Raw genomic sequence first — 56,812 nt, 5'->3', positions numbered from 1 at the left:
CCGCCCACAAGGGTCACCTGCATGATCAGTTGTCGGTCAGCGACTGGGTGACGCTGTCGCTGCGCCAGGCCATCGACGAAGCATCGGGCAAACTGCAAACCGGCATGGCCGTATTGGCGTCGGTCGGCTCGACCGCGCCGTTCGTCGGCCTGTTCGGCACCGTCTGGGGCATTTACCATGCGCTGGTGTCGATCGGCACCGCCGGCCAGGCCAGCATCGACAAGGTCGCCGGCCCGGTCGGCGAAGCGCTGATCATGACGGCGCTGGGCCTGGCGGTTGCGATTCCGGCAACCTTCGGCTACAACGCCCTGGTGCGCGGCAACAAGACCACGATCGCCAAGCTGAACAAGTTCGGCTTCGACCTGCACGCCCTGTTCGTCACCGGCGCCCGCGCTGCTACCGAGGACGCCGAAACGGGCGCCACCAAAAGCGCCAAGCTGACGGCTGTCGGGAGAGCGTAATGGCGATGGGTTCCCTGTCCGATTCGGACGACGACTTCAACCCGGAGATCAACACCACGCCGCTGGTCGACGTGATGCTGGTGCTGCTGATCATTTTCATCATCACCATTCCGGTCATGAACCATGCGGTCAAGATCGACCTGCCACGCGCCACCAACCAGCCGGATGAACCGAAACCGCAAAACATCAGCCTCTCGATCGATGCCGGCGGCAAGGTGTTCTGGAACGAGGAAGCGATCGACAGCGAGCAATTGACTGCGCGTATCGCTGAAGCTGCGAAGAAGCAGCCGCAGCCCGAATTGCACCTGCGCGCAGCACGTACGACGCAATATGAAAAGGTCGCGCAAGTCATGGCGGCAGCCCAGTCGGGCGGTCTGTCCAAGATCGGTTTCGTTACCGACCCGCAAGCGAAATAAGTCCCGGCTGTTTCACCGCCGGCAAAGCCCCCGGCCTCATCGGCGGGGGCTTTATTTTTTATCGCTGGAACACATCTCATTGCACGCCAGAAATAAAGTAAGAATGATTCGCGCTAATTTATACTGAAGTTCGCGACCCGCTGCGCTATGATGCGTCCGCTCACGCGGCTCGGTTTCACGTTCGTCGGATTGCTTGTCCGCACCGCCGGCCGATCTTCTTCCCACCCTATTCTCAGAGGTACCTATGAAAGGCGATCCAGCGGTCATCAAGCTGCTCAATGCACAGCTCACCAACGAACTGACAGCGATCAACCAGTATTTTTTGCACGCCCGCATGTACAAGCACTGGGGCTTTGAAAAGATTGCGAAAAAAGAATACGCCGAGTCCATCGGTGAAATGAAACACGCCGACAAACTGATCGACCGCATTCTGATGCTGGACGGTTTGCCCAATCTGCAAGCGCTGCACAAGCTGATGATCGGCGAAAATACCTCCGAGATGCTGCAATGCGACCTGAACCTGGAAAAAGCCGCGCACAAGACCGTCAAGGAAGGCATCGCCACGTGCGAACAGCATGGCGACTATGTCTCGCGCGAACTGTTCCAGATGATCCTCGACGACACCGAAGAACACATCGACTGGCTCGAAACGCAGCTCGATATCATCGACAAAATCGGCATCCAGAACTATCTGCAAACGCAAATCATCGCAGAGTAAGCTGACTGCAAAAACAGCCTCTTCGAAGAGGCTGCGAAGCGGCGACATAAAAAAAGCGCGAGCCGTGCCGGTCGCGCTTTTTTTTCGGGGGAGAGCCGCCCTGTCGCACAGTCATGTGCGGCGGCGTGCCGTTTCTATTGCGGGAACGTGTCCTTGAAGGACTGGCGTTCGGACAGCTTCTCGTACAGACGCAGTAACTCCGGATAGTTGTCTTGCCACTTGGTTTCAGGGAATCGGAATTCCAGCCAACCCAACGCGCAACCCACGGCGACATCCGCCAGAGTGTAGTGGTTGCCGACGCAATAGCTCTTTTCGCCCAGGCCGACCGACATCGCTTTCAATCCCGCCTCGACTTTGCTCCACTGCCGCTTGATCCATTCGGGACTTTGCTGGCGCGTCGGACGCTTCTTTTCGAGACGAACCAGGATCGCCGCTTCGAGCAAGCCATCGGCCAGCGCTTCCCAGCATTTGACTTCGGCACGCTCGCGACCGCTGGTCGGCATCAGCTTGCCCACCGGAGTCAGAATGTCGAGGTATTCGGAAATCACGCGCGAGTCGAACATGGCGCCGCCATCATCCATCATCAGGCACGGCACTTTGCCGAGGGGATTGAATTGCTGGATCGTGGTGGTCTCACTCCATACGTCTTCCAGCACCAATTCGAAATCGATCTTTTTTTCCGCCATGACAATGCGGACTTTACGAGCGTAGGGGCTTACCAGCGAGGCGATCAGTTTCATAGCATTTCTTGTAATAATCCGGCCCGATTATAGCATCGGGTATTCACCATCAACGCCCGAGACGGTCGTCCGGAGGACAAGCTGCAACGATACTGATTACGGCCCCGGGCAATGGTAAAATCGCGAGTCAATGCAGGTTTGCACCGCTGCCGGACAACACAGCACGCATCGCAAGCCTTGCGCGTCGTATTTTCAACGTATTTTCAACGTCTTTTCATCCGCATATCATCATGTCCCTTTCCGCACTTTCCGCTCTCTCCCCGCTCGACGGCCGTTATGCCGCCAAAACCGACAAGCTGCGCCCCATCCTGTCCGAAGCGGGCTTCATGCATCACCGGGTGAAAGTGGAAATTGCCTGGCTGCAAGCCTTGTCGGCTGCAGGCTTTGCCGAAATCAAGCCATTCTCCGCCAGCGCCACCGCACTGCTGGACAAGCTGGCAGCCGACTTCACGGAAGCCGACGCCGCTCGCATCAAGGAAATCGAAGCCGTCACCAACCATGACGTCAAGGCTGTCGAGTACTGGCTCAAGGAAAAGGTCAAGGACGTGCCGGAACTGGTCGCCGCCTCCGAATTCATCCACTTCGCCTGCACCTCCGAAGATATCAACAATACCTCGCACGGCATGATGCTCAAGTCCGCGCGCGACACCGTCGTGTTGCCTGCCTTGCAAGGCCTGGTCGCCAAGCTGACCGAACTGGCGCATGAACACGCCGCCGTGCCGATGATGTCGCGCACCCATGGCCAGCCGGCCAGCCCGACCACGCTGGGCAAGGAAATCGCCAACGTCGTCGCCCGTCTCCAGCGCGCGGTCAAGCGCATCGCCGCGGTCGAAATCCTTGGCAAGATGAACGGCGCCGTCGGCAACTACAACGCCCACCTCTCCGCCTATCCTGAAACCGACTGGGCGGCGTTTTCCAAGAACGTCATCGAACAACGCCTGGGTCTGGTGTTCAATCCGTACACCATCCAGATCGAGCCGCACGACTACATGGCCGAACTGTTCGATGCCGTGGCGCGCGCCAACACCATCCTGCTGGATCTGAACCGTGACGTCTGGGGTTACATTTCGCTGGGTTACTTCAAACAGCGCACCAAGGCCGGCGAAATCGGTTCGTCGACCATGCCGCACAAGGTCAATCCGATCGACTTCGAAAACTCCGAGGGCAACCTCGGCATGGCCAACGCCGTACTCAAGCATCTGTCGGAAAAACTGCCGGTCTCCCGCTGGCAGCGCGACCTGACCGACTCGACCGTACTGCGCAACATCGGCGTGGCGTTCGGCTATGCGGTACTGGCCTACGACAGCTGCCTGCGCGGCCTGAACAAGCTGGAAGTCAATCCGACGCGCCTGGCCGATGATCTGGACGCCACCTGGGAAGTTTTGGCCGAGCCCGTGCAAACCGTGATGCGTCGCTACGGCATCGAAAATCCGTATGAGCAATTGAAGGAACTGACCCGCGGCAAGGGCATTTCCAAGGATGCGCTGCGCGACTTCATCAACGGTCTGGCCATTCCGCAAAGCGCCAAGGACCATTTGCTGGCGATGACGCCGGCGAACTACATCGGCGAAGCGATCGCACTGGCCAAAAATATTTAATGGAAGAAGAGATCGGACGGAAACCAAAACCGTCCGATCCACTCAAACCGCGCGGCAATGGCCTTCATTCACAACACCAATGGATGACTGAAATCAAATCTGCCTATCTATTGCCGCCGATGAAAACACCTTATTCTGCGCAGTTAGTCTGCCGACACGGCGCAACTGCGGAAGATCAGACTCCGCATGCAGTCGCGCCGGTACAAGCAGGATCCAGCAGACGCTGCCGTCCAACCTGATACTCCACCAGCAATCGCCATGGAACGCTACACAAAACCCGCCATCCTGTTGCACTGGCTCATTGCTCTGCTGATCATCGCCGCGTTCGCGCTCGGCCTGACCATGACCAATATTCCAGGCCTGACGCCGACCAAACTCAAGTACTTCTCCTGGCATAAATGGCTGGGCGTCACGGTGCTCGGCCTGGCCTGCCTGCGCTTGCTCTGGCGCCTGACCCATGCGGCGCCGGTATATCCGGCAGAAATGCCCCGCTGGCAGCAAAGCGCCGCCCACGCACTGCATTTCCTGCTGTACATCCTGATTTTTGCGATTCCGGTTTCCGGCTACCTGTACAGCCTTGCCGCCGGTATTCCCGTGGTCTATCTCGGCGTGCTGCCGCTGCCGGTAATCATCGATCCGAATCCCGAACTCAAACCTTTGCTCAAGCTGGTTCATTACTGGCTGAACATGACTTTGCTAGCCGCTGTCTGCCTGCATGTGCTGGCCGCCCTGAAGCATCAGTTCATCGATCGCGACGGTGTGCTCAGACGTATCCTGCCCTGATCCTCTTTCCCAAGGAAATCTCATGACCCTGCGTACTACATTGGCCCATGCCATGCTCGGCGGCATCGCCGTCCTCGGCCTGGTTGCCTCCACGGCTGCAGTTGCCGCTCCGCTCAAAGTCGACACTGCCAAGAGCACTGTCGGCGCCGTCTTCAAGCAACTGAACGTGCCGGTCGATGCCAAATTCAAGAAATTCGTCGCGCAGATCGATTTCGACAGCGCCAAACCCGAGGCCGCCAAAGCCAGCGTAGACATCGACATCGCCAGTTTCGACCTGGGCGAAGCCGAGTACAACAAGGAAGTGCTGAAGAAGGAATGGTTCAACGCCGCGCAATTCCCCAAGGCCACCTTCGTCGCCAGCGCGATCAAGCCGACTGCTGGTGCACCGGCAGGTACCAAGTATGACGTCACCGGCAAGCTGACCATCAAGGGCAAGACTGCGGACGTACATTTCCCGCTGACGGTCAAGAAAGAAGGCGGCGGCCAGACTTTTGACGGCGCCTTGCCGATCAAGCGCCTGACGTTCAACATCGGCGAAAGCGAATGGAAAGACACCGGCATGGTTGCCGACGAAGTGACAATCAAGTTCCACGTCGTCACCACGCCCTGAGACGCCCTGAAATTTACTCATAACAACTGTGTTTCAACACTCAACTGCTCATTGAAAAGGATGCACCATGAAACTGAAATTCGCCCTGATTTCCCTGCTGGCCGCGACATCGGTCACGGCCTTTGCCGCCGACACCTACACCATCGACCCCAACCACACCTATCCGAGCTTTGAAGCCGATCACATGGGCATTTCCGTGTGGCGCGGCAAGTTCACCAAGACTTCCGGCACCGTAACGCTGGACCGTGCAGCCAAGACCGGCTCGCTGGACATCACCATTGATGCCTCGTCGGTCGACTTCGGCCACGCCAAGCTCAACGATCACGTCAAAAGCGCCGACGTGTTCGACGTGCAGAAATTCCCGACCGCCACTTACAAGGGCACGTCGATCAAGTTCGAAGGCGACAAGCCCGTTGCAGTCGACGGCGAGCTGACCTTGCATGGCGTGACCAAGCCGGTGCAGCTGAAAATCAACAAGTTCACTTGCATCCAGCATCCTATGCTCAAGCGTGAAGTCTGCGGCGCCGATGCATCGGGCACTTTCAACCGTACCGACTTCGGCATCAACTACGCCGTGCCGCCGTTCTCACCGGAAATCAAGCTGGCTATCCAGGTGGAAGCGATCAAGTCCAACTAATCCTTCTTTCCTTGCGGAAAGGCCGATGCGTGTCATGCGCATCGGCCTTTTTTTGTTTTATGTCATGGGTGACGCCGATGTTCCCGCACATAATGACGTGGCTTGGAAAGCGCCGCCCGCCTGCCCTGCGCGGCGGGTGGAAGTTGCTGCTCCTGTGCAAGTTTTTTGAAAACGCGCTACTCTAGCGCAGTCCCCGCGGTACTCATTTAGGAAGAAGCAAGAATGTCGATAGCAGATCTTCGCAAGGATTACAGCCGCGCCAGCTTGTCGGAAAACAACGTCGACGCCGATCCCATTGTTCAATTTTCAACATGGTTCGATGAAGCCTTGAAAGCGGAAATCCCGGAACCCAACGCCATGAGCGTGGCCACCGTCGGCGCCGACGGCCGCCCTTCATCGCGTATCGTGCTGCTCAAACAGGTCGACGCAGGCGGTTTCACCTGGTTCACCAACTATCACAGCCGCAAGGGACGCGACATTGAAGAGCATCCTCATGTCGCCTTATTGTTCCATTGGGTAGAACTAGAACGCCAGGTTCGCATCGAAGGAAGGATAGAGCAGGTCACTGCCGCCGAAAGCGACGCCTATTTCTTCAGCCGTCCGCTGCGCAGCCAACTGGGCGCCATCGCTTCCGAGCAAAGCTCCCCCGTCGACAAACGCGAAACACTGGAAATGCAATTCACTGCGGCGGAACAAAAATACGGTGCGCATCCGGTCCGCCCGGCGCACTGGGGCGGCTACCGCGTAATACCGGAAAAAATCGAATTCTGGCAAGGCCGGCCATCGCGCCTGCATGACCGCATTGTCTATACGCGCGGTGCAGACGGGGCATGGAGCCGGCAGCGCCTGCAGCCCTAGCCCGTCTTTGTTGATGACGCCATAGGAAAGGGCCGCGCTACAGCATCATTACTCGCACGGAGGGAAACATCGTGTTCTGGGAAAAGAAGCTAGCAGCATGGGTGGACGACGTACGACACGCAACCGCACTGCCGTTGCGCCTCGAGTTATGGAACGGCAGCCGATTCGATTTCAGCGATAACGCGCCGCAAGTCACCTTGCGGGTGCCGCACGTCTCGGCGCTGCCCTACCTGCTCCGCCCCTCGCTCTCCAATCTGGGAGAAGCCTACGTCGAAGGCAAGATTGACGTTGACGGCCCCGTCACCAGCATCATCAATGTCGCCAATCTGCTCGCAGCCAAAACCCTGAAGGCTGAAGGAAAGCTGTCGCGCATCGTCCGCACCGTTCGCCACAGCAAGGAAAAAGACGCCGAGGCGATCCGCTACCACTATGACGTCTCCAATGAGTTTTACAAACTCTTCCTGGACGAGAACATGGTGTACTCCTGCGCCTACTTCGAGAACGGCGACGAAGACCTCGCCACCGCGCAGATCAAGAAGATCGACCATATCCTGACCAAGATCAAAGTGCGTCCGGGGGACAAGCTGCTCGACATCGGCTGCGGCTGGGGCGCGCTGGTGCTGCGCGCGGCGCAGAAATTCGGCGCGCAATGCGTGGGCGTCACCTTGTCCGAGAACCAGTATGCACTGGCCAGGGAGCGCGTTGAAAAAGCCGGTCTGAGCGACCGCATTGAAATCCGGCTGCAGGATTATCGCGATGTCACCGGCACCTTCGACCGGATCACCAGTGTCGGCATGTTCGAACACGTCGGCCTGAAGAACTTGCCGATGTACTTTGCGCATATCAACTCGCTGCTCGCCGATGATGGCCTGGTAATGAACCACGGGATCACGAGCACCGATATTGAAAATGGCGAATCGCCCTATGGCGGCGGAGAATTCGTCGACAAGTACGTCTTCCCGGCCGGCGAATTGCCGCATGTCAGCCTTGTGCTGAAGACAATGCAACAAGGCGGCCTGGAGGTCTTCGACGTTGAAAACCTGCGCCGCCACTACGCCAGGACCTGTGCTATCTGGGCCGACAATTTTGAAACCCGGGCCGAGGAAATCAAAAAGCTGACTGATGAAAAACGCTATCGCATCTGGCGCGTTTATCTTGCGGGCAGCGCGCATGGTTTCGACAAGGACTGGATTTCCCTGTACCAGGTCGTCTGCGGCAAAGCGAATCGACCTGCCGTGGCGTTGCCGCAGTCGCGACGCTATATCTACGACGCGCAGCAGTAACCAGACGATCCTCGTCCTCATGAAAACAGCCGGCGCATGGCCGGCTGTTTTTCTTTGCTGTTCTATACTTTTTCCCTGCTTTTTCTCGCCTACTCCTGCTTGCTCTTGGCGGCAAACACTTCACGGAATTTAGCCAGCTTCGGCGCCACTACGAATGCGCAGTATCCCTGGAACGGATGCTGCTGAAAATAATTCTGATGGTAGTCCTCGGCCTTGTAGTACGTTTCGACCGGACTCAATTCCGTCACGAGCGGCGCATCCCATACCAACGCCATCTCAGCGATGATGTGCTTGGCCGTATCACGCTGCGCAGGCGAATCGTAGTAAATCACCGAGCGATACTGCGTGCCGACGTCGTTGCCCTGGCGATTGAGCGTGGTAGGGTCGTGGATGGTGAAGAAAACTTCCAGAATTTCCCGAAAACTGATCAGCGCCGGATCGAAGCTCAGCTTCACCACTTCTGCATGACCGGTGTCGCCATTGCAGACTTGTTCGTAGGTCGGGTTCTGCACGTGACCGCCTGTATAACCGGACTCCACGTGCTGCACGCCCTTGAGTTGCTGGTACACCGCCTCCAGACACCAAAAACACCCGCCGCCGAGAATTGCTGTTTCAGTTGAAGTACTCACGATCGCTCCCGCTCATTGATTCGAATAGGTCTTGCGACAAGCGTTACAGTGCATGTCCGCATAGCTATGTTTATACCATTGCTGACAAACAAAAACCTAGCATCGGAAGAAATGCGCATTGGCGGGAGACATCGGCCAGTGTATTTTTCACGTTGAAAACTAAATCAATAATCAATTATTTAACGTACGTGAAAATTACCGGCAAAAGAACCGCAGGCTTGCCGGAACAGTGGATCGGGTTACGTCCTCGGGTTTTTTAGGCATAATGTCCTACTTGTCAGAACCGTTTCCACAGGTCTTAGATGCATTCTCGCTCCCCGCGCGCCACCACGCGCGCTTTCGACGCAACCCATTTCCGCAGGGCATTGTCCCAGTTCGCGACCGGCGTCACCGTCATCACCACGCGCCTGGACGACGGCACTTTGCTCGGACTGACCGCGAGCTCGTTCAATTCGGTGTCGCTGTCGCCGCCGCTGGTGCTGTGGAGCCTTTCCGAACAAGCCAGCAGCATGCCGGTTTTTTCCGGCAACTCGCATTACGTGATCAATATCCTTGGCGCCGGACAAGTGGCGCTGGCGGAACAGTTCTCGCGCAAGTCCACTGATCGTTTTAACGGCGTCGAATACACGTTGTCGCGTACCGGCCAACCCGTGCTCAAAGGCGTCTCCGCATGGTTCGAATGTCATAACCGCAGCCGCTATCCGGAAGGCGATCATGTGATTTTTGTTGGCGAGGTTGAGCACTGTGAAGTGACGCCACAGGCCCCATTGATTTTTCATGATGGACGCTTCATTTGCGTGGATACGCAATAGACTACGCCTCGTAGCAGCAGAATCAAAAACAAAAAGCGCCCGGGGGCGCTTTTTGTTTTTGAAGAGGAAAAACTTAGAACTTGTAGCCAACAGACAGGAAGCTGACGATAGGATCGAGCGTGATGCTTGTCTTGTAACGTTGCGGTCCCAGCGCAGCTGCGGCGCCACCTGGATTGCCCGTGATGTCAGCATCGGTCTTCAGAGGAATATAGGAAACCGACAGACTCGCCGACCAGCGGTCATTGAAGTTATAAGTCGCACCCACGTTCAGCACCGGCGCCCACGACGAGCTCAGGGACGCGCTCGCGTTGCCACCTGCGGCGCCTGTATTCAGTGCTGCACGATTCTGGAAAGCGCTCGACAGTTTGACGTCCGAGTACCAGACATAAGTCAAACCAGCGCCGACGAACGGACGGAACTTGCTGGTCCCGTCGCCGAAGAAATACTTGGCGACAATTGCAGGGCTCCATTGCTTCGCAGTTCCCAATTCACCGAGTCCAGCCAAATCACCTTGACCGGTCAGCTTGAATTTTGGCGGCAGGCCCAAATCGGCAGTCAGCGCAACGTTGTCGGTGAAGAAGTGAGTAAATGCGATACCGACGGTATCTGCATTGCCGACCGAAGAATGGCTATTGGGGAAAAATCCGGCGCCTGGGCCATTGGACTTGGTCAGGCCTTCACTGGAGTCTTGAGGTGTGAAATGAAACCAGCCGAGATTGACGATATTGCTGCCGGCGGTTTGCGCCATGGCCGGCGCAGCAAAAGCGGCAGCAATGGACAGCGCAGCGATTTTGGGCAAAAGGGAAAATTGTTGCTTCATGTGTCGTCTCCAAATGTGAAGGGCTGCGCCCTGTTTTATAAATTGTTCCGGCTATGGTTCGGAAGTGTCGGCAACGTTGTTCGTCGCCTGTTCTTGTTGAATGCACCTTGGGAAGGATTGACTCCCGCCTTACACTCTTCTGACAAAAAGAACGTGCGTGCTATTCTTTTGCGATACTATGCCAGCTTTAATTCGCTTTGTATAGACGTGTATTTTTTTGGCAACTGGAAATAATTTCCCGGCCAAAATCAGTGCAGAAGAAGAGAGAAAAAGAACGTCAGGTCGCCAGCAAACGCGACAGAATTCCGGTTGAATCGAAGGCGGCACGGCGCAGCCGGTCATTGATACCCTGCCACTCGGCGCTCTGCGGCAGGGACTCCACAACGATGACGTCGGCCTCCGCATGATCCATATCCCGCAACGCAGCATACAAGTCGTGAGCGTAGCGGTCCGCATCCATCGGCATCGCCACCGAGGCGTGACCCGCGATTGCGGCGGTGCGATAAATCAACGCCACCTTATAACCGCCTGCAGCAAGTTGCGGCAGTACGGCAGCGAGTTGTTCCGGCGCGACCTGGGCCACCGGCGTATGGGGCGCATAGTGCGCATCGAGGGTACCCGAAGCACGCGGCGCGGCCGCATCCGGAGCGCGCGGCGCCACACCCAGCACTGCGGCAATCTGGTCCACGCTGATCTGGCCTGGACGCAGCAGAACCGCGCCATGTGTTTCCACACGCGACAGATCGACGATGGTTGATTCGATGCCGACTTCACTTTGGCCGCCATCCAGGACGTAATCGAGCAGGCTGTCGGCTTCGCTGAATTCTTCGCGCACGTGTTGCGCGGTAGTCGGACTCACATGACCGAATTTGTTGGCGGAAGGACCGGCCACGCCGCCCTTGCCGCCCTTGAATTCACGCAGCAGAGCCTGCGCAACCGGATGCGACGGACAGCGCACGCCGATCGAATCCTGACCACCGGAAGCTGCTGCCGGAACATGTCCGGCGCGCTTGAGAATCAACGTCAACGGACCGGGCCAGAATGCTGCGATCAATGCGCGTGCCTGCGGCGGCACATCTGCGGCCCAATACGAAATGTCCGCCTCAGGGGCAACGTGAACAATGACGGGATGATTGGCGGGACGACCCTTGGCCGCGTAGATGTCGGCAATCGCTGCAGCGTTCTCGGCGTCGCCGCCGAGACCGTATACCGTCTCGGTAGGGAACGCCACCAGCTTGCCGGCCTCCAGCTTGCGCGCGGCAAGCCGCACTGCATCCATGTCGATCGTCGTCATCGCCAGCTCCCTACAGCGCGATGCCGAGAATGGCGCATGCGGCGGCAAGTTGCGCCTGCGCCTGCGCCATGGTCGGCGCGACGAAGGTGATGTGTCCCATCTTGCGTGCGCGGCGCGCCTGCGCCTTGCCGTACAAATGCAGATGCGCACCCGGCAGCGCCAGGATCTTGTCCCAGGCAGGTTCGCGCATGTTCTCACTTTCGCCTTCGTACCAGATATCGCCGAGGATGTTCAGCATGACGGCAGGAGAATGCTGGCGCACGTCGCCCAACGGCAAACGCGCCATGGCGCGCGCCTGTTGCTCGAACTGGCTGGTGATGCAGGCGTCGATGGTGTAGTGGCCGCTGTTGTGCGGACGCGGCGCCATTTCATTGACGACCAGCGCACCGTCCGTCAGGACGAAGAATTCGATGCACAGCACGCCGACGTAATCGAGTTTGGCGATGATCGCCAATGCAGCGTCTTGCGCCTTCTTTGCAACCGCATCGGAAACGTGATCCGACGGCACTGTGGTAGTGAACAGGATGCCGTCCCGATGGACGTTCTCGGCAATCGGGTACACCACTGCGGCGCCATCGGCGCCACGCGCGACCAGCACCGAGACCTCATAGGCCAGCGGCAGCATTTTTTCCAGCAGGCAGGTCACGCCCTTCATCTCGGCGAACGCGGCCTTGACATCGGCGATGCTGCGCACGCGCACCTGGCCTTTGCCGTCGTAACCCATGCGCACGGTTTTCAAAATACCCGGCAGCAAGTCGCTCGAAATCGCCTCGATGTCCGCCTCGGAAGCGATGATCTTATGCGGCGCAGGCTGCACGCCGGAGCCGGCGCTGCAATCAACGAAGAAACGCTTCTCGGCGATACGGTCCTGCGCAATCGAAACGCCGGCAGCCGACGGGGCGACATAGGTTTTCGCGGCCAGCGCAGCCAGGCTGTCGGCGGAGACGTTTTCAAACTCGGTCGTGACCGCGCCGCACAGTGAAGCCAGTTCTTCCAAACCCTTGGCATCGGTATAAGACGTGCGGATCAGGCGATCGGCGACTTGTCCGGCCGGGCAATCTTCTTCCTGCTCCAGCACGGCGACCTTGAAACCCATCGCCTGCGCGGCGTGGGCGAACATGCGGCCGAGCTGGCCGCCGCCCATCACGCCCAGCCAGGTGGCCGGCGTGGTGGTCGGGATGGATGCTTGATGTGCTTGATCTGCTTGATCTGGCGAGGACTGCTTCTGACTCATAACGGCAACTTCATATCCAGGGCAACTTGCGTTTGCTTGACGCGGAAAGCTTCCAGCTTTACAGCCAGCGCCTCGTCGGTGGTGGCCAGCATCGCGATGGCCGACAAGGCGGCGTTGGCCGCGCCCGCTTCGCCGATGGCGTAGGTTGCAACCGGAATGCCCTTGGGCATCTGCACGATGGACAGCAATGAATCCTCGCCGCGCAAATATTTGGACGGCACCGGCACGCCAAGCACCGGCACGATGGTCTTGGCGGCGATCATGCCGGGCAGATGCGCGGCGCCGCCGGCGCCGGCGATGATGGCGCGCAGACCGCGTTCACGGGCTTTCTCGGCGTAGTCGAACATCTGATCCGGCATGCGGTGCGCGGAGACGACCTGTGCCTCATGAGGAATGCCGAACTCCTTCAGGATCGCCACGGCGTGTTGCATCACATCCCAGTCGGAGGATGATCCCATGACCACGCCGACGACCGGCGCTTGTGCGTTGTTCTGGCTCATGTCAGTCCTTCAGCGAATTGCCGGTCAGGCGCTCCAGCGCTTCGCGGTACTTGGCGCCGGTTTTTTCGATGACCTCGGCAGGCAGCGCAGGCGCAGGCGGCGTCTTCTTCCAGCCGTCGACGGTTTCCAGATAGTCGCGCACGAATTGCTTGTCGAACGATGGCGGCGAGATGCCGACCTTGTAGCTGTCCGCCGGCCAGAAGCGCGACGAATCGGCAGTCAGCACTTCATCCATGAGATGCAGCACGCCGTTGTCGTCGAGGCCGAATTCGAACTTGGTGTCGGCGATGATGATGCCGCGCGTCGCCGCGTAGTCGGCGGCGGTCTTGTACAGCTTGATGCTGATGTCGCGCATCTTGTTGGCCAACTCGCTGCCGATGCGTTTTTCCATGTCGGCGAAGCTGATGTTTTCGTCGTGCTCGCCTAGGTCGGCCTTGGCGGCCGGCGTGAAGATGGGTTCGGCCAGCTTGGCGGCCTGTTGCAGGCCTTCCGGCAGCTTGATGCCGCAGATCGAACCGGTGTCCTGATAATCCTTCCAGCCGGAACCGATGATGTAACCGCGCACCACGGCTTCCACCAGGATCGGCTTGAGGCGCTTGGCGACCACGGCGCGGCCGCGCACTTGCTCGACTTCATTGGCGGCAACCACGGTTTCCGGAGCAATGCCGGTCAGATGATTCGGCACGATGTCGCCCAGCTTCTCGAACCAGAAATCGGACATCTGATTCAACACTTTGCCCTTGCCCGGAATCGGTTCGTTCATGATGACGTCGAAGGCCGACAGGCGGTCGGTCGTCACGATCAGCAATTTGTCGTCGCCGACGGCATAGTTGTCGCGCACCTTGCCGTTGCCCAGCAGGGGCAGTGAAGTGATGGAGGTTTTGTAGAGGCTGGTCATGTTGATTCCGGTCATTCCATGGGTTGAAGGTCAGGGATTCGGGGTTACCCCTGAACGGCGAAACGGCCGTTTTTTCTGCCCACCTTTAAAGTCAAAAAACCGGGACTGCTGATGCCAGTCCCGGTCGCTTGGTTCGCTCGCCAGTCGTCTTATTGCACGATCTGGGAGAGCTCGCCTTTCTTGTATTTCTCGGCAATCTTTTCCAGCGGGATCGCCTTGATCTTGCCGGCCTGGCCTTCGCAGCCGAACGACAGGTAGCGCGCCTTGCACACCAGCTTGGCAGCTTCGCGCGCAGGCTTGAGGTAATCGCGCGGATCGAACTTGCCCGGATTTTCCATCAGGTAGCGGCGGATCGCGCCGGTCATCGCCAGACGGATGTCGGTGTCGATGTTGATCTTGCGCACGCCGTGCTTGATGCCTTCCTGGATTTCTTCGACCGGCACACCATAGGTTTCCTTCATGTCGCCGCCGAACTCGCGGATTTCAGCCAGCAGTTCTTGTGGAACCGAGGACGAACCGTGCATCACCAGATGGGTGTTCGGAATGCGCGCGTGGATTTCCTTGATGCGGTCGATGGCGAGGATGTCGCCGGTCGGCTTGCGCGAGAACTTGTAGGCGCCGTGCGAAGTGCCGATGGCGATGGCCAGCGCGTCGCATTGGGTTTGCTTGACGAAGTCGGCGGCCTGGCCGACGTCGGTCAGCAACTGCTCACGGGTCATCTTGCCGTCGGCGCCATGGCCGTCCTCCTTGTCGCCCATCATGGTTTCCAGCGAACCGAGCACGCCCAGTTCCGCTTCCACCGTGACGCCGATGGCGTGCGAGAACTCGACCACCTTGCGCGATACTTCGACGTTGTATTCGTAGCTGGCGACCGACTTGCCGTCTTCCATGAGCGAGCCGTCCATCATCACCGAAGTGAAGCCGGACTTGATCGCGGCCATGCAGACTGCCGGCGATTGGCCGTGGTCCTGGTGCATGACGACGGGAATGTGCGGATAGGCTTCGACCGCGGCTTCGATCAGGTGACGCAGGAACGCTTCACCGGCGTACTTGCGGGCGCCTGCGGAGGCTTGCATGATGACTGGCGCGCCAACTTCGTCGGCAGCCTGCATGATCGCAGTGACTTGCTCCAGATTGTTGACGTTGAACGCTGGCAGACCGTAGCCGTTTTCGGCGGCGTGGTCCAGCAATTGACGCATGGATACGAGAGGCATGATAAAACTCCAGAACAATAAAAATCAGTACTCGCCGACCTTGAGAATCTTCAGGGCATTGGTGCCGCCGACCTGTCCAATCGGCTCGCCCCAGGTCACGACGATCAAATCACCCTTTTGCACGACGCCTTGCGCCAGCAGCAAGTCCTGCACGGCCTTCAACACCACTTCGGTGTCGGTGGACTGCGCCAGTTCAAACGTACGCACGTTGCGGAACAGCGCGGCCTTCTGGCGCGTCGCGACGTTGGGGGTGATGGCAAAAATAGGGACATCAATGTTGTGCCGGCTCATCCACAAGGCGGTGGAACCGGACTCGGTCAGCGCGGCAATCGCTTTCACGCGCAGGTGATGCGCGGTGAATAGCGCACCATACGCGATCGACTGGTCGACGCGGGTGAATTGCAGATTCAGGAAGTCGGCGTCGAGCTTGCAGTCTTCGGATTTTTCCGCGGCCAGGCAGATCGCCGACATGGCTTCCACGGTTTCCACCGGGTACTTGCCGGAGGCGGTTTCGGCCGAGGTCATCACGGCATCGGTACCGTCCAGCACGGCGTTGGCGACGTCGGACACTTCCGCGCGCGTCGGCACGGCGTTGACAATCATCGATTCCATCATCTGCGTGGCGGTGATGGTCAGCTTGTTGGAAGCGCGCGCCATCTTGATCATGCGCTTTTGCAGGCCGGGCACGGCAGCGTTGCCGACTTCCACGGCCAGGTCGCCGCGCGCCACCATGATGCCGTCGGAGGCATCGAGGATTTCCTGCAGCAGCGGGATCGCCTCGGCGCGTTCGATCTTGGCGATCATCAGCGGCTTGTGGCCGAACGGTTCGCCGGCGACGTTGCCGAGCTGGCGCGCCATTTCCATGTCGGTCGCGTTCTTGGGGAACGATACGGCGACGTAATCGGCCTGGAAGCTCATCGCCGTCCTGATGTCGTCCATGTCCTTGGCGGTCAGCGCCGGCGCCGACAAACCGCCACCCTGGCGGTTGATGCCCTTGTTGTTGGACAGTTCGCCGCCGATCTTGACGACGGTGTGGATCTCGTTACCCAGCACGCGCTCGACCACCAGCACGATCAGGCCGTCGTTGAGCAGCAGCACGTCGTCGCCCTTGAGGTCGCGCGGCAGTGCCTTGTAATCGAGACCGACGCGCTCCTGGTTGCCCATGGTGCAGTCGGCGTCGAGGATGAACTTGTCGCCGTTTTCGAGATTGATCTTGCCGTTTTCAAACTTGCCGACGCGGATCTTCGGACCTTGCAGGTCGGCCATGATCGCGACCTTCACGCCACAGGCATCGGCCACTTCGCGTACCAGTGTGGCGCGATCAATATGATCCTGTGCCTTGCCGTGAGAGAAATTCAGGCGCACCACGTTGACGCCCGCTTTGATCATGCGCGTCAGCGTGTCTCGATCGCTGGAAGCGGGGCCGATGGTGGCAACAATCTTGGTGGCTCTTTGCATGAAAATCTTTCTCTGACGTGGTGGTAAAGCTGTTGTTTTTTTACTGGGCGCGCTGCATCAGGATTTCCACGGCCGGCAAGGTCTTGCCTTCAAGGAACTCTAGGAAAGCGCCGCCGCCGGTCGAAATGTAGCCGACCTTGTCGGTAATGCCGTATTTGGCGATCGCCGCCAGCGTGTCGCCGCCGCCCGCAATCGAGAAGCCGTCGGAGTCTGCAATCGCCTGCGCCAGCGCCTTGGTGCCGCCGCCGAACTGGTCGAACTCGAACACGCCGACCGGGCCGTTCCATACGATGGTGCCGGCCTTGGCCAACTGCGCCGCCAGGGTCGCCGCGGTCTTCGGACCGATATCGAAAATCATGTCATCGTCGGCCACATCCTTGGCGTCCTTGACGGTCGCCGCTGCGGTCGGCGAAAACTCCTTGCCGCACACCACGTCCACCGGAATCGGCACCGAGGCGCCGCGCTTGGCCATCATGTCGATGATGGCCTTGGCTTCGTCGACCAGATCGGCTTCGACCAGCGACTTGCCGATCTTCAGACCGGAGGCCAGCATGAAGGTGTTGGCGATGCCGCCGCCGACGATCAGATTGTCGACCTTGTCGGCCAGCGCTTTCAGGATAGTCAATTTGCTGGAGACTTTCGAGCCGGCGACGATTGCCACCAACGGACGCGCCGGCTGGTTCAGGGCCTTGCCCAGCGCATCGAGTTCGGCTGCCAGCAGCGGACCGGCGCAGGCGACCGGCGCGAACCTGGCGATGCCGTAAGTGGTGGCTTCAGCACGGTGTGCAGTGCCGAAAGCGTCGTTGACGTAGATGTCGCACAGCTTGGCGATCTTTTGCGCCAGCTCGTCGCTGTTTTTCTTTTCGCCCTTGTTGAGGCGGCAGTTTTCCAGCAGCACGACCTGGCCGGGCGCAACGTCGACGCCTTCGATCCAGTCCGACACCAATTTGACCTCTGCGCCGAGCAGTTCCGACAGGCGTTTGGCGACCGGCGCCAGCGAGTCTTCCGGCTTGAATTCGCCCTCGACCGGACGGCCCAGGTGCGAGGTCACCATCACTGCGGCACCGGCGTCACGCGCCTGGCGGATTGCCGGCACCGAAGCGCGGATGCGCGTATCTTCGGTAATATTGCCGGCATCGTCCTGCGGCACGTTCAGATCGGCGCGGATGAAGACGCGCTTGCCTTGCAGTTGGTTGGCGGAGATGAGATCGCTGAGTCGGTTGAATTTCATTTTTCGCAGAATCTAAGGTGGGGCAAAAAGGCGTTATTTTACTCTACCCGCCCTGCTCCCAGCATGGTTTTCAGACAGGAATGCAGCATTCGGGCGTATTCGATGCAGCACTCCCGCAGCAACAGGCCCGACGAGCGCGCGCAGCCTTCCGGGAAAGGGCTACAGCGCCAGCCGCAGCGCCGTAAACAGTGCCATTCCGGCAACAATCGTTCCCAAAAGATGTCGTGTTATCAAGAAAAACACCCCGCCGCCGATGCCGGCCAGCAATTTTGGATTGGCCCAATTGATGTCAATTGCGCCACCCGTCGTCACCAGGTCCGGCAAGATGATTGCCGCCATCGCCGCGGCCGGCGCATAACCCAGTGCATGCTGCAGCTTGGGCGGCAACCTGACCGCATGGCCGAACAGGAAAAAACCGCTGCGCGTAACCAGCGTCGAGACGACCAACAACACTATAGAAACCCAAACGTCGAAGGCGTTCATTCTTTTTCCTTGTCGATGAATTTGTCGGCCACCATCGCTGCCGCCATGCCGATCACGACCGCCAGCAGCAGGCCCAGCCGGTAGGGCAGGCTGATCGCCGCCACCGCCACCGCGCCGGAGACCACCACGCCCGCCAGCGCCGCCCGGTTGATGATCATCGGGATGGTGATGGCGATCAGCGCCAGCGTGCCGGCGAAACCGATGTTCCAGCTTTCCGGGATCTGGCTGGCCAGCAGGATGCCGACAATCGCGCCGATCTGCCAGGCAAACCAGCCCGGATAGCAGATCGCCTCGAAAAAGCCGATCTTGCCGGCCGGCTGGTGCACCGTGTGGGCAGGGAAACGCCGCGGGAAGAATCCCATCGAGATGTCGCCGTTGAAGTAGCCGTACCAGACCCGCCGGTACCACGGCAGATGGGCGAAATGCGGCGCCACGGCGGCGGAGAAGATGACGAAACGGAGGTTGACGATCATGGCCGTCAGGAAAATCACGATCAGCGGCGTATGCGCCGCCAGCAAGGGCAGCACCGCGAACTGGGCGGAGCCGGCGTAGACCGTCAGCGTCATCGCCAGCGATTGCCAGAGCGTCATGCCGGACTTGACCATCGCCATCCCCGAGACCACTCCCCAGGCGGCCACGGCCGGAATCGTCGACGCGCTCGCGCGCCAGCCTTCCTGAAACGCTTCCTTTTCGATGCGCCGCGCCGCGAGTGCGGCGGCAGCCGATGCTTCATTGACTGCCGGGTCAGGTCGACTGTCCCCGGCGTCTGTCTCCTTATTCATTCTTGCCCTGGTCCGCTTTTATTGAACGCGATGAACTTGCAATACGGCATTTTTACGCAGTCCGGACATTTTACAGATGAAACTTTTTACGCGCTTGTTCCGTTAAAATGTGGTCTTTGCCACTTGAACCCCATCGGAGACTTCCCATGTCCATGGACGACCGCGACGGAAAAATCTGGAAAGACGGCGCACTGATCGACTGGCGCGATGCGACCATCCACGTGCTGACCCATACGCTGCACTATGGCATGGGCGTGTTCGAAGGCGTGCGGGCGTACAAGACGCCGCAGGGAACAGCGATTTTCCGGCTGAAGGAGCACACGCAGCGCCTGTTCAATTCGGCCAAGATTTTCCAGATGGCAGTGCCGTTCGACCAGGCCACGATCCTCGAAGCGCAACGCCAGGTGGTGCGCGAAAATCAACTCGAATCCTGCTACATCCGCCCCCTGATCTGGATCGGCTCGGAGAAGCTCGGCGTTTCGGCCAAGGGCAACAAGATCCACGTCGCCATCGCCGCCTGGCCGTGGGGCGCCTACCTCGGCGAAGACGGCATCAACAAGGGCATCCGCGTCAAGACTTCGTCGTTCAGCCGCCACCACGTCAACGTCTCGCTGGTGCGCGCCAAGGCCTCCGGCTATTACATCAACTCGATTCTGGCCAATCAGGAAGCGCTGGCCGACGGCTACGATGAAGCGCTGCTGCTCGATACCGACGGCTACGTCTCGGAGGGCTCGGGAGAAAACGTCTTCATCATCAAGAACGGGAAACTCTATACCCCCGATCTCGCCTCCTGCCTCGACGGCATCACGCGCGACGCGGTGCTGACGATGGCGCGCGACCTTGGCATCGAGGTCATCGAAAAGCGCATCACGCGCGACGAAATGTATTGCTGCGACGAAGCTTTCTTCACCGGCACCGCCGCAGAAATCACCCCCATCCGCGAACTAGACAACCGCACCATCGGCAACGGCGGCCGCGGTCCGATCACGGAAAGACTGCAAACCTTGTTCTTCGACGTCGTGTCGGGCAAGGCTCCCCAATATCAGCATTGGCTGACACTGGTTTAATTTCAATTAAGCACCATATCGCAACGGAGAAACACAATGAGCCAAGTTCAACAAACCCAGCCAGTTCAACTCGACGGCAAAGACCTGCCGGCGCACTGCCCCAACCCGAACATGCCGCACTGGTCGTCGCATCCGCGCGTGTTCCTGGAGCTCGACGACCACGGCGCCGCCAAGTGTCCGTATTGCGGCACGCAATATCAGCTCAAGCCGGGCGCCGTCGTCAAGGCGCACTGAGATCGGAAGATCCACCGCACCAGCAACACCGATAAAGAGGACCACCAGGAAACAATTGGTCCTCTTTGCTTTTTCCTCCTGGAGAAAACATGCCGCGCGCCAAACTGTTACACGGTTCACCCGATGAGATCGAAGCCGCCTACTACGATGCGCTGTCCCGCGCCGACCTCGAAGCGCTGATGGCGCTGTGGGCCGACGACGAAGAAATCGTCTGCATCCATCCGGGCGCAGCGCGCCTGGTCGGCCACGTCGCCATCCGCAACAGTTGGGAAGAAATCCTCGCGCGCGGGGGCCTGCACATCCAGCCGCGCCAGCTGCATGCGGCGCACACCATCACAACTGCCGTGCACAACGTGATCGAAGACATCCATCATCCCGACAACAGCCAGCCGGACGTGCATGTCATCGCCACCAATGTCTACATGAAGACCACACAAGGTTGGCGCATCGTCACGCACCACGCCTCGGTTGCACCGGGACCGGCGCCATCGGAGCCGATTGCCGAAACCATGCTGCACTGATTTCCTTCCAGCGTCGCCGGCATCGATCCTTCATGTGCGGCGGCGCATCCACGGCCCTTCATCCATGCATTACATCGCGCCTCGCTGGCTTCCCGGCGGCAACCTCCAAACGATCTATCCGTCGACCTTCATCGCCAAGCCGTCGGTGCGCTTCCGGCGTGAACGCTGGGACACGCCCGACGACGATTTCATCGATGTCGATTTCGTCGACGGCCAGCCCGGACAACCGCTGGTGGTGCTGTTCCACGGCCTCGAGGGATCATCCGACAGCCATTATTGCCGCGCCCTGATGGCCGCAGTGGCCGCGCGCGGCTGGACCGGCGTGGTGCCGCATTTCCGTGGCTGCTCGGGTGAAATCAACCTGGCGCCGCGTTTCTATCATTCCGGCGACAGCGGCGAGCTCGACTGGATCTTGCGTCGGCTGGTCACCCATCGCGCAGCCATCGGCGCCGGCAAGTTCTACGCCACCGGCGTCTCGCTCGGCGCCAACGCCTTGCTGCGCTGGCTAGGCGAATCGCAGCACCAGGCCGAATTCGTCGACGCCGCGTGCGCAGTGTCGGCGCCGCTCGACCTGGCCGGCGGCGGCGCGGCCCTGGCGCACGGCTTCAACCGGATTTACTCGCATGTATTCCTGCGCACCATGCGTCCGAAGTGCCTGGTCAAGCTGGATCAATTCCCCGGCCTGTTCAGCCGCGATGCGCTGCTGCAGGCACGCGACCTGTACACATTCGACAACATCGTTACGGCGCCGCTGCACGGCTATCGCGACACCGAGGACTATTGGGATCGCGCCAGCGCCAAGCACATCCTGCACGACATCACCGTGCCGACGCTGGTGCTGAATGCCAAAAACGATCCCTTCCTGCCGCCGCAGTATTTGCCCGCAAGCGCTGCCGCATGCGTCAAACTGGAATATCCTGACGAAGGTGGCCATGTCGGCTTCCCCACCGGCGCACCACCGGGTGAACTGGGCTGGCTGCCGCAGCGCATGCTGCATTTTCTGGAAGGTGAATAGGCAATGGACGACGTCGTCAGGCAAGCGATGGCCAAGTGGCCGAATGTGCCGCACTGCTTCGGCTGGCTCAAACTGGATGCGCGCGGACACTGGCGCATGCGCGATGAACGCGCCCAGCAACAGAACCTTCCCGGCGACAGGATCGCGCATCCGGCGCTGCTCGGTTTCATCAACCGCAACTACACGCATGATGAGCAAGGCCGCTGGTATTTCCAGAATGGTCCGCAGCGCGTCTATGTCGATCTTGAGCTGACGCCGCATGTCGTGCGCACCGATCCGGTCGCGGGATTCATCACCCAGACCGGCGACACGCTGCAAGCGATTTCAGGAGCGTGGCTGACGCGGGAGGGACAACTGGTGCTGGTGTCGGATGCCGTTGTCGCGGCGCTGGACGATCGCGATGCCGCCGCCGTGTTGGCGACGCTGACGGTCGCGGGCCGACCAGCGAGCGACGATGAAATCATGGAATGGCTGGACGGGAGCGACGCCGCCGCACTGGTTTTCTCGCACGGCGGCAACTTGCTTCACCTGCAACGCACCAGCAACGCCGAACTTGCAGAACGGTTCGGCTTTGTCGCTCAACCCCGCGCGACGGCCTGACAATGACGATGCGACGAGAGGCGCCGACTATCCGCGCCCCTTGGTTTCCTTCATCTCTTCTTTCCACTGCTCCTTGAGATCGCGCTCGCGCGCATCGATCATGGCTTGGTCGTAGAAGGTCGCATCCGGCGCTTTGCGTGCAATACCGAGCTGCTCCAGCGCCGCCGGCAAACTTCCCTGCAGCACATAGGATTCCGCCAGCGCCATATGCTGCAGAGCTTGTTTGCCCTGCGCTGCATAGGCCTTGGCGAGCAAATCCTGCACTGCGACTTCCTGGCGGTACAGCTGCGCCTGGTCGCGCAGATAGGTGACGGCGGCATCATAGCGCTGCCCCTCGATCAGGGCATCGGCGTATTGATGCGCCACCACACGCGACAGCGGGAATTGCTTGCGTGCGGCGTCGGCTTCCTTGAGTGCCTGCGCACCCTGCTTTTTGGCGAGTTTGATGTCGATGTCGAGGTTGGTGAACAGGATGCTCGGCACCATCGGCTGCGACGCTGCGCGCGCTTCCTGCAGCAGGCTCTCGGCCTTGTCGTAGGAGCGCTGCAGGTAAGCCGCATACGCCAGCCCGTACTTCGACACCATGATCTGCATCTTGGTGTTCTGGCGCAGTTGCGATTCGAAATATGCCTGGGCATCGCGAATGCCTTGCGCAGTATTGTTTTGCAGGAGACGCACGCGCGCGCGGATCAGCTGGAAATCGGGATTGTCGGCGCGCTGCTTGTAGCGCTGATCGCGGATGCGCGCCTGGATATCGGCGATCCGTTCGGTGGTCAAGGGGTGCGTCAGCAGGTAAGGCGGCACCGCATCGCCGAGGCCGCGCGACGCGCTTTGCAGGCGACCGAAAAACGCTACCATGCCCGAGGTATCGAAGCCGCCGTCGCGCAGGATCTGCAGGCCGACACGATCTGCTTCGCGCTCGGCGTCGCGGCTGAAATTGAGCTGCCGCTGCATCGCCAGGCCGGTGCCGCCCATCATCGTCGCCATGGCGGCGTCGCCGCCGACCTTGGACACGCCGGCCAGAGCGCCGAGCACGATGGAGGCCAGCTGGATCATCGAATTCTGCTTTTGCTGGCCGATCATGCGCGCGATGTGGCGCTGCGCGACGTGGCCGATTTCATGCGCCAGCACCGAGGCCAGCTCGGACTCGCTCTGCGCCGCCAGCATCAGCCCCGAGTGCACGGCAATGAAACCGCCCGGCAACGCGAAGGCGTTCAGCACCGGATCGCGCACCGCGAAGAAAAAGAAATCGTAGCCGGCTTCGCCGCGCACGTCAGGACGCACGGAGACCAGGCCCGAGCCGAAGTTGTTGAGGTATTCCAGCACCGGACCGTCGTCGAGATAATCCGGATCGCGCCGGATGTCGCGCATGATCTGCTCTCCGAGTTTGCGCTCCATCAGCGGCGACAACCCCTCGCGTTCGGTATCGCCCAGCGTCGGCAAGGTTTGCGCGACGCCGGTGGTCGGCGCAACTGCCAGCGGCAGCATCGCGCCCGTCAACACCAGCGCCGCGAACAGCGCACGCAAGGCGGGACGTAACAGTGGACGACGTGTTTGTTCAGAAAATACGGAGTGACGCATAGACTGGTGTTGAGTTGTAGGTGACGTGGAGCGCGAGAGGCTCTTTCAATGCCTGCTATGATACCCGCAGTAATGACTGACTTTCACTTTCCACCGCCATGACCGATTCCAAAACCGCAAATTCACCGGCCGACGCCAATCAGGGCCTGACCCATTTCGACCAGGGCGGACAAGCGCACATGGTCGACGTCGGCGCCAAACAGGATACCCATCGTGTCGCTGTCGCCAGCGGCATCATCTCGATGAAGCCTGAGACCTTGGCGGTGATCCGGTCCGGCACCGCAAAAAAAGGCGACGTCCTCGGCATCGCCCGCATCGCCGCCATCATGGCGTCCAAGCGCACCAGCGATCTCATCCCCCTTTGCCATCCGCTGGCGCTGACGCATGTGTCGGTGGAATTCGCCGTCGACGAAGCGCAATCCTGCGTCAGCTGCACCGTGCGCGTCGAGACCAACGGCAAGACCGGCGTCGAAATGGAAGCGCTGACCGCAGTGCAGGTCGGGCTACTGACGATTTACGACATGTCCAAGGCGATCGATCGCGGCATGGTGATGTCGGATATCCGCGTGCAGGAGAAGCATGGCGGCAAGTCGGGATCGTGGTCGCAGGCTTGAGGCCTTTGCCATGGGCGTAAAAAAAGCGTGCCGAGGCACGCTTTTTTTTAGGGGCAACACCGAATTAAATCTTGCAGCTCTCGGGTGCATATTTGGCAGGCAATGTGCCTGGATTTGTTGTTGCACCAGCGGCATGACAAGCCCACGCAATGGCACTGTTGCCGACCGCTGGAATCAAAATCAACGTTTTGCCATCGCCCTCGCCGCCGATCGTGGCATACTTGATGGTAATCACTCCACCACCGTTACCAGCGCTGTCAGCATCTGAGATTGTGATGCTGGCGACCGTCGACGTAGCTGCAGGGGGGCTATAGCCCGTATCCAAAGCTTTGAAGTTGGTACCGCCCTTTGCATTGATCGTCTCCGACACCGCCATCTTCGCCGGCGTCGCCAGATTCAACCCCTCCACCACTTTCGTACGAATCAGGTAATCCCGGTACTGCGGAATCGCCACCATCGCGAGCACGCCCACAATGGCGATCACGATCATCAGTTCGATCAGGGTAAAGCCGCGCTGGGCGCTTTGTGTTTTACGAGCCAACATCGCTTGCATATTGTTTTCCTATTGCAAAAAAATCGAGTTTTCAGGAGCGTTGCCTGGCCATCTGTTCATGGCCGCCGTTTTCTCTCGGGCAACGCCATACTCCCCGCATGGATCATATTCGCCAACGGCGAATTTGTGAACATTTTTATAACCGCACGGGCGAGACAGGATTCATCATCCTGCCTCACCCGGCGACATCATTGCGCCGCCTTTGTCGCCCGGCGCGCCAGCCAGCTACCGACGATTACGACGCCGACTGCGCCGATCAGGCCCGGCAGGCTCAGATGCAGTTGCAGGCCCGGCACCACGAACTCATGGTGCGGCAGGTAAGTCTGCACCCAGCCCTTGATCGCCACGTCGGAAATGATCATTCCACCCGCCAGGTAACCAAGCAAGGCTGCGCCCAGCGTGATGATCAGCGGGACTTTTTCCATCAGCTTGAGCACCAGCGTGCTACCCCAGACGATGATCGGGATGCTGACCAGAATGCCGAAAATCACCAGCAGTAACTGATGCTCCCCCGCCGCCTGCTCGGCTGCGCTGGCGATGGCGATGACATTGTCCAGACTCATCACCAGATCGGCCACGACGATCGTCTTGATGGCCGACAAGAGCTTGTCGCTGCCGCTGATTTCACCGTGGCCGTCGTCGTCACTGAGCAGCTTGGTGCCGATCCAGAACAGCAGCACGCCGCCGACCAGCTTGATGAAAGGCATCTGCAGCAAGGTGACCGCGAAGGCGATCAGCACGATGCGGATGGCGATGGCGCCGAAGGTGCCCCACAGGATGCCGCGCAAGCGCAGGTTATCCGGCAGGTTGCGGCAGGCCAGCGCGATCACGATGGCGTTGTCGCCACCGAGCAAAATATCGATGAGGATGATCTGACCCACTGCGAGCCAGTTCAATTCCATTAAAAAATCCATGTACCGTTCCCCAAATATTGCGTGGACATCGTGGACATTAAAGCAATATGGGGAGCCGGAGCTCCCCATATTGGTATGTCACCGCTCAGGCCGGGAAGTTCTGCCGATATTCCGGCAAATGCTTCAGGCCTGCGGTTTGCTTGCTAGTACGGCAAATGAATTACAGAACCGACTTCAGCAGACGCGCCATTTCCGAAGGATTGCGTGTTGCCTTGATGCCGCATTCTTCCATGATCGCCAGCTTCGCTTCGGCAGTATCAGCACCACCGGAGATCAGCGCACCGGCGTGGCCCATGCGCTTGCCTGGAGGCGCAGTCACGCCGGCGATGAAGCCGATGACTGGTTTCTTCATGTTGTCCTTGACCCAGTACGAAGCGTTGGCTTCGTCAGGACCGCCGATTTCACCGATCATGATGACGGCGTCGGTGTCAGGATCATCATTGAAGGCCTTCATGATGTCGATGTGCTTCAGACCGTTGATGGGGTCGCCGCCGATACCGACTGCGGACGATTGGCCCAGACCCAGCGCGGTCAGCTGACCGACTGCTTCATAGGTCAGTGTGCCCGAACGGGAAACCACGCCGATGCGGCCCTTTTTGTGAATGTGGCCCGGCATGATGCCGATCTTGATTTCGTCCGGTGTGATCAGGCCTGGGCAGTTAGGACCCAGCAGCAAGGTCTTGCTGCCGGCCTTGGCCATGCGGTTTTTCAGTTCCAGCATGTCGCGGACCGGGATGCCTTCAGTGATACAGATGGCCAGGTCCAGGTCGGCTTCAACAGCTTCCCAGATCGCGGCGGCAGCGCCTGCAGGTGGAACGTAGATCACCGAAACCGTCGCGCCGGTTGCCTTCTTGGCTTCGGACACATTCGCAAAAATTGGAATGCCTTCGAAATCTTCGCCGGCCTTCTTCGGGTTCACGCCTGCAACGAAAGCGTTCTTGCCGTTCGCGTAATCGCGGCACATGCGGGTGTGGAATTGACCGGTTTTGCCGGTGATACCTTGGGTGATGACTTTGGTGTCTTTATTGATCAGAATCGACATAGCTATTCCTTGTCCTATTATTTACCGTTGGCTGCAGCAACAACTTTTTGCGCAGCTTCTTCCATGCTGTCTGCCGAGATGATCGGCAGGCCGGAGTCGGCCAACAGCTTCTTGCCGATTTCTTCGTTGGTGCCCTTCATGCGCACGACCAGCGGCACTTTCAGGGAAACGGCCTTGGACGCGGCGATCACGCCTTCGGCGATCACGTCACAGCGCATGATGCCGCCGAAAATGTTGACCAGGATGGCTTTCAGTTCAGGGTTCTTCAGCATGATCTTGAATGCTTCGGTAACCTTCTCCGTGGTGGCGCCGCCGCCGACGTCCAGGAAGTTGGCAGGCTCGCCGCCGAACAGCTTGATGGTGTCCATGGTGGCCATGGCCAGACCGGCGCCGTTGACCAGGCAGCCGATGTTGCCGTCCAGGGAGATATAGGCAAGGTCGAACTTGGATGCTTCGACTTCGGCCGGATCTTCTTCGTCCAGATCGCGGTAAGCGACGATTTCAGGATGGCGGAACAGTGCGTTGGAGTCGAAGTTGAACTTGGCGTCCAGTGCGATGACCTTGCCGTCGCCGGTCAGGATCAGCGGGTTGATTTCGGCCAGCGATGCATCGGTTTCCCAATATGCCTTGTACAGGCCTTGCAGTTGCTTGCGCGCGTCGACCACGGAAGCGGCTGGAACGCCGATCTTGGTGGCGATGCTGTCGGCATCGGCGTCGGTCAGGCCGGTGGATGGATCGATGGCGATCTGATGAATCAGCTCAGGGTGGCTTTCGGCAACTTCTTCGATGTCCATGCCGCCTTCGCTGGAGGCCATCAGGACCACGCGTTGGCTGACGCGATCGGTGACCATGGAAACGTACAGTTCCTTCTTGATGTCCGCGCCTTCTTCGATCAGCAGGCGACGCACTTTTTGGCCTTCAGGACCGGTTTGGTGCGTGATCAGTTGCATGCCGAGGATCTGGCTCGCGTATTCCTTGACTTGCTCGAGGGACTTGGCGACTTTCACGCCGCCGCCCTTGCCGCGGCCACCCGCGTGGATTTGCGCCTTGACGACCCACACCGGACCGCCCAGCGTTTCAGCTGCCTTGACGGCATCTTCAACGGATTGGCATGGAATGCCGCGTGGAACGGTCACGCCGAATTGGCGGAGGATTTCTTTGCCCTGATACTCATGGATTTTCATGGGAGCTTCCCTTTAAGACACTATTAAATAAAACTTACTGGATTGAAATCCGGCTGGCGGCAACACCGCGCGGCGCGAATGGAGGCAAGAATCCGCGCTGGCGCGCTTTCCCCGAACGAGGAGAGGCGCGGCTGACGCAGCCGGGCGGATTGCTTAGTAGAAGGTGCAGACAGTGCATTGGGCATAGAGAATGCCATTTGATCAACATTAATCGTTGTCGCATTGCGTGTCGTCATCGCAAAGATTGCCATGACAGCCGCTAATGCGGCGCAGCAAAAACCCGGAGATTTTAGCACAGCTTGCCCCGCCTAGGCAGCAGGATGGGCTTATGGAGACTATTTTGAAAAGAGTGCTTCGCCCGCAAAAATCAGGCTGCGCTATACATGAGGGGAGAAATCGCGATTAATCGACCGATCGGTCAATCACCATCATCGTGATCATCGCTCCAGGCAGTTTTGACCGCAGCCTGAATCGCCCGATGGGAAAATCCGCGCTGCTGCAGAAAGCGCATGCATTTGGCGCGCGCCATGGCGTCGGCAGGCACTTCGCTGAACTTGCGCCGCAAGACTTCGCGCGCACGTTCGTTTTCACCCTGGTTCAGCCCGACTTTGGCATCGCCCAGCGCTTCGCCGGTGATACCGTGGCTTTTCAATTCGGAAAGGATGCGATTGTTGCCGTAACGTCCGGCGCGACGATGCACCAGCGATTCGGAAAAACGTTCTTGGGAAAGGAATTTGGCGTCTTGGAGCCAGTTGAGCAAGGCTTCGATATCGTCGCCATCTTGCGCGTAAGGGGTTAGCTTACGCGCAAGTTCGAGACGACTATGCTCACGTGAAGAGAGATATTTGAGCGCTCGCGCCTTCAGGCTGATTTGCGGCCTGGGCATCGGTCACACCGTCGCGATCGTTGCGACCGACAAGACACGAACGAAGTACAACGACATCAGGATTCTTCTGCAGCGACGTTCTTTGCAGAGCCTTTGCCGGTCGGGGCCGGCGTTGCAGCAGCGGGAGCCCCTGCGCTACCGGCCCCCAATTCAGGAACGCCCAGCGAAACACGTACCTTGTTTTCGATTTCGCGCGCCAGTTCCGGACGTTCTTTCAGGAAATTGCGTGCATTGTCCTTGCCCTGGCCGATACGTTCGCCGTTATAGCTGTACCAGGCGCCGGACTTTTCCACGATCTTGGCATCCGAGCCCAGGTCGAGGATTTCACCTTCGCGCGATGTGCCTTCGCCATAAAGAATATCGAAATGGGCTTCGCGGAATGGCGGCGCAACCTTGTTCTTGACGACCTTGACCTTGGTTTCGCTGCCGATGACTTCATCGCCGGACTTGATCGAACCGGTGCGGCGGATATCCAGGCGCACGGAGGCGTAAAACTTCAACGCATTGCCGCCGGTGGTCGTTTCGGGATTACCGAACATGACGCCGATCTTCATGCGGATCTGATTGATGAAAATCACGGTGGTGCTGGTGCGATTGATGCTGCCGGTCAGCTTGCGCAATGCTTGCGACATCAGACGTGCTTGCAGGCCTGGCAGGGAATCGCCCATGTCGCCTTCGATTTCGGCGCGCGGCGTCAGGGCGGCGACCGAGTCGATGACGATCAGGTCTACGCCGCCGGAGCGCACCAGTGCATCGGTAATTTCCAGCGCCTGTTCGCCGGTGTCGGGCTGCGAAATCAGCAGATCGGACAGGTTGACGCCCAGTTTCTGTGCGTAAGTCACGTCCAGCGCGTGTTCCGCGTCAATAAAGGCGCAAGTGCCGCCGATTTTTTGCATTTCAGCAATAGCTTGCAGCGTCAGCGTGGTTTTACCCGAGGATTCCGGACCGTAGATTTCAATCACACGGCCGCGCGGCAGACCGCCGACACCCAGTGCGATGTCCAGGCCGAGGGAACCGGTCGAGACGACCTGGATTTCCTCGAGGACCGCGCCGTCTTCCATGCGCATGACCGAGCCTTTGCCGAATTGCTTCTCGATCTGTGCAAGGGCTGCGGCCAGCGCTTTGCCCTTCTCAGAGTTGTTCGCGGATTTTTTATCGTCCATAGGGTTCTTTCAACAAAGTGTTCGTTCGGATCAGTCAGAGATCAACTAAGCAGCACTGTATAAAAAAACAGTTGTTTGTGCAAGTTCTTTTTCTGCTGTTGCAATTTGGAAGAGCAGAATAAGTCGAAATCGCGCGGGAACGCTGGGAATACGGCTTCGAAGCGAAAAATTTTCGATACTCTGTTAGTATGCCGCCGATTCCGATTATAACGGCCATGCCGGTACGGTTCATGCATGCGCAAGGTCGGCCTCCACTTTCCGGGAGGGCGACTGGCGCAGCTTTCAGCGATAATGCAGATGATTTCAATGAATATCCCGTATTTAATCCGGATATTCAACGTATTTGATATACATTTCCAGCTAGTAACATTGCGAGTTTTCTGCTTTCCCCTATGACCTTGGTTCCATTCAGCCGCATTTCCAGCCTGCGTTCGCTCATCATCGACGACATGCCGGCCATGCGCCAAAACATTCGCATGCATCTGGGCCAGCTCGGCATTACCAAAGTCGACCAGGCCGGCACTCCCGACGAGGCGATTCGCGCCGTCCAGGGAGGGAGCGCTTACGACCTCATCGTGTGCGACTACAACCTGAACAAGGAAACCAACGGTCAGCAGTTGCTGGAGTTCTTCCGCACCCAACACCTGCTGCCGCCGACAACCATGTTCATCATGGTCACGGCCGAAAGCGGTTACAACCTGGTCGCCAGCGCCGCTGAATTCCAGCCCGACGCCTACATGCTCAAGCCGCTGACCGCGTCCAAGCTGGCCGATCGCATCGAACGCCTGCTCGATAAGCAAAACGCGCTGCTGCCGATCAATGAAAAACTCAAGCGCAAGGATCAGGCCGGCGCTGTCGTCGAATGCGACAACGTGCTGAAGGTGGCGCCCAAGTGGATCGTCGACATCCTCAAGACCAAGGGCAGCCTGCTGATCGAATTGCGCCGCATCGAAGAAGCGCGCGCGGTCTACGCGCAAGCGCTGGAGATGCGCGACGACCTGGTATGGGCCAAGGTCGGCATGGCGCGCTGCAATATCGTGGCGGGTCAATACGCCGACGCCAAGGTGCTGGTGCAAGCCGTGCTGGCGCAGAATTCGCAATATATTGAAGCCTACGACCTGCTGGCGCAGATTGAAGACGCCCAAGGCAATCAGCAACAGGCGCTGGACGCGCTCGCACGTTCGTCGGAAATCATTCCGTCGGCGCGCCGCAGCCGCCTGGTCGGCGACGCTGCCTATCGCGTCGGCGACCTCGACCAGGCCAAGGAAGCGTTCGACAAGGTGCTCAAGCACACCAAGGGCTCGCTGACCGCGCAGCCGAGCGACTTGCTGACGCTGGCGCAGGTGCACATCGACACCGGCGACGCCGATGCGGCGCTGGCGCTGCTGGCCAGCGCGCCCAAGCGCTACGCCGAATCGAAGATGTTCATCTCGACACAATCGGCCGTGGCCGCGCAGGCGCACGTCCAGCTGGGCGACATGATTTCCGCCGAGATGGCCTTCGAAGCGGCGCGCAACGCCGCCGAAGGCTCGCCGTCCGAAATGGCGACGCTGGCGCTGGCCAAGGCGGCATTCTCGGTCGGTCGCGACGAAGAAGGCGCGCAGCTGATTTCGCAGGCCGTGAAGTCGGACCACGAAAACAAGACGCTGCTGGCGCTGGCGCGCAAAGTGCTGGCCGATTGCGGCAAGGAAACCATGACCGACGAGCTGGTCGACGGCGCCGTCAAACAGTGCATGGGCATCATCGCCGAAGCCAACTCCCTGATGCGCAGCGCCAAGCCGGACGAATCGCTGGCCAAACTGGAAGAAGCATTGCACAGCATGCCGGAAAACACCGGCGTGCTGATGGCCGCCGCCCAGCTGCATCTGCTGTGGATGAGCCAGCGCGGCATCAATCAGGAATACGTCAAGCGCGTCAACCGCTACCTCAATACGCTGGACCGTCTGATCCCGGGCAACGACCGCGTCAGCAAGATGCATAAATTCCTACGCGATGCGGTCGCCAAAGCCGCGCAGAAAAGCTGACCCATGGACGCAAAACTGGCCGCCATCATTGTTCACGACATCAAGAATTCGCTCGGCGTGCTTGAGGGTGAATTGCGCGTGCTTGCCGCAGAGTCTCCCGACGAACGCGCCGGCCATGCACACCTGACCTGCCTCACCTTGCAGGAAAAGCTGATCGGCTTCCTCACGCTTTACAAAGCGTCCTCGCAAGGACTGACGGCGCAGATCGAAGCATGGTCGCCGCAGGATTTCCTGGAAGGCCTGCTGCGCCACCTGACCATCAATCAATCCGGCCTCGAGGTCACGATCAACAGCGAAGGCATGCCGCTGGTCGCCTTCTTCGATGAAAACCTGGTCGGCCTGGCGCTCGAAGCGGCGTTACAGAACGCAACCCGTTTCGCCCGCTCGCGTATCGAACTGGCCTGCCGCAAAGATGGCAACGGCGTGATCTTCAGCATCCGCGACGACGGCCCCGGCATCGGCACGCACGAAGTCAAACCCTCCACCGGCCTCGGCATGGGCCTGTGCAAGGCCATCGCCGCCGCCCACCACAAGGGCGACAAGAACGGCGAGGCGCGGCTGGCCGATCATCCTGACGGCGGCGCCCAGTTCGAGTTGCATATCCCCTGATTCCGGACCCGTGCGGCATGCGCTGAGCACATAAGCAAGCGCGAAAAAAATCGTTCTTTTCTCCGGACTTCGTCCGTAGAGTTGACCCGACAGGGACAGCCCGGCCTCGTTTGCAAGAGGCGGCCTGACAGACTCGAACAAGAAAAGGACATCATGCAACGCCGCCATTTCCTCCAGCTGAGCGCAGCAAGCGCCGGCACTGCCGCACTGGGCCTGCCCGCCTTCGCACAAACTGGCAAACCAGTGTCCGCGCGCATCGGTTATCAAAAATCCTCCACCCTGCTGACCGTGCTCAAGGCCAATGGCACGCTCGAGAAATTGCTCGCGCCACGCAATGTCAAGATCAGCTGGCATGAGTTCTCCAGCGGCCTGCCGCTGCTGGAGGCGCTCAACGTCGGCGGCGTCGACCTCAGCGCCGACGTGGCCGACACCGTGCCGGTGTTCGCCCAGGCCGCCGGGGCAAAACTGACCTACGTGGCGCAGGAAGCGCCGTCGCCATCGGCGCAAGCGATCGTCGTGCGCGCCGATTCGCCGATCAGGAACGTGGCCGATCTCAAGCGCAAAAAAATCGCCGTGACCAAGGCGGCCGGCGTGCATTACCTGTTGATCGCGACACTGGAAAAAGCCGGCCTGAAATTCAGCGACATCGATGCCGCCTATCTGACCCCGGCCGACGGCCGTGCCGCATTCGAACGCGGCAGCGTGGACGCGTGGGTGACCTGGGATCCTTTCCTCGCGGGCGTGCAGAAACAGACGCAGGTGCGCATCTTGTCGGACGGCCGCAATGTCGCGGACTACCAGCGCTATTACCTGGCATCGACGCCATTTGCCGCAGCGCATCCAGAGGTGCTGGCAATCGTGTTCTACGAATTGAAAAAGACGGGATTGTGGGTGCGGCAAAATCCGAAGGAAGCGGCCGCGTTCTTGGCGCCGATCTGGGGCCTGGATGCAGCGACCATCGAACTCGCGAATAGCCGCCGCAGCTATGACGTGCGCGCGGTCGTGGTGAATGCGCTCGGTGAACAGCAACGCATCGCCGACACGTTCTTCTCTGCGGGCTTGCTGCCGAAAAAGGTCAACGCCACCGATGTGGCGATCTGGAAGCCGGCTTGAGTGCGACTACGGACCGGCCCGGCGCAATAACCGCCGGCCGGCTCTCGCCGCTCAATCTCAAACCAGGCTGGCGCATACGCTGATATCGGCTTTCAGTACCTTCGACACAGGACAACCCTTCTTTGCCGCATCGACCGCTTCGTCGAACCTGGCCTGATCCGGGTTCTGCAGTTTGGCCTTGACGTCCAGCACGATGGTCGTGATGGAGAAACCGTCTTCCACCTTTTCCAGCGTCAGCGTGGCATTGGTGTCGATGCGCTCGACGCCGAGACCAGCCTTGCCGAGGCGGCTGGACAAGTCCATTGAAAAGCAGCCCGCATGCGCGGCCGCGATCAGTTCTTCGGGATTGGTGCCTACGCCGTTTTCAAAGCGCGTGGAAAACGAATACTGGGTCGCATCCAGCGTCTTGCTCTCGGTGGTCAGTGCACCCTTGCCATCTCTCAGGCTGCCGTTCCAGACGGCGGAAGCTTGTCGTTGCATGGTGTTCTCCTTTGGGCTAAAGGGTCATCATGCGACGACCGCCGCGAGGGTGACATAGGACAAGCGCGCAAGCGGACGTAGGAGTTGAGGACGTCGCGCCGAAGGGCAAAAAAAAAGCCGCTCCGGAGAGCGGCTTTCCAGTCCTGTCAAACTTCGATCAGGACAGTTGCTGGATGCCTGCCAATACCCAGCCGCCGTTGCCGGAGACAGGCTTGGACAGGTTCCAGATTTCGTTGAACTGGGTAGGTGAGGCGTTCGGGTCTTCCTTGATGAAGCCGAAGAACTTCACGCTTGCCAGATAGTCGTTGCCGACCGTCTCGACGCCCAGCATGTCCGCATCCAGCGACACCACGTCGGTGTGATTGGCCGACGCGCCGCGCTCGGTCAATTGCATCTTCAGTTCACCGAACATTTCCGGCGTCGTGAATTCACGGATGTCATTGGCGTCGCCCTTGTCCCAGGCTGCTTGCAGACGGATGAAGTAAGTCTTGGCATTGCGCACAAAACCGACCGTATCGAAGTCTGCAGGAATGCCGTAGGACGTCGGCTCGAACGCAGCGCCACCGGTGCCGCCGACAGCAGTCGCACCGCCGAAGGCATTGCCTTGCAGCGCCTTCGGTTGCGCGGCGTCCAGTTGCGAGCCGATGGCCGGCGTCTGGTTGCCATAGTCGCCTTGATTGGCGGCGTAGGCCGGACGCTCATTGCTGTTGCCGTTGGCTTCCGACTTGCGGCGGAACATGCGGTAGATGAACATGGCGGCGAAAGCCAGCAGGGCGACCATCAGAATGGTGCTGATCATGCTGGCCATGGCGCCGCCAAGGCCGAAGTGCGACAACAGCGCGCCCAGGCCCAAGCCCAGCAAGGCGCCGCCGAGAATGCCCTTCCATGGGCTAGGCTTCGGCGCTGCTGCAGGGGCTGCGGCGGGCGCAGCCGGCTTGGCCGCTGCGGCCTGGTTTTGCTGCATGGGGCTTTGCGCCTGGCGGCTGGCGCCCGACGACTGCTTGCCGATCGAACCGCCGCCGCCGAGGCGCTTGGCCTCAACGCTGGTGACGCCGATCGCGAGGGTCATCGCAGCCACTATCAGCGCGACAAATACTTTTTTCATGCTATCTCCTGAGATGGAATGTGATGCGAAGGCGGTCGCATCGGCCGTAAAACAAAAGGAAACTGGGTTGATGTGCTCCGGTTCATGCCGGATGCCGCGGGTTGCCGGGTTGCCGGGTTGCAGGCGCAAGACGCGCGCAATCAGCTATCGCCGCACGAGAGACGAAAACCGGTGCTTGCCGCGAACGGCAAAGGGGGGCTTAAACGCGCGGCGGACGGCCGGCGAGAGGGAGGAAAGGCGGTTGGCGCGCATCGTCGCTGCGCAATGCAGGCGCCAATGTGGCCGAATCGGCAACAAAAGCCATGGCCGGATTGAGCACGGTTTCGTCGCCCACGCCGGCATGGCTGGAAAAATCTTCGGTATCGGCGTACGACAGGTCGTCGTCGCCGTCGGCAGCATCGGCAGTAGCGGCAGCGTCGGCCAGCGCCTGCTGCTGAGCGGCATCGTCCGCAATATCGGCGTTGGCGTCACTGCCGGCAATGGCGGCGAGCTCGAGCGCCTGGCGCAATTGCTCCTGTTGTTGCACTTGCTGCTCAAGCGCCGCCGAGTCGATGGCGGTCTTGTACGTGAGCATCCCTGCAAAGACTTGCACGGGCAGCAAACAGATCAGCAAAATGGCAAACAGACGCTTCATCGCAGTTTTAAGACAATCAACTCGAAAATTATACCAACAGTAGCCGCAAATGCGGGCGTTAAGCTGATTTATCAAGGGCTTACAGAAAAATAAGGTACTTTGCGCCAGCGCAAGAACAGGCCTGATTATGCATTGCAATAGCCTTCGATTTAGTAGAATATGCAGAAAAATATTGCAATACTCCTAAATATAACTCGAGACAATGGCCGCGATCTGCGCGGATCACCCCATGCGTATCCTGCTTGCAGAAGATGACAGTGTTCTGGCCGACGGTTTGACGCGCTCGCTGCGCCATTCCGGTTATGCCGCCGATTGCGTCAAGAACGGCGTCGAAGCCGATTCTGCGCTGTCGACGCAGGATTTCGACTTGCTGATCCTCGATCTCGGGCTGCCCAAGATGTCCGGCCTGGAAGTGCTGCGGCGCCTGCGTGCACGCAATTCCCGTTTGCCGGTGCTGATCCTCACCGCCGCCGATTCGGTCGAGCAGCGCGTGCAAGGCCTCGATCTGGGCGCCGACGATTACATGGCCAAGCCGTTTGCCCTGTCCGAACTGGAAGCGCGCGTGCGCGCCCTGACCCGCCGCGGCGCGGGCGGCGGCCCGACCGTCATCCGCCACGGATCGCTCAGCTACGACCAGGTCGGCCGCATCGCCTACATCGGCGAACAAATGCTTGATCTTTCCGCGCGCGAACTGGGACTGCTCGAAGTATTATTGCAGCGTACGGGGCGGCTGGTTTCCAAGGAACAGCTGGTGGATCATCTATGCGAATGGGGCGAGGAAGTCAGCAATAATGCGATCGAAGTCTATGTCCACCGCCTGCGCAAGAAAATCGAAGTCGGCGGCATCCGCATCGCCACCGTGCGCGGCCTCGGCTATTGCCTGGAAAAACTGCCCGAGTCCCTCGCGAGCGCCGGCGTTGCCAGCAACGCCTGAGCACGCCATTTCTCCCACTCGCCTTGCGCAGGCCTGAGCCATGCCTGACGCCCGCCCTATCGATCCGCAACCGGTAACCGCTTCCTCTGCACCTGCCAAGGGCAAACGCCGCACCGTCATCGAGACGCAGCCGGAAGAACGCATCCAGCGCTCGTTGTTCGGCGAAATCCTCGACTGGATGCTGGCGCCGCTGCTGCTGCTGTGGCCGATGAGCATCGCCATCACCTATCTGATTGCGCAATCGATTGCCAACCAGCCCTTCGACCGCGCACTCGAAGACAGCGTCACCGTGCTGGCCCAGCAAGTCTCCGAAATCAACGGCAAGACCGTGGCGCGGCTACCGGTCTCGGCGCGCGACCTGCTGCGCGCCGACGACATCGACAACATCTATTTCCAAATTACCGGCCCGCGCGGCGAGTTCGTCGAAGGCGATCGCGACATGCCGCAACCGCCGCTTGAAGAAGACAAGACCATCGGCACCGTGCAGTTCCGCAATGACATCCTGCACGGCAACGACGTGCGCATCGCTTATACCCAGGTCGACCTGCGGCGCACGTCCGAACAGCGCGCCGCGTCGTCGAAGGAGCCGCGCCTGGCCACGGTGCAGGTCGGCGAAACACTTGAAAAACGCGCCCAGCTCGCCAATGAAATCATCAAGGGCGTGATCCTGCCTCAGTTCGTGATCCTGCCGGTGGCGTTGGCGCTGGTGTGGTTCGCGCTGTCGCGCGGCTTGTCGCCGCTGTCGGAATTGCAGCAGCGCATCCGGGCGCGCCGTCCCGACGACCTGAGCCCGATCGACTCGGGCCAGGTGCCGGAAGAGATCTCGCCGCTGGTGCGTTCGCTCAACGACATGCTGGCACGGCTGTCGCAAACCATCGCGCTGCAAAAACGCTTCATCGCCGACGCCGCCCACCAGATGAAAACGCCGCTGGCGGGCATGCGCATGCAATCCGAACTTGCCCTTCGCCAGACCGACCAGACCGACATCCACCGCTCGCTGGAACAACTGGCCAAGAGCTCCGAATCAGCCACGCGCCTGGTCAATCAATTGCTGTCGCTGGCGCGCGCCGAAAACCAGACGCCCGCCACCGCACCGTTCGAACCGATCGAATTGTCGGAACTGGCCCGCAACGTCGTGCAGGAATGGGTGCCGATGTCGTTCACGCAACGCATCGATCTGGGCTTCGAACAGCCCGGACATCCCATCATGATTTCGGGCAATCCGATCATGCTGCGCGAGCTGCTCAGCAACCTGCTCGACAACGCCCTGCATTACACGCCGGCGCTCGGCAGCGTCACCGTGCGGGCGCGCGCGGACGAGGAAACCGGACAGGCATTCCTGGAAGTGGAAGACACCGGCCCCGGCATCCCGCCGACCGAACGCGGTCACGTGTTCGAACGCTTCTACCGCATCCTCGGCACCCATACCGCGGGCAGCGGCCTGGGCCTGGCCATCGTGCGCGAAATCGCGCAGCAGCATGAGGCCACGGTCGACATCTCCAACAACCCGCGCAGCACCGACCCGAAAACGCCGGGCTGCCTGTTCCGCGTGACGCTGCGCATGACGCCGCGCCAGACCTACATGGATGACATCGGCTGACATGGAACACAAGACCTCCTCCGCAACCGCACCATCTTCTCCGCCTAGCTACTGGGACAAGACGCGCCGCCTGACCATGGCGCTGCTGGGCCTGTGGTTCGTGCTCACTTTCGGCGCCGTGTTCTTTGCGCGCGAGCTCGATCGCGTCAACCTGTTCGGCTGGCCGCTGTCGTTCTACATGGCGGCGCAGGGCATCATGCTGGTCTACCTGGCGATCGTGGTGGTCTATACGATCTGGATGGGACGCGCACAACGGCAACTACAACAAACCGGCGAGCACACGCATGGAGAGTGACAAGAATTTTTTCTGGCGGCTGACGCGCTACTACTCGTGGTACACGGTCGGATTCATCCTGTTCCTGCTGGTGCTGGCGGTGCTCGAACACGAAGGCATGCCGCGCGCCTGGATCGGCTATCTGTTCATGTTCGTGACGATCGCGCTGTACGCCGGCATCGGCGTGGTCAGCCGCACCTCCGACGTGCCTGAATATTACGTCGCCGGACGACGCGTGCCGGCGCTGTTCAACGGCATGGCGACGGCGGCCGACTGGATCTCGGCGGCGACCTTCATCAGCCTGGCCGGCGGCCTGTACCTGCAAGGCTTCGACGGCCTGGCCTACATCATGGGCTGGACCGGCGGCTATTGCCTGGTGGCGCTGCTGATCGCCCCCTATCTGCGCAAGTTCGGCCAGTACACCATCCCCGACTTCCTGGCCGAGCGCTATCCGGGTCGCTACAGCGGCAACCTGGTGCGCATCCTCGCGGTGATCGCCACCATCATCATTTCGTTCACCTATGTGGTGGCGCAGATCTATGGCGTCGGCCTGATCACTTCGCGCTTCACCGGCATCGATTTCTCGATCGGCATCTTCCTCGGGCTGGCCAGCATCCTGGTGTGCTCCTTCCTCGGCGGCATGCGCGCGATCACCTGGACTCAGGTGGCGCAATACATCATCATCCTGTTCGCTTATCTGATCCCGGTAATCTGGCTGTCAGCCAAACACACCAGCGTGCCGGTGCCTCAGGTGGCCTATGGTTCGGTGCTGCCGAAACTGAATGCAGCCGAAAAACGCATCGCCGACGATCCCAAGGAAAAGGAGGTCAGCGCGATCTTCCAGGCGCGCGCCGACGACTACGAAAAGAAATTGCGCAACCTGCCGCGGTCATGGGAAGAAGGCCGCATCGACGCCCAGCATCACATCGAAGAAATCAAGCGCAACAGCCATGCCTCGCTGGCCGAGATCAAGAGCGCCAGCCGCGCGCTGACGGCCTATCCCAAGAGTGCGGAGGAAGCCGAACGCAAGTGGACCGACGCCAGGGCGTACAACATCGCGCGCGCGCAACCGCCGGTGTCGCAGACCGAGCCCTTTCCCGGCAAGGATGAGGACGCGGCGAACATCAAACGCAACAATTTCCTGGCGCTGGTGTTTTGCCTGATGGTCGGCACCGCCGCGCTGCCGCACATCCTGATGCGCTACTACACCACGCCCTCGGTGCACGAGGCGCGCAAGTCGGTGTTCTGGACGCTGTTCTTCATCATGCTAATCTACATCACGGTGCCGGCGCTGGCGATCCTGGTGAAGTACGACATCTACACCTCGCTGGTCGGCAGCACCTATTCGCACCTGCCCGACTGGGTCTACTACTGGGCCAACATCGACAAGGTCAATCCGCTGGTCAGCATCACCGATCTCAACCACGACAGCGTGGTGCAGCTGGGCGAGATTGCGCTCGACGGCGACATCATCGTGCTGGCCACGCCAGAGATCGCCGGCCTGCCCTACTTCATTTCTGGACTGGTAGCGGCGGGCGGCCTGGCGGCGGCGCTGTCGACTGCCGACGGCCTGCTGCTGACCATTTCCAATGCCCTGTCGCATGACGTGTATTACAAGGTGATCGATCCGGCCGCCTCGACGCAAAAGCGCGTGACGATTTCCAAGTTGCTGCTGCTGGTGGTGGCCTTGCTGGCCGCCTATGCGGCGTCGCTCAAACCGGGCGACATTCTGTCCATGGTGGGGGTGGCGTTCTCGCTGGCGGCGTCGACGCTGTTCCCGGCGCTGGTGTTCGGGATTTTCTGGAAGCGCGCCAACCAGCCCGGCGCCATCGCCGGCATCGTCGCCGGTTTCGTGATGTGCGTGTATTACATGATGACCACGCATCCGGCCTTCGGCGGCAATGCCGCGAACCAGTGGTTCCACATTGCGCCCATCTCGGCCGGTCTGTTCGGCGTGCCGGTCGGCATCGCCGCGCTGGTGATCGTCAGCTTGCTGACGCCGCCGCCTGACGAACGGACCATTGCGCTGATCGATCACATTCGCACGCCGTAGCCATCAGAATTCGTCAACGGGCGAACGGCAGTCCCGGCACTTCCTGCGACGGCATGACCGTTACGGCCACCTGCATGGTTTGCTGGCCGCCGCCGATCAGCACGCCGCGCAGGGGCGAGATGTCGAGGAAGTCGCGACCCCATCCCAGCGTGATGTGGCTGGTGTCGGGGAAGATGCCGTTGGTCGGATCGGCGTCAATCCAGCAATCCGGTTCGCCGTCCTGCCCCGGGCAATACACCGATACCCAGGCATGCGACGCGTCGGCGCCGATCAGGCGCGGCTGGCCCGGCGGCGGCTGCGTCAGCAGATAGCCGCTGACGTAGCGCGCCGACAAACCCAGCGAGCGCAGGCAGGACAGCATGAAGTGCGCGTAATCCTGGCATACGCCGCGCTTGCTGACGAACACATCGGTCACCGGCGTCGACACCGTGGTCGCCTCGGGATCGAAAGTGAATTCATTGAAAATGCGTTTCATCAGCGCCTCGACACCCTGCAGCAGGGACAAGCCGGGCGTGAAGCATTCGGCGGCATAGCGCGCGAATTCACGCTTGATCCTGACGTGCGAAGACTCGAACAGGAAGCGCGACGCTTCCAGCCTGTCGGCCGACAAGCTGCGGCCGGCGTGATACGACAGCGTCTCGGCGACTCGCTCCCAGGCCGGCGTGGCGGTCGGCAACAGGCGCGACGATATCTCCACCCACGACTCCGCGTAGACATCGAGGCTGGCGTGGTCCTGGTCCAGCGAGAATGACTGCAGCGCGTTGCCGAAGCTGTCGGTGTACAGGTTGATCAGATTGGTCGGTCCCGGCAGGATGTTGATGAAATGCGAGGTGCAGGTCTGCCACGGCAACGAGCGCGGCGTCAGGCGCAGCACCTGATGCGACAGCCGCACCGGCGCCGCATACTGGTAGTTGGTCTCGTGGACGATGTGATAGGTGGCGTCGGTCATCGTCATACCCCTTGGCTGACCGGTGCGCTGAGCGGCGTGAAGAAATGCCGCGACAAATCATCGGTCAATGAGAAGCCGGCGCTGCGCGCTTCGCGCATGAGTTGGATGAGCCGCTCGCCGGCGGCTTCCGATGTCGCCGCATCGCGCGCGAAATCGGGCAACGCAAAACCGTTCAGCTGCTCGCTCAGGTGCGCCGGGATATTCATGCTGAGGATGCCGAGCTGCTGCGCGATGTCGGTCAGGTAGTGCTGCAGCATGCGGAACTGGTAGGCGATGCTGTGCGGATTGCTGACGTCGAACACCAGCAGGTGCAGCACCTGCAGCCACTCCGGCGTGCGCCGGTACCGCACGCGATAGGTGACGATGCTGCTCGACGATTCCAGCAGCCAGGTCAGCGCTGCATTCTGGCGCGCCGGTTCGAGCTGCATGAACTGGTCGAACAAGGCCGCCAGGTGCACCATGCGTTCGATGTGGCGGCCGATCATCAGGAACTGCCAGCCTTCATCGCGCGTCATGTCGTCCAGCGCATGGCCGGCCAGGCCCGAGCAACCCTGGATGACGTTGTTGAGGACATGCAGCATGGCGGTCGGCGAGTTGATCTTCTCCTGCACCAATGGCGGCATGCGATTGAGTGCGTGCCAGTTGTCCAGCGACAGATGCTCGCGCACCTGGTAACCGGAATGATGCAGGTGGCGCAGGTGCGTGGAGATGCTGACCGTGGCGCTGGGATCCGCAATCGCCGCTTGCAGGCTTTGTTGCAAGGCGGTGATGGTGGGATGCGCCTGCTCCGATTTCGGCATCAGGATGCCGAGACGGATACAAATCTCGCTGACGCTGCGCAGGATCGCGCGATTGTCGGATTGCGGTTCGATCGTGCATTGCAAGGTCGTGCGCAACAGGCGCGCAAGATTGTCGGTGCGCTCGGCATAGCGGCCCATCCAGAACAAATTTTCACCGGCATGCGAAGACACGTCGACGGTGGTGCGGATCAGTTCCGAAGTGCGCGATACCGGATCGGTCATCGCACCGGGGCCGACCGCGACGCTGGTCTCTGCCGCGGCCATGGCGGTGGCGATGCCGGCGGCGTCATCGGCATCGGTCTTTTCGCTCAGCACCCAGACGTCCTTGCTGGTGCCGCCCTGCTGCATCGAGACGACGTCGCGGCGCTGGCGCGGCGCCACGCGCGTGAGACCGCCCGGCATCACGTGATAGCCGCCCTCGCCGTCGGCGGCGGCGAACACGCGCAAGCTGACGGTGCGATTGGTCAGGTGGTACTCGCCGCTGCGCGACAGCACCGGCGCCTGCGACAAGCGCACCCACTCCTGCGCGACGTAAGCATGCGGCTGCAATTGCAGGCTTTCGATCAGGCGCCGCCGCGTAGTGGCATTGAGCGTATGGCCGAACACCGGTTGCATGCGCATCGACGGGAAGGCCGGCATGATCACCAGTTCTTCCAGATGCGCCAGCGTGTATTCCAGCGCCGGCTTTTCGCCGCACCACCACGACGCGACCGCCGGCAGCGCCAGCTCTTCGCCGAGCAGGCGTTGGCTGATCCCCGGCAAGAAGCCGTGCAGCGCAGTCGATTCCAGCACGCCGCTGCCAAGCGCGTTGGCGATCAGCACGTTGCCGGAGCGCGCAGCCTGCGTCAGGCCCGGAATGCCGAGCGCCGAATCCGAGCGCAATTCAAGCGGGTCGCAATAATCGTCATCGAGGCGGCGCATGATCGCATGCACGCGGCGCAGGCCGGTCAGCGTCTTCAGGTAGACCATGTCGCCGCGCACCGTGAGGTCGACCCCTTCGACCAGCGGGAAGCCCAGCGTATGCGCCAGGAAGGCGTGTTCGGAATAGGTTTCGTTGTACGGCCCCGGCGTCAGCAGCACCACCATCGGCGGCTCGCTGCTCTTCGGTGCGAGCCGCGTCAGGCACTGATGCAGCGCGTGGAAATAATTGAGCAGCGGTTGCACGTGCATGTCGCGCATCGCCTCGGGCAGGGCGCGCGTCATGATCTGGCGATTCTGCAACGCGTAGCCGCTGCCCGAAGGACCTTGCGTGCGATCGGCGATCACCCACCAGTTGCCGTCGGCCGAGCGCGCCAGGTCGATGGCGTACAGATGCAGGTGCACGCCACCCGGGGGACGGACGTCGCGGCACGGCCACAAATAACCGTGCTGGCCGAACACCAGCGCCGGCGGCAACAGGCCTTCGGCCAGCAAGTGTTGTTCGCCATACAGGTCGCCAAGCACGGCATTGAGCAGGCGCGCGCGTTGCGCGACGGCGGCCGAGAGCTTCTGCCATTCGTCGGCGGCGACGATCTGCGGCAGCAGGTCCAGTTCCCACGGACGGCTGACGCCTTGCGGATCGGCATAGACGTTGTAGGTCATGCCATCGGAGGCGATGGCGTCGCGCACTTCGTCGGCGCGGCGGCGCATCATCTCGGGCGAGAGATTCTCCAGCTGATCGATCAGCGTGCGCCAGTGCGGCCGCAAGCGACCGTCGGCAGCCAGCATCTCGTCGTAACGATCGGCGTCGGCGGTATAGCTTTGCAGGAGGCGCTGATACATAGATTTTCGAGGGCGCCGTTGCCGCAGTCATCCTGGCTGGCGATGACCTGCGGCAACGGCAGAACTGCGTGCGTTAGTAATGTCGCAAGTCTAACGTAAATGGGAACTCGATTGATGGTCGCGCAGCGCTCACGTCCATCTTTCCCGGCGTGTGGTTGAGACGGAAATAACGCGCCAGCCGGCGGCTCTCGGCTTCGAAGGCGTTGACCGGGAAGGTCTCGTAGCTGCGTCCGCCCGGATGCACCACGTGATACTGGCATCCGCCCAGGCTGCGGCCGTTCCAGGTATCGACCAGATCGAAGGTCAGCGGCGAATCGATGCCGATGGTCGGATGCAGCGCCGACGGCGGCTGCCAGGCCCGGTAGCGCACGCCGGTGACGAACTCGCCGACCACGCCGGTCGGTTGCAGCGGCACCGCGACGCCGTTGCACGTCAGCACGTAACGGTCCTTGGCCATGCCGCGGACCTTGACCTCCAGCCGCTCCACCGATGAATCGACGTAGCGCGCCGTGCCGGTCGAGCTGCCCTCTTCGCCCAGCACGTGCCACGGTTCCAGCGCGGTGCGCAATTCCAGCTCCATGCCCTTGACGGCAAAGTCGCCGATCTTGGGGAAGCGGAATTCGAAATGCGGCGCGAACCATTCGGCCTGCATCGGATAGCCGGCTTCCTGCATGTCGTCCATGATGTCGTTGAAATCCTGCCAGATGAAATGCGGCAACAGGAAACGATCATGCAACTCGGTACCCCAGCGCACCAGGCGTTGCGGCTTGTAGGGCGTCTTCCAGAACCGCGCCACCAGCGCACGCAGCAGCAACTGCTGGGTCAGGCTCATGCGGGCGTGCGGCGGCATTTCGAAGGCGCGCAGCTCCAGCAGGCCGAGGCGGCCGGTGGCGCTGTCGGGCGAATACAGCTTGTCGATGCAGAACTCGGCGCGGTGCGTATTGCCGGTAACGTCGATCAGCAGGTTGCGCAGCAGACGATCGACCAGCCACGGCGCGCAGCCGCCTTTTTCGAGCTGCTTTTCCATCTCGGCGAAGGCCAGTTCGATTTCCACCGTGGAATCGTTGCGGGCTTCATCGATGCGCGGCGCCTGCGAGGTCGGACCGATGAACATGCCCGAGAACAGATAGGACAGCGACGGATGGTTATGCCAGTAGCTGATCAGGCTGCGCAGCAGATCGGGCCGGCGCAGGAACGGCGAATCGGCGGTCGTGGCGCCGCCCATCACCATATGGTTGCCGCCGCCGGTGCCGGAATGATGGCCGTCGAGCATGAACTTCTCGGTGGTCAGGCGCGACTCGCGGCCGGCTTCATACAAATGCGTGGTCTGGTCGACCAGCTCGCTCCAGTTGTAGGCCGGCTGGATGTTGACTTCGATCACGCCGGGATCGGGCGTGACGCTGAACTTGCGCACGCGCGGATCGTTGGGCGGCTCGTAGCCTTCCATCAGGACCGGCTGGCCGAGTTCTTCGGCGGTGGCTTCGATGGCGGCGACCAGCTCGAGATAATTCTCAAGCTGCGCCAGCGGCGGCATGAACAGGTACAGCACGCCATTGCGCACTTCCGCACACAACGCGGTGCGCGTGATCCAGTCCGCCGATTGGAACAGCACCGGGGCGCCGCCTGTTGCCGCAGGCATACCCTTGCCGTTGCCGGTAACCGGGCTGCCGCGACGCGTGCCGTAGCGATCCTGCTGGAACGCCACCGAGGTCGCGCCGCTGAACGCAGGACGCTGGACGAACTTGAGGCGGACATCGGTCGCCGGCGACAGCGGAGCGAACTGCTGCGTCGGGTCGGCCGCATGCACGTAGGGATAGTCGGTCGACTTGACCCAAGGCTGCGAATCGAGCGGCAGGCGATAACCGAGCGGTGAATCGCCGGGATACAGGTAGCAACGCTCGCTGCGCAGGAACCAGTCGCCGCTTTGCCAGCCGAGATCGTCGGGACGGCGCGCCACCGGCAGCACGTGGCCGGCGACCTTGTCGAGACCTTGCGAAAAGACCCGCATGAGGCGCGCACGCTCCTGCTTGTCGTCGAGTTTGGAATCGAACGGGTCGACGTTGCCCGGCAGGCGGCGCTCGCGCCACATGTAGTAGAACACGTCTTCATAGGCCGGGAAGATGTGCTTGCCGTCGAGCGACAGGCGCGCAGCCACGCCCTTGAGGAAGCGTTCCGGGATGTCGTCGTCCTTGACGTTCGGCGTGGCTTCGTCGCCGATCAGATCGCGGTTGTGCCAGATCGGCTGGCCGTCGCGACGCCAGTAGCAGTTGAGCGCCCAGCGCGGCAACTGTTCCCCCGGATACCACTTGCCCTGGCCGAAATGCGGCAGGCCTTGCACGGCGTATTTTTCGCGCATGCGGTGGTACAGGTCGGCCGCCAGCGGCTTCTTGGTGGCGCCCAGTGCGGCGGTGCTCCACTCAGGCTCGTCGGGATGATCGAGCGATACGAAGGTCGGTTCGCCGCCCATGGTCAGGCGCACGTCAAGTGCGTCGAGGTCATCGTCGATGGCGTGACCGAGTTCTTCGATCTCGCTCCATTGCGCTTCGGTGTACGGCTTGGTGACGCGCGGCGCTTCCCAAAAACGCGACACGCTCATCGAATGTCCGAACTCCACTTCGCACGGATCGACCATGCCGCTGACCGGCGCCGCCGAAGACGGCTCGGGCGTGCAGGACAGCGGGATATGGCCTTCGCCGGCGAACAGGCCCGAGGTCGGATCGAGGCCGACCCAGCCGGCGCCCGGCAGATAGACTTCGCACCAGGCGTGCAGGTCGGTGAAATCGGCTTCCGGTCCGGATGGGCCGTCGAGCGATTTCTGGTCGGCGGTGAGCTGGATCAGGTAACCGGACACGAAACGCGCAGCCAGGCCGAGGTGGCGCAGCAGCTGCACCAGCAACCAGGACGAATCGCGGCAGGAACCGGAACCGATTTCGAGCGTCTCTTCCGGCGTCTGCACGCCCGGCTCCATGCGGATGGTATAGGCGACGGCGTCGGCCAGCTTCTGGTTCAGCGCGACCAGAAAGTCGGCGCTGTTCATTTTCTCGCGCGAGATGCCGTCGAGGAATTTCTGGAAGCGCGGCGTCAGCGGCAAGGTCTTGCGATACGGCGACAACTCGTTTTGCAGCTCCTTGGCGTACTCGAACGGGATCTGCTCGGCATACGGCTCAAGAAAGAAATCGAAGGGATTGATGACCGACATTTCGGCCACCAGATCGACTTCGATGCGGAATTCTTCGGTCTTCTCGGGAAACACCAGCCGCGCCATGTAGTTGGCTTGCGGATCCTGCTGCCAGTTGATGAAATGCGGCTCGGGAAGAATGCGCAGCGAATAGCTCAATATCCGCGTACGGCAATGCGGGGCCGGACGCAGGCGTACGATTTGGGGACCCAGATTGATAGCACGGTCATAACGGTAAGACGTGACATGGTTCAGCGCCACATAAATTGACATGAAGATCCTTTACAACAAACAAGTTGAGCCGATGGACTGCTGATGGACTGCTGTGACGGACTATTGTTGGTCGGGTTGCACCAGGCCGGGAAACGTTCACCTGTGGTGCATATTAATGAAATCCCTCAGGCGTGGATAGATTTCATTTTCCCACCGGCGCCCGTTGAAGACGCCATAGTGGCCCACCGCCGTCTGCACATGGTGCAGGCGCATGTAGGGGCGGATGCTGCTGCACATATCCTGTGCAGCGACGGTCTGGCCGACGGCGCAGATGTCATCCTTCTCGCCCTCCACGGTGAACAGGGCGGTGCGCCGGATCGCTTTCAGATTGACCGGACGCCCCTGGAATTGCAGCAGGCCCAGCGGCAAGGCGTGCTCCTGGAACACCACCCGCACCGTTTCCAGGTAAAACTCCGCCGGCAGGTCCGACATGGCGAAGTATTCTTCGTAGAACACCTTGATCGCTTCGGCCTTGTCGTGCTCGCCTTCGATCAGATAGGTGTACAGGTTGCGGAAGGCATCGACATGGCGATTGAGGTTCATGTTCATGAACGCCGCCAGTTGCATGAAACCCGGATAGACCTTGCGGCCGCCGCCGGGATGGCGCGCCGGGACCGTGCTGACCAGATGCTTCTCGAACCATTCGATCGGCTTGCTCTTGGCAAGATCGTTGACGGTGGTCGGATTGACGCGCGTATCGAGCGGGCCGGCCATCAGCGTCATGGTGCGCGGCTGGGCCGGGTCGTCGCCCTCGGCCATCACGGCGGCGGCAGTGAGGGCCGCCACGGTGGGTTGGCACACCGCGACGAGATGCGCGCCGGGACCGATGACTTGCAGGAAACGAATCAGGTGACCGACGTATTCGTCCAGGCCGAAGCGGCCGTGCTCCAGCGCAATGTCGCGCGCATTGTGCCAGTCGGTGATATAGACATCGTGGTCGCGCAGCAGCGTTTTGACGGTGCCGCGCAGCAGCGTTGCAAAGTGGCCCGACATCGGCGCCACCAGCAGCACCGCAGGTTGCTCGGCCGCCGTTTCCTTGCGGAAACGCAACAAGGTGCAAAACGGCGTGCGGTCGATCACCTCTTCACGCACCGCAACGGTGCGCCCGCTGTCCTGGACGCTGTCGATGTCGAAAGGAGGACGCACATGCGTCAATTGGGTGCGTGCAAAAACTTCATAGGCCGCGGCCATTTTGCGCAGCACGGAGCTGGACGGCACACCCGGCCAAGTGTGCCCCAGGAACGGGACCGCCGCCCGGGCCGAGGCACGCAGCGGATCAGTGGCGTCGGCGTATTGCTGGTATGCCTGGTAAATATTTGTCATATACAACCCACTCCCTCGGTTTCACCAGTCCCTCCCTCGATGCAATATGCATGCCATTGACCTTCGGGCGCGTATGAACCCGGCGCCGCATCCGGAGCATTGCTGGCACGCCCTTTGCAAGTAACGGACAGGCAACACATGAGCACCATCAATGCGCCGCTGATGCGGTTCGGGAAGTACGGACGCGTCCATACAAACCGCGCGTCAACAATTGACGCGCCAAAGTCAGAAGTACACACACATAAAGGACTGACATGCCTAAAACGACTTTGCGCATCACCAGCAAGAACTACTCTTCCTGGTCAATGCGTGGCTGGCTGCTCGCCAAATTTGCCGGGTTGCCGTTTCAGGAAGATATCGTGCCGCCGGACGATCCCGACGCGCGCGCCGAAATCCTGCTGCTGTCCTCCTCGATCCTGGTGCCCAGCCTCAAGCATGGCGATATCTTTGTCTGGGACACGCTGGCGATCGCCGAATACCTCAACGAAGTCCGTCCGGCCGCCAAGCTGCTGCCGGCCGACCAGGCGGCGCGCGCGCATTGCCGCGCGATCTGCGGCGAGATGCACTCCGGCTTCAGTGCGCTGCGTTCGGCGCTGCCGATGAACCTGAAAGCGCACTTCCCCAATTTCAAAATCTGGTCGCGCGCGCAAGCCGACATCCAGCGCATCACCACCATCTGGAAGGAATGCCTGGCTACCTACGGCGGCCCGTATCTGTTCGGCGAGCGCACCATGGCCGACGCCATGTATGCGCCGGTGATCACGCGCTTCATCACCTACGACGTCAAGCTGGAACCGATTTGCGCCGCCTACAGCAAGCGCATCATGGCGATGCCGGAGATGAAGGAATGGATCGCCGCCGCGCAGAAGGAGCCGGAAGATATTGACGAACTGGATGTCGAGTTCTAGGAGGAAACGATAGAGGCAGCAGCAGCAGCAGCAGCAGACGCACAGGAATTTCAACGCACGGGTATTTCATCAGCCAATCGCATGCGGCCCGCCGCAGAAAGGATCAGTGTCATGAATACGATAGCCGCAACGAAACCGACCGACCTGAACGTGTTCTCTCATGTCAGCGAGGGTGATACTCCGTATGAATCCGGCGGCCTGCGCGACTTCTTCCTGTACCGCGACCTCGGCATCGCCGCGGCCACCGGCGGCCAGGTCGTGGCCCAACTGGTCAAGGCCAACATGGCGCCGGAGGCCGGCACCGGCTGGCACCGGCATGAGGCGAATTTTCATATCGTCATCATGCTCAAGGGCTGGGCGCGCTTCATGTACGAGGACCAGGTAACGCTGGTGAAGACCGGCGATTGCGTGCACCAGCGACCGGGCATCGTGCATTTCCTGTTCGATTATTCACCGGACATGGAGTATCTTGAAATCGTCAGCCCGGCCGATTTCACCACCATCGACATGCCCGCACCGGCGGCCGTTCCTGCGCCGACGCCGTGGGTCTGAAACAGAAGGAGCAAATCATTTTCAAGCCGCCTCATCAAGCCGGACATCAAACCGGATCCGCCATCGCCGGCGTGAATCGGGCGCGGGACGCCGTGCAATTTTCGCTGTCCAAAAGCGGAAATGGCGTGATAGTCTGTGCCTACCCCCACCAGCGATGAGGATGTCGGCAACTACCAATGAACAAATAATATCCGCTTAGTCTCAAGCTAAAAATCCCCCCGCATCAGCACCAGAAAACGAAGCAAATTTATGGCAAATTTTTTCGACGAGATGTACTCCGATGGCGCCGTTTCAGTTCGTAAGCACTACGATGAATTCGCGGCGTGGCTGTCTTCCCAAACCGCTGAGACCATCGTCCGGAAACGCGCAGAGTCCGACCTGATTTTCCGCCGCGTCGGCATCACCTTCGCGGTCTACGGCAACGATGCAGGCACGGAGCGGCTGATCCCCTTCGACATCATTCCGCGCATCATTCATGCCGCCGAGTGGGCCAAGCTGGAAGCGGGACTGGTGCAGCGCGTCAAAGCGCTCAACATGTTCATCCACGACATTTACCACAGCCAGAAAATCATCAAGGCCGGCGTCATTCCGGCCGAGCAGATTCTGAAGAACGCGCAATACCGTCCCGAGATGCAGGACGTCGACGTCGCCTCCGACATCTACGCCCATATCGCCGGCGTCGACATCGTGCGCGCCGGCGAGGGCGAGTTCTATGTGCTCGAAGATAACCTGCGCGTACCGTCCGGCGTGTCCTACATGCTGGAAAACCGCAAGATGATGATGCGGCTGTTCCCCGAGCTGTTCACGCGCAACAAGATCGCGCCGGTCGATCACTATCCCGACATGCTGCTCGACAACCTGCGTTCGGTCGCGCCCGTCGGCGTGGTCGATCCTACCGTCGTCGTGATGACGCCGGGCATGTACAACTCCGCGTATTTCGAACACGCTTTCCTGGCGCAGCAAATGGGCGTCGAGCTGGTCGAAGGACAGGACTTGTTCGTCAAGGACAACACCGTCTACATGCGCACCACGCGCGGACCGAAACGCGTCGATGTGATCTATCGCCGCATCGACGACGACTATCTCGATCCGCTGGCGTTCCGCGCCGATTCCTCGCTGGGTGTGCCGGGCCTGCTGTCGGCCTATCGCGCCGGCAAGGTCACGCTGACCAACGCCATCGGCACCGGCGTCGCCGACGACAAGTCGATCTATCCCTATGTGCCGGACATGATCAAGTTCTACCTGTCCGAAGAACCCATCCTCAACAACGTCCCGACCTACCAGTGCCGCAAGAAGGATGATCTCTCCTACACGCTGGCCAATCTCGACAAGCTGGTGGTCAAGGAAGTCCACGGCGCCGGCGGCTACGGCATGCTGGTCGGCCCGGCGTCGACCAAACAGGAGATCGAGGATTTCCGCCAGCGCGTGATCGCCAAACCCGACGGCTATATCGCACAGCCGACGCTGGCGCTGTCCGTCTGCCCGACCTATGTGGATGCCGGCATCGCGCCGCGCCATCTCGACTTGCGTCCCTTCGTGTTGTCCGGCAAGACCGTGTCGATGGTCAAGGGCGGCCTCACGCGCGTGGCGCTCAAGGAAGGCTCGCTGGTGGTGAATTCGTCGCAAGGCGGCGGCACCAAGGACACCTGGATTCTGGAGAAATAAATCATGTTGAGCCGCACCGCTGACCACCTGTTCTGGATGGCGCGCTATACCGAACGCGCCGAAAATACCGCCCGCATGCTCGATGTGCATGTGCAGACCGCCCTGCTGCCGCAATCCACCGACGACGCCGAACAAGGCTGGCGCGCCCTGCTCGGCATTTCCGAGCTGCAGTATGGCTATAACCAGAAGTACGATGCGCTGACGCAAAAGGATGTCATCGACTTCATGGTGCGCGACCCCAGCAATTCGTCGTCGATCGCCTCTTGCCTCAAGCAGGCGCGCGAGAACGCCCGCGCAGTGCGCGGCGCGCTGACCACCGAAGCCTGGGAAATCCAGAACGCCACCTGGATCAAGATGCAGGGTTACCTGCAGACCAATGCGCTGGAGCAGAACCCGAGCGATTTCTTCGAATGGGTCAAGCACCGCTCGCATCTGTCGCGCGGCGTCACCATCGGCACCATGCTCAAGGATGAAGCCTTCCATTTCATCCGCCTCGGCACCTTCCTCGAACGCGCCGACAACACCGCGCGCATCATCGACGTCAAGTTCCACGGCGCCAAGGAAACCGTCAAGCCCGGCCAAAGCCAGCAGCAAAGCCTGCTGAGCGCGAACGCCAAGGCCCAGGACAGCCAGATCGATTTTTATTACTGGGCCGCGATCCTGCGGTCGGTGTCGGGCTTCGAGATTTACCGCAAGGTCTATCGCGACGTCATCACGCCCGAACGCGTTGCTGAATTGCTGATCCTGCGCGCCGACATGCCGCGCTCGCTGGCGGCCTGCATGGATCATGTGCTGAGTAACCTGAAACACGTCCGCAACGATGTCTCGGCCGATACGGAGCGCTTTGCCGGTAAGCTGGACGCCGATCTCAAGTTCAGCCGCATTGAGGAAGTATTCGATGCCGGCCTGCACGATTATCTGACGGTGTTTCTGGAACGCATCTTTGAGCTCGGCAATCGCATCAGCAAGGATTTTCTTGTGCCTTTGGCAGCATAAATTGTAAAAAAAATTATCGATCTGCCAGTCTGACGGTTAAGAATTGTCTGGAATTTGCCGATAATGTGTCAGGTCCACGACATTTGGGCCCCGCCCGCACCCGGTGCCGGCGGGGCTTCCTGTAAAATCCGGCTTTTACATTTTTAGCTCACATCATGACTTATTGCGTTGCCATGCGCCTGAACGAAGGCCTGGTCTTTTTATCCGACTCGAGGACCAATGCGGGCGTCGATCACATCGGCACATTCCGCAAGATGAATGTCTACGAGAACCCGGGCGAACGCGTCATGGTGATGATGACGGCAGGCAATCTTTCCATTTCGCAATCGATCCGGCAGATCGTGTCCGAGAAGACCAATGCCGAAGGCCGCACCATCTGGACCGCGACCTCGATGTACGAAGCCGCGCAGATTCTCGGCGACGCCATTCGTACAGTGCATCAGCGCGACGCGGAAGAACTGGCCAAGTTCGGCATCGACTTCAATGTAAGCATCATTTTCGGCGGCCAGATCAAGGGCGAGCGTTGCCGCCTGTTCCAGATGTACTCGGCAGGCAACTTCATCGAGTCGCACGACGAAAATACCTATTTCCAGATCGGCGAAGCCAAGTACGGCAAACCGATCATCGATCGCGTCGTCACGCCGCAGACTTCGCTGGACGAGGCTGCCAAGTGCGCGCTGATTTCGATGGATTCGACGCTGAAGTCGAACATCTCGGTCGGCCTGCCTCTGGACCTGATGGTCTACACCGCCAATGACCTGGCGGTGACGCGCTTCGTCACCATCGATGAGCACAACCAGTATTTCCAGATGATTCGCCGCAGCTGGGGCGCGCAACTCAAGCGCGTGTTTGAAGCCATCGACGATCCGGTCTGGGATGCCGCTCCTGAAGCGACGCTCAATGTGTTGTCGTCGTCAGTCGACCACAGCCAGCCTGTGCGCGTGCAGCCGCCGGAAGCGGTGGCGCGCGATGCGCAACCGGTTACCCGCCAGACGCTGGCCGGGGACAACGAGGCGGATGTGGCGCGGCAACCGAACTGATCGGTCTTTCGGATCGCCCAAATAAAAAACGGCTGCAATTGCTTGCAGCCGTTTTTTATTGTCCGGCGTTGCCGGACAGGAATGCCGATGGTATTTATACAACAATCGTCTGTGCTTCGCCTTCAGCGCGGGCTCGGATTTCACCGATGCGGAACACGGTCTCGCCGGCCGCCTTCAGCTGCGCTTCGGCAGCAGCAGCGTTTTCCTTGGAGACGATCACGGTCATGCCGATGCCGCAGTTGAAGACGCGGTGCATTTCGGCGTCGGCCACGCCGCCATGCTGCTGCAGCCAGGTGAACAGCGGCGGCATGGCCCATGACTTGCCGTCCAGCACGGCAGTCAGGTTGTCTTGCAGGACGCGCGGGATGTTCTCGACCAGGCCGCCACCGGTGATGTGAACCATGCCCTTGACTTCCATCGCTTCCATCAGCGCCAGCAAAGGCTTGACGTAGATACGGGTCGGCTCCAGCAGCACATCGGCCAGCTTGCGGCCGTGGAAATCGGCGTTCAGGTCAGGCTTGGCGACGTCCAGGATCTTGCGCACCAGCGAATAGCCGTTGGAGTGCGCGCCCGACGAGGCCAGGCCCAGCACGACGTCGCCCGGAACGATCTTGGTGCCGTCGATCAGTTTGGACTTCTCCACCGCACCGACGGCGAAGCCGGCCAGGTCGTATTCGCCGTCGGGATACATGCTCGGCATTTCAGCGGTTTCGCCGCCGATCAGCGCGCAGCCGGCTTGCTCGCAGCCCTTGGCAATGCCCTTGATGACATCGGTGGCGCTGGCCACGTCGAGCTTGCCGCAGGCGAAGTAATCGAGGAAGAACAGCGGCTCGGCGCCCTGCACCAGGATGTCGTTGACGCTCATTGCGACCAAGTCGATGCCGACGGTGTCATGCCGGTTCAGGTGGAAAGCCAGTTTCAGCTTGGTGCCGACGCCGTCGGTGCCGGACACCAGCACCGGTTCCTTGAATTTCTTGCTGATTTCAAACAACGCGCCGAAACCGCCGATCCCGCCCAGCACGCCTTCACGGGTCGTACGCTTGGCAAACGGCTTGATAGCCTCGACTAAAGCGTCGCCCGCATCGATGTCGACGCCCGCGTCGCGGTAGGAAAGGGAAACATTGGATGATGAAGTCATGATGATATTGGCACTGGAGGCGGTAAAATAGAGGAGTATCTGCGGCAACAAGGCCGCTGAAACCTGAAGTAAACCGTGATTTTAACAAACCGATTCATCTAAAGCCCTATTTCCATGCCTTTTTCTTTAACGGATGAGCAAAAACAAAGCTTGTTGTGGCTCACCTTAGGGCTCTTGTTGGTAGGCCTCCTGATCTTGCTGGGGCCGATGCTGACCCCGTTCGTCACCGCCGCCATCCTGGCTTACGCCCTCAATCCGGGCGTCGACTGGCTGGCGCGCCGCCGCATCGGGCCGTTTTTGCTGCCGCGCGTGATGGCGGTGCTGATCGTCATCCTGCTGCTGGTGCTGGCCGGACTGGCGCTGATCCTGATCGTCGTGCCGGTGCTGGTGAAGGAAATTCCGCTGCTGCAACAGCAGATTCCCAATTTCCTCGACAAACTCAACGCCAAGGTGGCGCCGCGCCTGAGCGAGTTCGGCATCCACGTGCGCCTCGACATCACCGGCATCAAGCGCATCCTGACCCAGCAGCTGGCCACCAGCGGCGATGAAATCTGGGCCTCGGTGCTGGCC

The 56,812-nt window shown here is 60.5% G+C and carries 57 protein-coding genes (2 of these 57 only partly in view); 30 read left to right on the top strand and 27 right to left on the bottom strand.

The genetic code is table 11. The features are described 5' to 3' along the window. From F506_RS06730 to bfr, 3 genes are all read left to right on the top strand, one after another. Window positions 1-461, top strand: partial view of a MotA/TolQ/ExbB proton channel family protein gene (locus F506_RS06730; RefSeq protein ID WP_053195998.1) — the 3' portion only. Its footprint begins 274 nt before the window's first position; only the last 461 of its 735 coding nucleotides appear in the window; its start codon lies off the left edge, out of view; the stop codon is at window positions 459-461. Further along, the gene (locus F506_RS06725) at window positions 461-877 is read left to right on the top strand and encodes an ExbD/TolR family protein (protein ID WP_053195996.1); all 417 of its coding nucleotides are present in this window, start codon (window positions 461-463) and stop codon (window positions 875-877) included. Before F506_RS06730 ends, F506_RS06725 begins: the two co-directional genes overlap by 1 nt. Before the next feature lie 244 nt (window positions 878-1,121). After that, window positions 1,122-1,595, top strand: a complete 474-nt coding sequence (gene bfr, locus F506_RS06720) for a bacterioferritin (protein WP_053195994.1) — start codon at window positions 1,122-1,124, stop codon at window positions 1,593-1,595. Window positions 1,596-1,729: 134 nt separating this feature from the next. Here bfr and F506_RS06715 read toward each other — a convergent pair whose 3' ends face one another. Continuing rightward, entirely contained in the window at window positions 1,730-2,335 is a 606-nt protein-coding gene (locus F506_RS06715; protein WP_053195992.1) for a glutathione S-transferase N-terminal domain-containing protein, read from the bottom strand. 230 nt (window positions 2,336-2,565) lie between these two features. Here F506_RS06715 and purB point away from each other — a divergent pair, with 230 nt between their 5' ends. The 7 genes from purB to F506_RS06685 all read left to right on the top strand — a co-directional run bounded on the left by purB (window position 2,566) and on the right by F506_RS06685 (window position 8,104). Then, on the top strand, window positions 2,566-3,933 hold the full coding sequence (gene purB, locus F506_RS06710; RefSeq protein WP_053195990.1) for an adenylosuccinate lyase: 1,368 nt from the start codon (window positions 2,566-2,568) through the stop codon (window positions 3,931-3,933). 258 nt (window positions 3,934-4,191) lie between these two features. Further along, window positions 4,192-4,716, top strand: a complete 525-nt coding sequence (locus tag F506_RS06705) for a cytochrome b (protein WP_053195988.1) — start codon at window positions 4,192-4,194, stop codon at window positions 4,714-4,716. Between the two features lie 52 nt (window positions 4,717-4,768). Beyond that, window positions 4,769-5,326, top strand: a complete 558-nt coding sequence (locus F506_RS06700) for a YceI family protein (RefSeq protein ID WP_083458225.1) — start codon at window positions 4,769-4,771, stop codon at window positions 5,324-5,326. Between the two features lie 67 nt (window positions 5,327-5,393). Then, window positions 5,394-5,963, top strand: coding sequence for a YceI family protein (locus F506_RS06695; RefSeq protein ID WP_053195983.1), 570 nt, complete (start codon window positions 5,394-5,396; stop codon window positions 5,961-5,963). Window positions 5,964-5,988: 25 nt separating this feature from the next. Next, the gene (locus F506_RS23385) at window positions 5,989-6,132 is read left to right on the top strand and encodes a hypothetical protein (RefSeq protein ID WP_158443118.1); all 144 of its coding nucleotides are present in this window, start codon (window positions 5,989-5,991) and stop codon (window positions 6,130-6,132) included. A 53-nt stretch (window positions 6,133-6,185) separates the two neighbouring features. Then, window positions 6,186-6,821: a pyridoxamine 5'-phosphate oxidase gene (pdxH, locus tag F506_RS06690; protein ID WP_053195980.1), complete on the top strand. Its 636-nt coding sequence runs from the start codon at window positions 6,186-6,188 to the stop codon at window positions 6,819-6,821. A gap of 71 nt (window positions 6,822-6,892) precedes the next feature. Next, the gene (locus F506_RS06685) at window positions 6,893-8,104 is read left to right on the top strand and encodes an SAM-dependent methyltransferase (protein WP_053195978.1); all 1,212 of its coding nucleotides are present in this window, start codon (window positions 6,893-6,895) and stop codon (window positions 8,102-8,104) included. A gap of 89 nt (window positions 8,105-8,193) precedes the next feature. Here F506_RS06685 and msrA read toward each other — a convergent pair whose 3' ends face one another. Next, the gene (gene msrA, locus F506_RS06680; protein WP_053195976.1) at window positions 8,194-8,733 is read right to left on the bottom strand and encodes a peptide-methionine (S)-S-oxide reductase MsrA; all 540 of its coding nucleotides are present in this window, start codon (window positions 8,731-8,733) and stop codon (window positions 8,194-8,196) included. A 302-nt stretch (window positions 8,734-9,035) separates the two neighbouring features. Between msrA and F506_RS06675 the strand changes: the two genes are divergently transcribed. Continuing rightward, window positions 9,036-9,545, top strand: coding sequence for a flavin reductase family protein (locus F506_RS06675; RefSeq protein WP_053195974.1), 510 nt, complete (start codon window positions 9,036-9,038; stop codon window positions 9,543-9,545). A gap of 73 nt (window positions 9,546-9,618) precedes the next feature. Here F506_RS06675 and F506_RS06670 read toward each other — a convergent pair whose 3' ends face one another. The 10 genes from F506_RS06670 to F506_RS06625 all read right to left on the bottom strand — a co-directional run bounded on the left by F506_RS06670 (window position 9,619) and on the right by F506_RS06625 (window position 19,459). After that, window positions 9,619-10,365, bottom strand: coding sequence for an OmpW/AlkL family protein (locus F506_RS06670; RefSeq protein WP_053195971.1), 747 nt, complete (start codon window positions 10,363-10,365; stop codon window positions 9,619-9,621). A 277-nt stretch (window positions 10,366-10,642) separates the two neighbouring features. Then, window positions 10,643-11,659, bottom strand: coding sequence for an L-threonylcarbamoyladenylate synthase (locus tag F506_RS06665; protein WP_053195969.1), 1,017 nt, complete (start codon window positions 11,657-11,659; stop codon window positions 10,643-10,645). A 10-nt stretch (window positions 11,660-11,669) separates the two neighbouring features. After that, window positions 11,670-12,893 (bottom strand): 5-(carboxyamino)imidazole ribonucleotide synthase, encoded by a 1,224-nt coding sequence (locus F506_RS06660; protein ID WP_053195967.1) that lies wholly within the window; start codon window positions 12,891-12,893, stop codon window positions 11,670-11,672. Further along, window positions 12,890-13,393 (bottom strand): 5-(carboxyamino)imidazole ribonucleotide mutase, encoded by a 504-nt coding sequence (gene purE, locus F506_RS06655; protein WP_053195965.1) that lies wholly within the window; start codon window positions 13,391-13,393, stop codon window positions 12,890-12,892. Before purE ends, F506_RS06660 begins: the two co-directional genes overlap by 4 nt. Before the next feature lies 1 nt (window position 13,394). Continuing rightward, a complete protein-coding gene (locus F506_RS06650; protein ID WP_053201330.1) occupies window positions 13,395-14,291 on the bottom strand; it encodes a phosphoribosylaminoimidazolesuccinocarboxamide synthase in 897 nt (298 codons plus the stop codon). Window positions 14,292-14,440: 149 nt separating this feature from the next. Continuing rightward, on the bottom strand, window positions 14,441-15,505 hold the full coding sequence (fba, locus tag F506_RS06645; RefSeq protein ID WP_007878631.1) for a class II fructose-bisphosphate aldolase: 1,065 nt from the start codon (window positions 15,503-15,505) through the stop codon (window positions 14,441-14,443). 24 nt (window positions 15,506-15,529) lie between these two features. Further along, entirely contained in the window at window positions 15,530-16,963 is a 1,434-nt protein-coding gene (gene pyk, locus F506_RS06640) for a pyruvate kinase (RefSeq protein WP_053195962.1), read from the bottom strand. Between the two features lie 40 nt (window positions 16,964-17,003). Beyond that, window positions 17,004-18,194 (bottom strand): phosphoglycerate kinase, encoded by a 1,191-nt coding sequence (locus F506_RS06635; protein ID WP_053195960.1) that lies wholly within the window; start codon window positions 18,192-18,194, stop codon window positions 17,004-17,006. A gap of 159 nt (window positions 18,195-18,353) precedes the next feature. Beyond that, entirely contained in the window at window positions 18,354-18,677 is a 324-nt protein-coding gene (locus tag F506_RS06630; RefSeq protein WP_053195958.1) for an AzlD domain-containing protein, read from the bottom strand. Then, window positions 18,674-19,459 (bottom strand): AzlC family ABC transporter permease, encoded by a 786-nt coding sequence (locus F506_RS06625; protein WP_053195956.1) that lies wholly within the window; start codon window positions 19,457-19,459, stop codon window positions 18,674-18,676. The genes F506_RS06630 and F506_RS06625 overlap by 4 nt, the downstream gene beginning before the upstream one ends. 146 nt (window positions 19,460-19,605) lie before the next feature. Between F506_RS06625 and F506_RS06620 the strand changes: the two genes are divergently transcribed. The 5 genes from F506_RS06620 (at window position 19,606) to F506_RS06600 (ending at window position 22,896) form a co-directional block, all read left to right on the top strand. Then, complete coding sequence (locus F506_RS06620; protein WP_053195954.1) at window positions 19,606-20,526, top strand: branched-chain amino acid transaminase; 921 nt, start codon at window positions 19,606-19,608, stop codon at window positions 20,524-20,526. Between the two features lie 36 nt (window positions 20,527-20,562). Next, the gene (locus F506_RS06615; RefSeq protein ID WP_016832182.1) at window positions 20,563-20,760 is read left to right on the top strand and encodes a zinc-finger domain-containing protein; all 198 of its coding nucleotides are present in this window, start codon (window positions 20,563-20,565) and stop codon (window positions 20,758-20,760) included. An 89-nt stretch (window positions 20,761-20,849) separates the two neighbouring features. Next, entirely contained in the window at window positions 20,850-21,281 is a 432-nt protein-coding gene (locus tag F506_RS06610; RefSeq protein ID WP_053195952.1) for a YybH family protein, read from the top strand. Window positions 21,282-21,345: 64 nt separating this feature from the next. Then, window positions 21,346-22,296 carry a YheT family hydrolase gene (locus F506_RS06605; protein WP_053195951.1) on the top strand — a complete coding sequence of 317 codons (951 nt, stop codon included), beginning with the start codon at window positions 21,346-21,348 and terminating at the stop codon, window positions 22,294-22,296. A 3-nt stretch (window positions 22,297-22,299) separates the two neighbouring features. Beyond that, complete coding sequence (locus tag F506_RS06600; RefSeq protein WP_053195949.1) at window positions 22,300-22,896, top strand: DUF2946 family protein; 597 nt, start codon at window positions 22,300-22,302, stop codon at window positions 22,894-22,896. A gap of 27 nt (window positions 22,897-22,923) precedes the next feature. On the opposite strand, the gene F506_RS06595 is transcribed toward F506_RS06600, so the two are convergent. Then, window positions 22,924-24,477: a M48 family metalloprotease gene (locus F506_RS06595; protein ID WP_053195947.1), complete on the bottom strand. Its 1,554-nt coding sequence runs from the start codon at window positions 24,475-24,477 to the stop codon at window positions 22,924-22,926. Between the two features lie 98 nt (window positions 24,478-24,575). Between F506_RS06595 and moaC the strand changes: the two genes are divergently transcribed. Next, window positions 24,576-25,091 carry a cyclic pyranopterin monophosphate synthase MoaC gene (gene moaC / locus F506_RS06590; protein ID WP_053195945.1) on the top strand — a complete coding sequence of 172 codons (516 nt, stop codon included), beginning with the start codon at window positions 24,576-24,578 and terminating at the stop codon, window positions 25,089-25,091. A gap of 64 nt (window positions 25,092-25,155) precedes the next feature. Here the strand turns inward: moaC and F506_RS06585 are convergent, their stop codons facing one another. From F506_RS06585 to recA, 6 genes are all read right to left on the bottom strand, one after another. Next, entirely contained in the window at window positions 25,156-25,644 is a 489-nt protein-coding gene (locus tag F506_RS06585; RefSeq protein WP_053195944.1) for a pilin, read from the bottom strand. A gap of 188 nt (window positions 25,645-25,832) precedes the next feature. Further along, entirely contained in the window at window positions 25,833-26,558 is a 726-nt protein-coding gene (locus F506_RS06580) for a TerC family protein (RefSeq protein ID WP_053195942.1), read from the bottom strand. Between the two features lie 160 nt (window positions 26,559-26,718). After that, on the bottom strand, window positions 26,719-27,600 hold the full coding sequence (sucD, locus tag F506_RS06575) for a succinate--CoA ligase subunit alpha (RefSeq protein WP_053195940.1): 882 nt from the start codon (window positions 27,598-27,600) through the stop codon (window positions 26,719-26,721). 17 nt (window positions 27,601-27,617) lie between these two features. Further along, complete coding sequence (sucC, locus tag F506_RS06570) at window positions 27,618-28,784, bottom strand: ADP-forming succinate--CoA ligase subunit beta (protein WP_050477404.1); 1,167 nt, start codon at window positions 28,782-28,784, stop codon at window positions 27,618-27,620. 418 nt (window positions 28,785-29,202) lie between these two features. Beyond that, entirely contained in the window at window positions 29,203-29,670 is a 468-nt protein-coding gene (gene recX, locus F506_RS06565) for a recombination regulator RecX (RefSeq protein WP_053195938.1), read from the bottom strand. Window positions 29,671-29,726: 56 nt separating this feature from the next. Continuing rightward, complete coding sequence (recA, locus tag F506_RS06560; protein WP_053195937.1) at window positions 29,727-30,833, bottom strand: recombinase RecA; 1,107 nt, start codon at window positions 30,831-30,833, stop codon at window positions 29,727-29,729. A gap of 392 nt (window positions 30,834-31,225) precedes the next feature. On the opposite strand from recA, the gene F506_RS06555 reads away from it, so the two are divergent. From F506_RS06555 to F506_RS06545, 3 genes are all read left to right on the top strand, one after another. After that, window positions 31,226-32,857 carry a tetratricopeptide repeat protein gene (locus tag F506_RS06555; protein WP_053195935.1) on the top strand — a complete coding sequence of 544 codons (1,632 nt, stop codon included), beginning with the start codon at window positions 31,226-31,228 and terminating at the stop codon, window positions 32,855-32,857. A 3-nt stretch (window positions 32,858-32,860) separates the two neighbouring features. After that, window positions 32,861-33,466, top strand: coding sequence for a sensor histidine kinase (locus tag F506_RS06550; RefSeq protein WP_053195933.1), 606 nt, complete (start codon window positions 32,861-32,863; stop codon window positions 33,464-33,466). 153 nt (window positions 33,467-33,619) lie between these two features. Continuing rightward, the gene (locus tag F506_RS06545) at window positions 33,620-34,579 is read left to right on the top strand and encodes an aliphatic sulfonate ABC transporter substrate-binding protein (protein WP_053195930.1); all 960 of its coding nucleotides are present in this window, start codon (window positions 33,620-33,622) and stop codon (window positions 34,577-34,579) included. A gap of 57 nt (window positions 34,580-34,636) precedes the next feature. On the opposite strand, the gene F506_RS06540 is transcribed toward F506_RS06545, so the two are convergent. The 3 genes from F506_RS06540 to F506_RS06530 all read right to left on the bottom strand — a co-directional run bounded on the left by F506_RS06540 (window position 34,637) and on the right by F506_RS06530 (window position 36,798). Next, entirely contained in the window at window positions 34,637-35,059 is a 423-nt protein-coding gene (locus F506_RS06540) for an OsmC family protein (RefSeq protein ID WP_053195928.1), read from the bottom strand. Window positions 35,060-35,216: 157 nt separating this feature from the next. After that, the gene (locus tag F506_RS06535) at window positions 35,217-36,164 is read right to left on the bottom strand and encodes a Tim44 domain-containing protein (RefSeq protein ID WP_053195926.1); all 948 of its coding nucleotides are present in this window, start codon (window positions 36,162-36,164) and stop codon (window positions 35,217-35,219) included. Window positions 36,165-36,363: 199 nt separating this feature from the next. After that, window positions 36,364-36,798 carry a hypothetical protein gene (locus F506_RS06530; protein ID WP_053195924.1) on the bottom strand — a complete coding sequence of 145 codons (435 nt, stop codon included), beginning with the start codon at window positions 36,796-36,798 and terminating at the stop codon, window positions 36,364-36,366. A 229-nt stretch (window positions 36,799-37,027) separates the two neighbouring features. Here F506_RS06530 and F506_RS06525 point away from each other — a divergent pair, with 229 nt between their 5' ends. Genes F506_RS06525 through F506_RS06510 form a run of 4 tightly spaced genes read left to right on the top strand, consistent with a single transcriptional unit; the run spans window position 37,028 to window position 41,659 of the window. Next, window positions 37,028-37,732, top strand: coding sequence for a response regulator (locus F506_RS06525; RefSeq protein ID WP_053201328.1), 705 nt, complete (start codon window positions 37,028-37,030; stop codon window positions 37,730-37,732). A gap of 40 nt (window positions 37,733-37,772) precedes the next feature. Then, entirely contained in the window at window positions 37,773-39,332 is a 1,560-nt protein-coding gene (locus F506_RS06520) for a sensor histidine kinase (protein ID WP_053195922.1), read from the top strand. Window position 39,333: 1 nt separating this feature from the next. Then, window positions 39,334-39,627 carry a DUF4212 domain-containing protein gene (locus F506_RS06515; protein ID WP_053195920.1) on the top strand — a complete coding sequence of 98 codons (294 nt, stop codon included), beginning with the start codon at window positions 39,334-39,336 and terminating at the stop codon, window positions 39,625-39,627. After that, window positions 39,617-41,659 carry a sodium:solute symporter family protein gene (locus F506_RS06510; RefSeq protein ID WP_053195918.1) on the top strand — a complete coding sequence of 681 codons (2,043 nt, stop codon included), beginning with the start codon at window positions 39,617-39,619 and terminating at the stop codon, window positions 41,657-41,659. Before F506_RS06515 ends, F506_RS06510 begins: the two co-directional genes overlap by 11 nt. Before the next feature lie 13 nt (window positions 41,660-41,672). Here the strand turns inward: F506_RS06510 and F506_RS06505 are convergent, their stop codons facing one another. The 4 genes from F506_RS06505 to F506_RS06490 form a co-directional block, all read right to left on the bottom strand. After that, window positions 41,673-42,614 carry a transglutaminase family protein gene (locus F506_RS06505; protein ID WP_053195914.1) on the bottom strand — a complete coding sequence of 314 codons (942 nt, stop codon included), beginning with the start codon at window positions 42,612-42,614 and terminating at the stop codon, window positions 41,673-41,675. Further along, the gene (locus F506_RS06500) at window positions 42,611-45,169 is read right to left on the bottom strand and encodes a circularly permuted type 2 ATP-grasp protein (RefSeq protein WP_053195911.1); all 2,559 of its coding nucleotides are present in this window, start codon (window positions 45,167-45,169) and stop codon (window positions 42,611-42,613) included. The genes F506_RS06505 and F506_RS06500 overlap by 4 nt, the downstream gene beginning before the upstream one ends. A 73-nt stretch (window positions 45,170-45,242) precedes the next feature. Next, window positions 45,243-48,620 (bottom strand): transglutaminase family protein, encoded by a 3,378-nt coding sequence (locus F506_RS06495; RefSeq protein WP_053195909.1) that lies wholly within the window; start codon window positions 48,618-48,620, stop codon window positions 45,243-45,245. A gap of 96 nt (window positions 48,621-48,716) precedes the next feature. After that, window positions 48,717-49,943, bottom strand: a complete 1,227-nt coding sequence (locus tag F506_RS06490; protein WP_053195908.1) for a polyhydroxyalkanoate depolymerase — start codon at window positions 49,941-49,943, stop codon at window positions 48,717-48,719. Window positions 49,944-50,197: 254 nt separating this feature from the next. Between F506_RS06490 and F506_RS06485 the strand changes: the two genes are divergently transcribed. From F506_RS06485 to F506_RS06465, 5 genes are all read left to right on the top strand, one after another. Continuing rightward, window positions 50,198-50,851, top strand: coding sequence for a glutathione S-transferase family protein (locus F506_RS06485; RefSeq protein ID WP_053195905.1), 654 nt, complete (start codon window positions 50,198-50,200; stop codon window positions 50,849-50,851). A gap of 111 nt (window positions 50,852-50,962) precedes the next feature. Then, window positions 50,963-51,403 (top strand): cupin domain-containing protein, encoded by a 441-nt coding sequence (locus F506_RS06480; protein WP_053195903.1) that lies wholly within the window; start codon window positions 50,963-50,965, stop codon window positions 51,401-51,403. Window positions 51,404-51,652: 249 nt separating this feature from the next. Beyond that, window positions 51,653-53,068, top strand: a complete 1,416-nt coding sequence (locus tag F506_RS06475; protein WP_053195901.1) for a circularly permuted type 2 ATP-grasp protein — start codon at window positions 51,653-51,655, stop codon at window positions 53,066-53,068. 3 nt (window positions 53,069-53,071) lie between these two features. Next, entirely contained in the window at window positions 53,072-54,064 is a 993-nt protein-coding gene (locus F506_RS06470; protein WP_053195899.1) for an alpha-E domain-containing protein, read from the top strand. A 155-nt stretch (window positions 54,065-54,219) separates the two neighbouring features. Next, window positions 54,220-55,104, top strand: a complete 885-nt coding sequence (locus F506_RS06465) for a proteasome-type protease (protein WP_053195897.1) — start codon at window positions 54,220-54,222, stop codon at window positions 55,102-55,104. Window positions 55,105-55,198: 94 nt separating this feature from the next. Here the strand turns inward: F506_RS06465 and purM are convergent, their stop codons facing one another. Then, window positions 55,199-56,242: a phosphoribosylformylglycinamidine cyclo-ligase gene (gene purM, locus F506_RS06460; RefSeq protein WP_053201325.1), complete on the bottom strand. Its 1,044-nt coding sequence runs from the start codon at window positions 56,240-56,242 to the stop codon at window positions 55,199-55,201. Window positions 56,243-56,356: 114 nt separating this feature from the next. On the opposite strand from purM, the gene F506_RS06455 reads away from it, so the two are divergent. Then, a protein-coding gene (locus F506_RS06455; protein WP_053195895.1) for an AI-2E family transporter crosses the window boundary here: on the top strand, window positions 56,357-56,812 show its 5' end (the start). Its footprint extends 633 nt past the window's final position; only the first 456 of its 1,089 coding nucleotides appear in the window; the start codon lies at window positions 56,357-56,359; the stop codon falls past the right edge of the window.

Source organism: Herbaspirillum hiltneri N3 (assembly GCF_001267925.1).
GTDB lineage: Bacteria > Pseudomonadota > Gammaproteobacteria > Burkholderiales > Burkholderiaceae_D > Herbaspirillum > Herbaspirillum hiltneri.
Note: the sequence above shows the minus strand (reverse complement) of the source record. Positions and strands in the feature narration are given on the sequence as shown.

Coding starts and splice junctions, on each gene's coding strand:
- F506_RS06725 (WP_053195996.1), top strand. CDS start 461: ATGGCGATGGGTTCCCTGTCCGATTCGGACGACGACTTCAACCCGGAG.
- bfr (WP_053195994.1), top strand. CDS start 1,122: ATGAAAGGCGATCCAGCGGTCATCAAGCTGCTCAATGCACAGCTCACC.
- F506_RS06715 (WP_053195992.1), bottom strand. CDS start 2,335: ATGAAACTGATCGCCTCGCTGGTAAGCCCCTACGCTCGTAAAGTCCGC.
- purB (WP_053195990.1), top strand. CDS start 2,566: ATGTCCCTTTCCGCACTTTCCGCTCTCTCCCCGCTCGACGGCCGTTAT.
- F506_RS06705 (WP_053195988.1), top strand. CDS start 4,192: ATGGAACGCTACACAAAACCCGCCATCCTGTTGCACTGGCTCATTGCT.
- F506_RS06700 (WP_083458225.1), top strand. CDS start 4,769: ATGCTCGGCGGCATCGCCGTCCTCGGCCTGGTTGCCTCCACGGCTGCA.
- F506_RS06695 (WP_053195983.1), top strand. CDS start 5,394: ATGAAACTGAAATTCGCCCTGATTTCCCTGCTGGCCGCGACATCGGTC.
- F506_RS23385 (WP_158443118.1), top strand. CDS start 5,989: ATGCGTGTCATGCGCATCGGCCTTTTTTTGTTTTATGTCATGGGTGAC.
- pdxH (WP_053195980.1), top strand. CDS start 6,186: ATGTCGATAGCAGATCTTCGCAAGGATTACAGCCGCGCCAGCTTGTCG.
- F506_RS06675 (WP_053195974.1), top strand. CDS start 9,036: ATGCATTCTCGCTCCCCGCGCGCCACCACGCGCGCTTTCGACGCAACC.
- F506_RS06670 (WP_053195971.1), bottom strand. CDS start 10,365: ATGAAGCAACAATTTTCCCTTTTGCCCAAAATCGCTGCGCTGTCCATT.
- F506_RS06665 (WP_053195969.1), bottom strand. CDS start 11,659: ATGACGACGATCGACATGGATGCAGTGCGGCTTGCCGCGCGCAAGCTG.
- F506_RS06660 (WP_053195967.1), bottom strand. CDS start 12,893: ATGAGTCAGAAGCAGTCCTCGCCAGATCAAGCAGATCAAGCACATCAA.
- purE (WP_053195965.1), bottom strand. CDS start 13,393: ATGAGCCAGAACAACGCACAAGCGCCGGTCGTCGGCGTGGTCATGGGA.
- F506_RS06650 (WP_053201330.1), bottom strand. CDS start 14,291: ATGACCAGCCTCTACAAAACCTCCATCACTTCACTGCCCCTGCTGGGC.
- fba (WP_007878631.1), bottom strand. CDS start 15,505: ATGCCTCTCGTATCCATGCGTCAATTGCTGGACCACGCCGCCGAAAAC.
- pyk (WP_053195962.1), bottom strand. CDS start 16,963: ATGCAAAGAGCCACCAAGATTGTTGCCACCATCGGCCCCGCTTCCAGC.
- F506_RS06635 (WP_053195960.1), bottom strand. CDS start 18,194: ATGAAATTCAACCGACTCAGCGATCTCATCTCCGCCAACCAACTGCAA.
- F506_RS06630 (WP_053195958.1), bottom strand. CDS start 18,677: ATGAACGCCTTCGACGTTTGGGTTTCTATAGTGTTGTTGGTCGTCTCG.
- F506_RS06625 (WP_053195956.1), bottom strand. CDS start 19,459: ATGAATAAGGAGACAGACGCCGGGGACAGTCGACCTGACCCGGCAGTC.
- F506_RS06620 (WP_053195954.1), top strand. CDS start 19,606: ATGTCCATGGACGACCGCGACGGAAAAATCTGGAAAGACGGCGCACTG.
- F506_RS06615 (WP_016832182.1), top strand. CDS start 20,563: ATGAGCCAAGTTCAACAAACCCAGCCAGTTCAACTCGACGGCAAAGAC.
- F506_RS06610 (WP_053195952.1), top strand. CDS start 20,850: ATGCCGCGCGCCAAACTGTTACACGGTTCACCCGATGAGATCGAAGCC.
- F506_RS06605 (WP_053195951.1), top strand. CDS start 21,346: ATGCATTACATCGCGCCTCGCTGGCTTCCCGGCGGCAACCTCCAAACG.
- F506_RS06600 (WP_053195949.1), top strand. CDS start 22,300: ATGGACGACGTCGTCAGGCAAGCGATGGCCAAGTGGCCGAATGTGCCG.
- F506_RS06595 (WP_053195947.1), bottom strand. CDS start 24,477: ATGCGTCACTCCGTATTTTCTGAACAAACACGTCGTCCACTGTTACGT.
- moaC (WP_053195945.1), top strand. CDS start 24,576: ATGACCGATTCCAAAACCGCAAATTCACCGGCCGACGCCAATCAGGGC.
- F506_RS06585 (WP_053195944.1), bottom strand. CDS start 25,644: ATGCAAGCGATGTTGGCTCGTAAAACACAAAGCGCCCAGCGCGGCTTT.
- F506_RS06580 (WP_053195942.1), bottom strand. CDS start 26,558: ATGGATTTTTTAATGGAATTGAACTGGCTCGCAGTGGGTCAGATCATC.
- sucD (WP_053195940.1), bottom strand. CDS start 27,600: ATGTCGATTCTGATCAATAAAGACACCAAAGTCATCACCCAAGGTATC.
- sucC (WP_050477404.1), bottom strand. CDS start 28,784: ATGAAAATCCATGAGTATCAGGGCAAAGAAATCCTCCGCCAATTCGGC.
- recX (WP_053195938.1), bottom strand. CDS start 29,670: ATGCCCAGGCCGCAAATCAGCCTGAAGGCGCGAGCGCTCAAATATCTC.
- recA (WP_053195937.1), bottom strand. CDS start 30,833: ATGGACGATAAAAAATCCGCGAACAACTCTGAGAAGGGCAAAGCGCTG.
- F506_RS06555 (WP_053195935.1), top strand. CDS start 31,226: ATGACCTTGGTTCCATTCAGCCGCATTTCCAGCCTGCGTTCGCTCATC.
- F506_RS06550 (WP_053195933.1), top strand. CDS start 32,861: ATGGACGCAAAACTGGCCGCCATCATTGTTCACGACATCAAGAATTCG.
- F506_RS06545 (WP_053195930.1), top strand. CDS start 33,620: ATGCAACGCCGCCATTTCCTCCAGCTGAGCGCAGCAAGCGCCGGCACT.
- F506_RS06540 (WP_053195928.1), bottom strand. CDS start 35,059: ATGCAACGACAAGCTTCCGCCGTCTGGAACGGCAGCCTGAGAGATGGC.
- F506_RS06535 (WP_053195926.1), bottom strand. CDS start 36,164: ATGAAAAAAGTATTTGTCGCGCTGATAGTGGCTGCGATGACCCTCGCG.
- F506_RS06530 (WP_053195924.1), bottom strand. CDS start 36,798: ATGAAGCGTCTGTTTGCCATTTTGCTGATCTGTTTGCTGCCCGTGCAA.
- F506_RS06525 (WP_053201328.1), top strand. CDS start 37,028: ATGCGTATCCTGCTTGCAGAAGATGACAGTGTTCTGGCCGACGGTTTG.
- F506_RS06520 (WP_053195922.1), top strand. CDS start 37,773: ATGCCTGACGCCCGCCCTATCGATCCGCAACCGGTAACCGCTTCCTCT.
- F506_RS06515 (WP_053195920.1), top strand. CDS start 39,334: ATGGAACACAAGACCTCCTCCGCAACCGCACCATCTTCTCCGCCTAGC.
- F506_RS06510 (WP_053195918.1), top strand. CDS start 39,617: ATGGAGAGTGACAAGAATTTTTTCTGGCGGCTGACGCGCTACTACTCG.
- F506_RS06505 (WP_053195914.1), bottom strand. CDS start 42,614: ATGACGATGACCGACGCCACCTATCACATCGTCCACGAGACCAACTAC.
- F506_RS06500 (WP_053195911.1), bottom strand. CDS start 45,169: ATGTATCAGCGCCTCCTGCAAAGCTATACCGCCGACGCCGATCGTTAC.
- F506_RS06495 (WP_053195909.1), bottom strand. CDS start 48,620: ATGTCAATTTATGTGGCGCTGAACCATGTCACGTCTTACCGTTATGAC.
- F506_RS06490 (WP_053195908.1), bottom strand. CDS start 49,943: ATGACAAATATTTACCAGGCATACCAGCAATACGCCGACGCCACTGAT.
- F506_RS06485 (WP_053195905.1), top strand. CDS start 50,198: ATGCCTAAAACGACTTTGCGCATCACCAGCAAGAACTACTCTTCCTGG.
- F506_RS06480 (WP_053195903.1), top strand. CDS start 50,963: ATGAATACGATAGCCGCAACGAAACCGACCGACCTGAACGTGTTCTCT.
- F506_RS06475 (WP_053195901.1), top strand. CDS start 51,653: ATGGCAAATTTTTTCGACGAGATGTACTCCGATGGCGCCGTTTCAGTT.
- F506_RS06470 (WP_053195899.1), top strand. CDS start 53,072: ATGTTGAGCCGCACCGCTGACCACCTGTTCTGGATGGCGCGCTATACC.
- F506_RS06465 (WP_053195897.1), top strand. CDS start 54,220: ATGACTTATTGCGTTGCCATGCGCCTGAACGAAGGCCTGGTCTTTTTA.
- purM (WP_053201325.1), bottom strand. CDS start 56,242: ATGACTTCATCATCCAATGTTTCCCTTTCCTACCGCGACGCGGGCGTC.